We start from the raw sequence: 57671 nt of genomic DNA, 5'->3' as shown, positions 1-57671 counted from the left end.
CTATCAGACAAGACACTAAATGTAAATATTTCGGATATTAATCCCCAAAACTTCTTCACAACTGCTAATGAAAAAATATATATTACAGAAAAATTTTACGACAATGAGTATGGACTCTTGAAAGATGAGTTAGTTGACAAATTTGATTTGCAATCTAATTCAGGAGGGATATTCATATGATAGAAGATAAGATTACTGGGCTTATGATTTACTACTATTTTGTTTGCAAAAGGAAGTTGTGGTATTCTTGCCAAAACATATCTATGGAATCGGAGAACGAAAATGTATCTGTAGGAAAATTTGTTGATGAATCTTCTTACATTAAAAACAGAAAACACATTATGATTAATAACGAGATAAATTTAGATTTTATAGAGAAGTCAAATACTATTCACGAGATTAAGAAAAGTAGAAAGATTGAAAAGGCTTCAATTTGGCAAGTCAAATATTATTTGTATTATTTGAAAAAACGTAATATCTATAATTTGAATGCGAAAATAGATTATCCTCTTTTGAAGAAAACGGTGGAGGTTGAATTATCCGAAGAGGATGAGCTTACTATAGATAAATCTATCGAGGAGATAAAAAGGATAGTTTCGTGTGAATTTCCACCTGAATTTGAAGTTAAAAATATTTGTAAGAGTTGTTCATTTGAAGATTTATGCAAAATATAGGAGATTTTATGAAGAATAGCTTGTATGTTTATCAAAATGGGGAACTGAAAAGAAAAGATAATACTCTTCAATTTTGCACGGTTGATGGCGAGAAGAGAGACATTCCAGTCAATATGGTATCAGAGATTTATCTTTTTGGAGAGGTTAGTATTAATTCTAAATTAATAGATTTTCTGTCTCATAATTACATAATCGTTCATTTTTTCAACTACTATGATTTCTACAGTGCAAGTTTGATGCCAAAAAAATCAAAAATTTCTGGAAAAATAACAGTTAAACAAGCCCAATTTTATTTGAACGATGAAAAAAGACTGCAACTAGCGATGAAATTTGTAGAGGGTGCAGGTAAAAATATATACAGAAACCTTAGATATTATAATGGCAGAGGGAAAGATCTCGAAGATTATATGAATGAGGTTAATTATTACTTAAAAAACCTAGACAAAGCAAGAGATGTGCCAGAACTTATGGGTATGGAGGGTAATATTCACAAAACATATTACAAATCGTGGAGCACAATCATTAATCAAGAGATTGACTTTGAAAAAAGAGTCAAAAGACCTCCCGATAATATCGTGAATACTTTGATTTCTTATTTGAACTCATTAGTCTACACAACAGTTTTGGGCGAAATTTACAAAACTCAACTTGATCCTACAATTAGTTTTCTACATGAACCTGGCGATAGAAGATATTCGCTGAGTTTGGATATTGCTGAAATATTTAAACCGTTGATAGCTGACAGATTAATATTTTCATTATTGAACAAAAATCAGATACAAGACAAACATTTTAGTCAAGAATTAAACTATTTGTACATGAAAGAATCAGGGTCTAAGGTAATATTGCAAGAATACAATAAAACTTTGCAAAGGACGATAAAGCACAAAGATTTATCAAGAAATGTAAGCTACAGATATCTAATCAGATTAGAATGTTATAAATTGGTGAAGCATTTTATTGGTGAAAAAGAATATGAACCGTTTATAATTTGGTGGTAAAAATGTATATAATTTTAGTGTATGACATCTCAAATGAAAATAATGGACAACGAAGATGGAACAGAGTATTCAAAATATGCAAACAATACTTAAACCATATCCAAAACTCCGTGTTCGAAGGAGAAATCTTGGAATCGGATTTGTTTAAGTTGAAGAAGAAAATCCAAAAAGAAATCGATGAGAAGTTAGATTCAGTAATAATATTCAAAAGTCGAAACGAAAGATGGCTTGAAAAAGATATATTGGGAACAGAAATTGATGATCCACAATTTATCTAATATAATTGTCGATCACCTGTATAGACAAAATACGCGTAGATCGACAACGCCTAAAATCACACATTATTTTGTATTACATTGAATTATTTTCAAAAAAATCGTAAATTTGATATACTTAAAAAGAACATAGACAGAAACACCGTCTATAAGCGTTGGAAATACACTTACAGACAGATACCTATTAAAATCTAACCAGAGTGGAATGTAAATGTCTTTATCTCATTATGTTCTCTTAAATATTTATTATATTAAAATCTAACCAGAGTGGAATGTAAATTGTGGATATCCTAGAAAATTGGAATATGTTTATTCATTAAAATCTAACCAGAGTGGAATGTAAATTTTTGAGCTATCAGAACCTAACGGCAAACTTGGAATTAAAATCTAACCAGAGTGGAATGTAAATATTCCTACTATTTCGAAATAGTGATTTGATAAAGCGAATTAAAATCTAACCAGAGTGGAATGTAAATAAATCCCTCTTGATTTTTAAATCTTAAATAAGTTATATTAAAATCTAACCAGAGTGGAATGTAAATTAAAAATCCTTTCTAATTGAAAAATGAAAGCTTGATTAAAATCTAACCAGAGTGGAATGTAAATAACATTTGTTCTATGTAGATAGATATACATATTATATTAAAATCTAACCAGAGTGGAATGTAAATAGTCCAAGAGTACCACCTAAAATGTTACCCATTCCAATTAAAATCTAACCAGAGTGGAATGTAAATATAGCTATTATTGTATCTCCACTTTTAACCATTCTATTAAAATCTAACCAGAGTGGAATGTAAATACAAAATTACCCCCTTTTCTTATCCTACAACTTCCATTAAAATCTAACCAGAGTGGAATGTAAATTTGGCAAATCCACTTTTATTTGCTCTTTCTAAGTCAATTAAAATCTAACCAGAGTGGAATGTAAATCTAGTTAAATATACTTGTTTAAAATCCTTGTTGTTATTAAAATCTAACCAGAGTGGAATGTAAATGTTAAAGCATACGGGAAAACATTGTTGCCAAAGGCTATTAAAATCTAACCAGAGTGGAATGTAAATTTAGTTTAATTGATGTTGATAAAGATTTCAAGTAATTAAAATCTAACCAGAGTGGAATGTAAATGTAGGTTGTTATATTGCAAGCTATTGTAATATTGAATTAAAATCTAACCAGAGTGGAATGTAAATATAGCTATTATTGTATCTCCACTTTTAACCATTCTTCCATTAAAATCTAACCAGAGTGGAATGTAAATATGTTTCGTGTGTCCACCTACTGAATAATTAGGGTATTAAAATCTAACCAGAGTGGAATGTAAATATAAAATAGATTTGGATAAAAAAGCTAATTTATCAATTAAAATCTAACCAGAGTGGAATGTAAATGTGTCCAGATTCAAAAAGCTTTTTGCGTTTTTGTCTTGATTAAAATCTAACCAGAGTGGAATGTAAATGTTGATACAGGAGATTTGCGAAGGTCGTGGGTATTCGCATTAAAATCTAACCAGAGTGGAATGTAAATGTATAAAAAGCCATATCAAGAAAAAATCTATTTTTGATTAAAATCTAACCAGAGTGGAATGTAAATAAAGAAACTGGAGGGAGGTGAAACGAATGAAAACTATTAAAATCTAACCAGAGTGGAATGTAAATAAATCAAATCCTTAATTTCATCAAGCTTGATACCAGATTAAAATCTAACCAGAGTGGAATGTAAATTTGACGTATTTACCGAATTGCTCTTTTGCTTTTAGATTAAAATCTAACCAGAGTGGAATGTAAATCAACAATGTCAAAAATCAATTCGGCTGTAGTCGGCATTAAAATCTAACCAGAGTGGAATGTAAATATATATCCCACGACTTAATATTATCTATTCGTGGCTATTAAAATCTAACCAGAGTGGAATGTAAATCTCTTTGCTATGATAGAATAACTCTGTTATATCCTTATCAGATTAAAATCTAACCAGAGTGGAATGTAAATTTAGGTTTATTTATGGAGGTGAAAGATGAATAATAGATTAAAATCTATCCAGAGTGGAATGTAAATCGCCAATGTTTTGTAATTCGTGATGATTCAATAACGGATTAAAATCTATCCAGAGTGGAATGTAAATGATAGAAGAAACAAAAAGACAAGCAGGAATACTAATTAAAATCTATCCAGAGTGGAATGTAAATCATTGTTTGGCAAATCTGGAGATGGCGGAACTCCATTAAAATCTATCCAGAGTGGAATGTAAATACGTTGTAATAGGGTCGAAAAACGGATATGTAATGTATTAAAATCTATCCAGAGTGGAATGTAAATGCTTGTCTGTCCTTTACCTGAAACTTCTTTCCGTCATTAAAATCTATCCAGAGTGGAATGTAAATTTGTTCTTACTTCTCCAAATTCATTATTTTTAAAAATTAAAATCTATCCAGAGTGGAATGTAAATGTAATTGAGTATCAGAATAATAAATATCGTATAGGAATTAAAATCTATCCAGAGTGGAATGTAAATTTTTTTATATAGTGATACTGATAGTCTACATTTAATTAAAATCTATCCAGAGTGGAATGTAAATATTGCTTCAAATATTAGCAATAGGTTGAATGATTAATTAAAATCTATCCAGAGTGGAATGTAAATCATCGATTTCGCTATTATCCGTTTCAAAATATTCTATTAAAATCTATCCAGAGTGGAATGTAAATTTTGGTTTAATAATTTCATCTTGTAGTAATTCGTTATTAAAATCTATCCAGAGTGGAATGTAAATTAAGATCTAATAACTGTCTTTTAAGATCCACAGTCTCGTCATATTAAAATCTATCCAGAGTGGAATGTAAATCGCTAAAACTACTACGACAATTCACATGCATTGGTATTAAAATCTATCCAGAGTGGAATGTAAATATATTCTCCGCTGTTTTCCCCCACGCAATACAGCTAAATTAAAATCTATCCAGAGTGGAATGTAAATTATGCTCGTGTGTCACCAAACAAGCATCTAGTTCAATTAAAATCTATCCAGAGTGGAATGTAAATATGAGTTTCTTGTCATTTCGCTGTTTTCGATTTATTAAAATCTATCCAGAGTGGAATGTAAATTTTTTATCTATTGGCTTGATATTGAAATCTTTTCGATTAAAATCTATCCAGAGTGGAATGTAAATGCTATTGTTGATAGAAATGTACAACCAATTATCAAATTAAAATCTATCCAGAGTGGAATGTAAATGTTAATAAATAAGGACTGTCGGCTTTTTTAGAAGAATTAAAATCTATCCAGAGTGGAATGTAAATCGTTGTGTTCCATAGCAACCGTATCTTCTTCTACTATTAAAATCTATCCAGAGTGGAATGTAAATAATAATAAATATGATCCCAGGGCAGTAGCGATTTAATTAAAATCTATCCAGAGTGGAATGTAAATAGGATATTTCCCATACCAATACCAAGCAAACTATTAATTAAAATCTATCCAGAGTGGAATGTAAATATTTATCAAGGGTAATAAATGTTATCCTTGATGAATTAAAATCTATCCAGAGTGGAATGTAAATTTGTTAACTTCTGCTAATAATTTTTCGTATTCTTCATTAAAATCTATCCAGAGTGGAATGTAAATTGATTACCCCCTTTCTCTTCTCATTTCATTAAATCATTAAAATCTATCCAGAGTGGAATGTAAATGTAAAAACATAACAGAAACACAACAGAAACATAACAATTAAAATCTATCCAGAGTGGAATGTAAATTTTGATGATGCTATGACTTATTCCATTTCACTTGAATTAAAATCTATCCAGAGTGGAATGTAAATGATAAACTTGCAGGAGATAATAACTTAGAAGTAAAATTAAAATCTATCCAGAGTGGAATGTAAATATTAAACAGATGAAGATACACAAGGAACAAGCTAGATTAAAATCTATCCAGAGTGGAATGTAAATTAAACTTGGTTACGGAGGAACGAAGTCGGAGATGCATTAAAATCTATCCAGAGTGGAATGTAAATTTATCCAACATTGTGTAATTATCCTTGGCAAAGCCCATTAAAATCTATCCAGAGTGGAATGTAAATTTAATTTTAGACCATTTATATGATTTATAGTCTTCTATTAAAATCTATCCAGAGTGGAATGTAAATTAATTCTGTGGGTGTTTGCTTTAGACGTTATATAGAATTAAAATCTATCCAGAGTAGAATGTAAATAAATGTGAGTATAAATAAAGCTAAATATTATGACGTTAATTAAAATCTATCCAGAGTGGAATGTAAATGCCTATCCGATGGTAACAATATCGGGTAATGCTGGAAATTAAAATCTATCCAGAGTGGAATGTAAATTTAGCAAATCCACTTTTATTTGCTCTTTCAAGGTTTACATTAAAATCTATCCAGAGTGGAATGTAAATTAACTAATATAGAACGCACGTCACAAACAAATGTTCATTAAAATCTATCCAGAGTGGAATGTAAATTAATTTATATTACTATTTAAGTTATAAATATTGTTAATTAAAATCTATCCAGAGTGGAATGTAAATCCGAGCTTGCCACGAAGTAGGAACAATGCATTATATTAAAATCTATCCAGAGTGGAATGTAAATTTTATAACCCTTGTCTTGTTTGTTCTTTGGAAGCAATTAAAATCTATCCAGAGTGGAATGTAAATCATTGAGTCTTTGTCTCGTCTGTTCATATAATAAAATTAAAATCTATCCAGAGTGGAATGTAAATTTAGACAAACAAAAAGTGCTAATCACGAGGATTAAAATTAAAATCTATCCAGAGTGGAATGTAAATATTATCGTGTCCTTTGATTTTTTCATCTTTCCAAAAATTAAAATCTATCCAGAGTGGAATGTAAATTTTTTTATAAGTAAAAAATTCTGAATTTATTCTCTATTAAAATCTATCCAGAGTGGAATGTAAATTTTTTAATATATTCTACATAATATTTATAAGAATTAATTAAAATCTATCCAGAGTGGAATGTAAATTTATCCAGATATTGATGACTATATTGTGAACATTGATTAAAATCTACCCAGAGTGGAATGTAAATGTGTCTACTTCTTTTGCTTTTGATACACTCATATAATTAAAATCTACCCAGAGTGGAATGTAAATGTAAAATTGAGTAAGTTTTTCGATTAACTTAGCCTCATTAAAATCTACCCAGAGTGGAATGTAAATTTTTTTAAATTTTTAATATAGTGTTTATAATTCATAACATTAAAATCTACCCAGAGTGGAATGTAAATGATAGTATTGACCCAATCTATTTGGAGAAAATGCTATTAAAATCTACCCAGAGTGGAATGTAAATTATGTGATATGCGATTTTAAAAGCCGATGTTGCAGAATTAAAATTTACCCAGAGTGGAATGTAAATGATGGCGTGCATTTTCAAGATGATAAGTTCAACGAAAATTAAAATCTACCCAGAGTGGAATGTAAATGTAAAAAGATAAATCATCACAAAAACACCTCTATTCATTAAAATCTACCCAGAGTGGAATGTAAATTATTCTAACACCACTTTTAAATAATTCTTCTATAACATTAAAATCTACCCAGAGTGGAATGTAAATGCTTCCAAAGCCATATCTCCCTTAAACTCAACTTCAATTAAAATCTACCCAGAGTGGAATGTAAATTAAGGTTCATGGAGTGAAGAATTAAATCTATTATGATTAAAATCTACCCAGAGTGGAATGTAAAGTTAGAGTTTATATACAATGTTTTTACTGGAGTAGTATTAAAATTTAATCATACTGAAATGTAAATTTCCACCTCTTCAATAGAAAAGTCCTGATCGATAGATTAAAATCTACCCAGAATGAAATGCAAATGATGTATTTATTAGTGATTCATCAACTATTGCTCATTAAAATCTACCAAGAGTGGAATGAAAAGAGATACCTTAACAATTGTAAATTAAAATAAATAAGCTCAATCTAAACCCCATTTAAAATGTGTAGGATATTAATAATAAAACATGATATACTAGAATTAAATAATATTTAATGGAGGGAATTATGAATTTAAAGAAAAACTTAGTTAAATGTACAGTTGCATTATCATTAGCAACAATGCTAACGATTCCAACAAATGGACTTGCATACAAAGAAGCAAGAATAGGTGGACATGACAGATTTGATGTAGCAATCAACATATCAAAAGAGTATGAAAACTCAGACACATGCTATTTGATAAATTATTTAGCATATCCTGATGCAATAGCATCTTCAAACTATATCAAAGATAGAAATGGAAAACATATACCAATATATTACACAAAGGCAGACAAAGTAGACACAAAAACATTAAACCATTTAAAAACAAAAAAATACAAAGAAATAGTTATATTTGGTGGAGAAAAATCCGTATCAAACAAAGTAATTCAACAACTACAAAACAACGGATTTAAAGTTAGTAGAAGTTTAGCAGGGAAAAATAGATATGATACAGTTAATCAATTATTAATAGGATCCACTAACTATGAAGACGAAAATATAATATTAGTAAGTGGAGAAAACTTTGCAGATAGTTTGATAGGTACATCATTAGCAAAAAAACTAAATTGTAAGATTATAATTACACCTCACAATGAAATAGATGAAACAATAAAAAATGAATTCTTTAATACAAACAAGAAACAAAGAGCAAAAGTTAATAACGTATATATAGTAGGTGGAGAAAAATCAATATCAAAAAATATTGAACAACAATTCTCCACAGTAGCAAAAGTTCACAGAATAAGTGGAAGAGATAGATATGATACATCATTGAAATTAGCAAAAGAAATAGGAAATGATAAGTATACAGTTGTAAGTGGGGAAAACTTTGCAGATAACTTAGTAGCTATTCCTTATTCCTATACTAATAACTCAACAATTGTATTAACATCATCAAAATCAATATCTAACAATCTTAAAAATTTAATCAAAAACAAAGATTTTACCATAGTAGGTGGAGAAAAATCAGTTCCGAATGAAATATTAGAGTTAGCAAAAAAAGATTCAGTAAAACCAGATAATAAAAAAGAACAAGAAGAACAAGAAGATAAAGAAAATTCGGATAATCAAGAAACACCTAAAAACAAAGAAAATCAATTCATAACAATTACTACGTTTCCTTATGCAGAAATAAAATTGAAGGCAAAGTCTTTTGAAGAAGCTTTAAAGTTATCAGAAAATATAAAAACATACCCATATGAGATATCAATTCCTAATGATATGCTAGAAAAACTATATAATGATGATCATGAAATTTTACGTCATGGTATTATAATACGAAATAAATCCGATTTAAATGGTTTGAAAAAAATGTATTATGATGAAATAAAAATGAAAAAGGAATTAAAAGATGTTGCAAAGTCAGCTGTGAATTATGGAAGAGGGAATGACAAAAAAACTGTGGAGTATATTATAAAATGGATATGTAACAATACAACTTATGACCAAAGATATTATTCCAAAAATATTCAAGATCAAGCAGACGCTATTGGCTATCCTGTTTTATGGTATCAAGATAGAATAAATTCCAAAAATAAAGTTGGAAGAGGAGTTTGTGATTTATATGCTGCTTTATTTAAGCATTTATGTGAGTATGCAAATATTCAAAGTGAAATTGTATTAGTAGGTATAAAAACAGAACAGTATGATCATGCTATAAATGTTGCAAAAATAAATAATCAATGGCTATATTTTGATGTTACTTTTTATGACTATGGAGATAAAAATAAAACTTTTAATAATTTAGGAAATTATCCACGCTTTTTTGCGACAAGAACTAATATGCAAAAACTTTATAAAGTAATAGAAAAGATTGATTTGAATTAAAACGAGACTGTGAAATAGTTTGTGTATAGAATCCTCCTGATATTGTAGTAATCAGGAGGATTTTAGAATACCAAGAAAAAGATCAGAAACAAGACTCAACAAAATTCATATTATATAGAGAAATAAAAGATAAAAGACTTAAAAACAGTATACAAAGCATCAACAGAAAAACTAATACTAAGTAATCTAGATATATTTGAAGGGAAATGGCGGAAAAACATCCAATGTGTGTAAATTAGTGTAGAAACAACTGGGCTGAATTAGCAACATATTTCAAATATCCAGATAGAATAAGAAAAGTAATATATACAACAAATAGCATAGAAAATTTTAATAGACAACTTAGAAAAGCAAAAAAACAAAACAATATTTCCAAACGACTACGCCCTAAAAAAGCTTGTATCTAGCGATTGTAGATGCTTCAAGTAAGTGGACAAGTAGAATAAGAGGATGGGGGTAAATATTGTCACAACTATCAATATTTTTGAAGTCAGAATCTAAATTTTGCCATTAAAACAACAAAAGGTATATTTAAAAAAATAAAAAATATCAGCTCACAACCTATCAGGAAGAGCTAATACACAAAACTTTTCACATACCCATTAGAAAACCTGTTAATCATGAATTAAAACTCAGTACGTTTCTGGATATCGTCATCTTCTATTATTTCAAAATCATCTGGATCGTATAAATAATCTTCATCAGTATCATCAATAATTCTTATAAATTCACCTTCATATCCTAATGCTTCGTAAATTTTGTTTTTAGTTAGAGATATACCCCAATTTTCTATTATATATTTAGCTTTCATCATTGTCATCCTATTATATTAATTCTTATCTTTTATCCATTCATTAAAGTCGTATCCACGAACTTCTAACTCGCTTTTTATAGAGTCCAGCACAAATTCATATCCGGCAATTACACCTTCATCAAATTCGCTATTTGATTCTTTTTCATATTCTTCTTTTCGATTAACTATATCCATTATTATTGCTTTTAAGGTTTCTTCGGACCGTTTCCAATCTATTTTTGACTTCATAATTTACTCCTATTTTAGATATCTATAAATTTTGTTATTATCATTCAAACATTAATCAATATTTAGTTTTTGATTTTAAAGCCTTACTTAGGTATTTATTATAAATTATATCATTATTGTATAAAAAATACTGAAAGTTTCTATACAATATAAAAGCGAAAAGGTGTTTAATAGTAATTTTACAAATCATCGTCATAATATTGGATCTCTGGGAGATAAAAGATATAATATAAATATATTTCAGTTTATCGAATATTTACATAAAAGTTGGTAAATGGTTTGTAAAAGAAAGTGAACATAAAAAAGAAAGGATCAGTGATTATGAAGTTTAAAACGCCAACTGTATATTATTATTGCCCAGACTATAAAAAGTATGTAAAACGTGAAGGTGGAATGTATTATTGCATAAAAGATGGCAAAGAAATATTTAATGACTTTTATTCTAAAATTGATTTGGGGTCGATATATACCGAAGATATAACAAAGGAAGAATATTATGCTCAACTATATTAAAGCTTTTTTTATTATGCTGAATGCGCATAAAGGACAAAAAGATAAAGGCGGACATGCATACTTTTTACATCCATTAAGAGTTTCTAAGAAAATAAGTGACAGACGATATAAGATAGTCGCACTGTTGCACGATGTTTTAGAAGATTCTGACAAATACACAATTAATGATTTTGACTTTCTTGACTCTGAACAAAAAGATGCTTTGATTAAACTTACGCATCCAGAAAATGTAGGATATATGGATTATGTAAAAAATATAAAAAGTAATAGCATTGCAAGAAAAGTAAAACTAATGGATTTGGAAGATAATATGAATCTAAACAGACTGGAATGTCTTACAGAAAAAGACTTTAAAAGAGTTGAAAAATACAAGAAAGCTAGAGATTATCTTTTGGCATAAAATTAATAGTACACCAAATATTAACAATCTAAGATGTTGAAAGTAAAAATAGAATTATTGGAGGAATAATATGCTTAACACACATGAAAACAACATACAAGCCGAAAAAATGTTAGAAGAGTATTATAAAAAATATTTAGAAAAAAAGAAGAAATCAAAAAACAAAAAAATCAAGACTAAAAAGACAAAATAATAATTTGTTAAGGGCATCTTCCTAACAGATGTTCTTAATAAAACACCCGTTTTTTGAATAATCCAAGAAACGGAAAAAGGCTATGAGTTCACGCTCACAGCCTTTATTTTTCGTGTTGTTTTATTATATTTTCTAATCTTTTGTATTCTTTTTTAAATCTCGGGTTTGTGGATTTTGATTTCAATTTATTTAAGGTTTTTCGTGCTAATACAAAATCGTCGTCAAATATGTTTTTCATTATATACAATTGTTTGATGTTTTCGCCGTAATTTGGACTGTTTTCAAATTGTTTTAAAAGTTTTTCGTGTGTTGTGAATAGCTCATTAAACTTAATTTGATCGTTCAATTTGAAGTGAGCAATCATTGTGTTGAGCCAATATATCAATTGAAGGTCTTGATTTTTCAATTGGTCTTTTGCAATTGTTTCATAAGTTGACAATGTTTTATTTGGCTCATTTAATTCCAAATATCCTGCTCCCAAATTCATTTTCATCACTGTTTGTATGTGTTTATTTTTGATTTTGGGGATTTTGGGTTCTAATTCGTTGACGAAATCTTTGTATTTCATTTCTTCAAACAGTTTCATTGAATGTTTCAAATCATTTGTTTTGTATGAGAAATAAATTGTGTTGATTATTAAAATGACTGCCAAGACAACTCCGCCGATTATCCAATAATATTTAAGCATTACTTTGTCGTCGATTTTGAAGACAAGGCTTATGATCAGCATGACTATCCCGATTGCAAATGCTATGCCAAATAATTTTAGAAATTTTTTCATGTGTACCTCTGTTTTATGTTTATTTACTTGAAAATATCGAATATACTTTTTGTCGTTTTGTTATAAATCTTGTTATAAAGTGCTTTTTTGGGGTTTTTAAACCAGCCAATGCCTTTTTTGCCGTAAGTTGGGTCAATTGCAGACTTTAGTTGTCTTTTGTACTTTGAAGTTGTTCTTGCTTTGAATGATTTCTTCAAGCTTGGTGTTCTAAATCCTATTTTCATAAGTGCCTTCCTTTATATATTATTATATATTAATTATAAATCATTTATGCGGATTTTCAATTGGGTTTTGTATTTGAAAATTTTGTGAGATAATAAAAACGGTGATATTATGTTAGAGTTTATGAGTTTGAATGATAAAAACATGATAGCTGTTCAAGGTGCTGGCGGAAAAACTTCGAGCGTTTTTTTGCTTGCAAATGAGTTCAAATCAATGAATGAAGCATCTCTTGTTAGTACGACTACTAAAATGGGGATTGTAAGTGAGGACAAATTTGATTATTTGTACACATTCAATGAGAAAACGAAAATTGTAGATGGCAAAATATACTTCACTTCCAAATCACGTACAGATACAAAAGAAATCGGATTTGAACCTGAATTTTTCGACAAAATTTTTCTTGATGGTTTGTTTTCGAATATAATTTTGGAAACGGATGGAGCAAAGACAAGACCTATCAAAGCTCCTCGTGAAGATGAACCTGTAAATCCTAAAAACATCACGCACTGCGTTGGTGTGATGGGACTAGATAGTGTGGACAAGCCTTTTGACGAGAGATTTTGCCACAGAAAAGAATATATGAAAGAAATTATTGGAAATCCCAAGACTTTGACAACAAAAAGTTACGCTGAAATCATCAATTCTAATTGTGGTCTGTTCAAAAATTCGTACGATGCAAAAAAGTTTTTGATTTTGAACAAGGCAGACACAAAACAAGATATTGAAAATGCCGTGGATATTATTGATAGAATTGATGTGGACGTGAAGATTTTTGTGATGAGTTTTGGGAAAATTATAAAAATATACTAGGAGAATTTTATGAATTTACTTGAAGATTTGAATTTTGATGAGAATCATATTATTAAGGATACAATTGTTAGAAATGAAAAGTTTGACATTCACAGAATCCAATCGAAAAACGAAACATCAGGACCATATAATCAGGACTTTGACGAATTTGTTGTCATAATTAAGGGTGAGGCAATGTTGAATGTCGAAGGAAAAGATGTAAGACTTAAAGAAATGGATACGTATTTTATTCCTAAAAATGTAGTTCACGAAGTAAAAAGCACAAGTGATGAATGCGTGTGGCTGTGTTTTACGATAAAATAGTTGACAATTTAATCAAGAGAGTATATAATATTTTGGTATGTAAAAGGAGTCATTTCCTTTTATACAATACAGAAAGTCGCCGATGGCCGGGTGTGCGACGTGTCTAAATTCCCGGTGAGAAAACAATCGCTTTTTGGCAGCGATGTCCAAGTAGCCAAATATTGTAAATAAAGGAAAGGATGAATTGAATGAAAACTTATATACCTAAGAAAGATGACATCCAAAGAAAATGGTATGTAGTAGATGCAACAGATGTTGTTTTAGGTAGATTATCTACTGAAGTTGCTTCTATTTTAAGAGGAAAAAACAAACCAATGTTTACTCCTAATGCGGATGTTGGAGATTACGTAATTGTAATTAACGCAGAAAAAGTTAAATTAACAGGTAAGAAATTAGAACAAAAAGAATTAAGACATTATACAGGATACGCTGGAGGTCTTAAATCAATTACCTACAAAGACTTAATGCAAAAAGACCCAGAAAGAGCTGTAACTCATGCTATCGTTGGCATGCTTCCTCACAACTCTTTAGGACGTCAAATGGCTAAAAAATTAAGAGTTTACAGAGGCGCTGATCACGATCACATCGCTCAAAACCCTGAAGTTTTGGAAATTAAGTAGGAGGTAATTAAATGGCTAATAATAGATATCAAGGAACTGGTAGAAGAAAAACTTCTGTTGCTAGAGTTACTTTAGTACCAGGAAGTGGAAAATTCACAATTAACAAAAAAGATATAAGTGAATACTTTAACTTCGATACATTAAGAGTTATAGCTAAGGAAGCTTTGGAATTAACAAACAACACTGAAAGCTATGATGTTACTGTTAATGTAAAAGGTGGCGGATACACTGGTCAAGCAGGTGCTATTAGACATGGTGTTGCTCGTGCTTTATTAGAAGTTGACCCAGACTACAGAGCTGAATTAAAAAGAGCAGGTTTCTTAACTAGAGACCCTCGTAAAAAGGAAAGAAAGAAATACGGTCTTAAAAAAGCTCGTAAATCTCCACAATTCAGTAAGAGATAGAAAACAATTATATATCAATGGAAAAGCACTTTTTGGTTCACACCATCAAGTGCTTTTTTATGCTTTTTTATCAAAATTCACACCAAAGTTCACACCATCATTATTAATAAGCTTATGAAATACTAGTTCTCCAGGGGAAATATTTACAAAATTACCTCCACAGATTTATGTCTGTGTTTGTTTTATTTGCGTAAAAAATTATTAGAAATATATTGACGTATCACGTATTAATACGTATAATAAAAGTGTCAGGAGGTAAAGTGCACATGCCGATGACACAAAAAGAAATGGTCAAACTTCTGAAACAACATGGATTCGTTGAGGTAAAAAGTGAGGGCAAAGGCTCACATATCAAAATGAAAAAACCAGGAGTAAGATCAATTCCTGTTCCTAAAGGTGAATTGAAAAAAGGGACAGAAAGACAAATATTGAAGCAAGCTGTGCTATTATAGCCCGCTACTTCAATATCTAATGGAGGTGTTTTATGTTAGTAAGTTATCCTGCATTGTTTTACAAAGAACCAGAAGGTGGATATTTTATTAATTTTCCTGATTTTGAGTATTCAGGAACGCAAGGAGAAGATATTTCAGATGCTTTGTTTATGGCTAGTGATTGGTTGGGAATTACTGTGTCAGGATATATCGAAGAAGGAATAGATCTGCCTAAAGTTAGTAACATTAATGATTTGTCACTTGAAGGAAATGATCCCTTCAGAGATGATCCTGAAATTGATTTAGAATACATTGAGAATGAATCATTTATTTCGATGATTTTTGTAGATGTAGAAAAATATTTTGAAAACACTAAATTAGTAAAGAAAACTTTGTCCATACCAAAATGGGCGAATGATTTGGGCAACAGATTGAATTTGAATTTTTCAAAAGTTTTAACTGTTGCTATTGAAAATGAAGCTATAAAATAAATATTTTCAAAGGGCTATTCTTTTTGATAGCCCTTTATTTTTTATTTGCACAAAACACAATTATTATTTTATACTCCCAATCAATATATGATATACTTATTAAAGTAAAAAGGTTGTGATTATTTTGAATATCGATATTATTTCGGTGGGTAAGGTTAAGGAAAAATACATAAAACTAGGCATTGCTGAATTTTCGAAAAGATTATCTGCGCACTGCAAGCTAAACATAATTGAGGTTGATGATTTGAGTGCTGCAGAGAATTTGTCCGACAGTGAAAAGGAGATTGTGAAGGACAAGGAAGCAGAGAAAATTATGTCGAAAATCAAGGACAATCACTACGTGATTACGCTTGAGATTTTGGGAAATCAACTTACTAGCGAAAAATTAGCAGCCAAGATTGAAAATTTAACTGTACAAGGTCATTCTAATATTTGTTTTGTTATCGGCGGATCTTTGGGACTGGGAAAAAGTGTACTTGACAGGAGTGATTATGCACTTTCTTTTTCCAAGTTTACATTTCCACATCAACTGATGAGGTTGATTTTATTGGAACAAATTTACCGAAGTTTCAGAATAATTAACAATTTACCATATCATAAGTGAGGATAAAATGAAGGGAAAAAAGACAACTGTTGCATTGGCTTTTCTTATAGTGATTTTAGTTGGTGTGATTGGCTTTAGATATTCAGAAATTTCTGGAAAATCTCCAATTCACACAGCATCACAAAAAAGTTCTCAAGTTAAAAGTGCTACAAAAGCAGAAGAAAAATCAAATAAAAAATCAGATAACGAAAAAGAGAATAAAAATCTGGAAAAGACGGAGATAACCATAACTTGTTGGGGCGATTATATGAATCACATAACTCAAATTCGCCAAGCAAAAGCTACAAATTATGATTTTACAGATTCTTTTGCGGTTATTAAAGATATTGTGGGTAAGAGTGATTTATCCATAGTAAATTTGGAGACGACTATTGCTAAGGATGCATCAGACATGAGTGGTTATCCAGAATTTGCAACGCACGAAAATGTTATAAAAGCGTTCAAAGATACAGGCTTTGATGTGGTTAGTACTGCGAATAATCATTCTTACGATAGAAGATTGAAAGGAATTGATCGCACAATTGAAGCTATTGAAAAGTATGGTTTGAAAAGAACTGGAACTTTCAAGGAGAACGAATCGACCAATCCACTTATTATCGATGTGAAAGGGATAAAGGTTGGATTTTTCTCATATACACAAATGCTCAATGGATTTGAAAATTCTATGCTTAATTCCGGAAGAGACACCGCGGTAAATATAATAAACATGGAACAAATCCAAAAAGATGTGGATTATTTAAAGCAAAATCACGCCGATGTTATAATGTGCTACATGCATTGGGGAGAGGAATATTCTGATTATCCCAACTCTTATCAGAAAAACACGTTCAAGAAATTTTCAGATATGGGAGTTGACTTGGTGATAGGATCGCACCCGCACACAATACAAAAGGCTGATGTTATTGAAAACGACGGCAAAAAATCATATTGTGTTTATTCAATGGGAAATTTGGTTTCAGATCAAAGAGAATCTTATGGTCAATACTACGGTGTTGAAATTGGAGTGTATTCCGATATTAAAATCGAAAAAATTGGCGATAAAACAACTGTAAAAAGTTTCGAAAACAAGCCATATTATGTGGACAAATACACTGATGATGTGACTACAAGATATGTAGTAGTTCCAGTAAAACAAGTCCTCAATTCAGAAATAAATTATCCAAGAAAAGACAAAATAATATCTAAATTGAACAGAGCAAATCAACATTACGAGAAAATTTTTAACAAGGAGTAAAAATGGGAAATATAATACTTACAGGTGACAGACCAACAGGAAAATTACATTTGGGTCATTACGTAGGCTCATTAAAAAACAGAGTTATCATGCAAAACAAAGGGGATTTCGACAAGATGTATGTCATGATTGCCGATGCACAAGCTTTGACTGACAATTTTAACAATCCAGACAAAGTCCGTGACAATATCATTGAAGTTGCGCTTGATTATTTAAGTTGTGGAATCGATCCTAATAAAGTTACGATTTTTGTGCAATCACACGTTGAACAACTAACAGAATTGATGTTTTATTATATGAACTTGGTTACACTTTCAAGACTCGAAAGAAACCCTACAGTTAAAGCAGAAATCAAACAAAAAGAATTTGGAGCGAGCATTCCTGTAGGTTTCTTGACTTATCCAATTAGCCAAGCAGCTGATATCACGCTTTTTAATGCAAATATAGTTCCAGTTGGAGAAGACCAGCTTCCAATGTTGGAACAAACGCGTGAAATAGTAAGAACATTCAATAATTATTACTCAGAAGTTTTGGTTGAACCAAAAGCTGTAATTCCTGACAACAAAATCTGTTCCAGACTTCCAGGATTAGACGGCAAAGCTAAGATGAGTAAATCATTAGGTAACTGTATTTATTTGTCGGATTCTGAAAAAGATGTCAAATCAAAAGTAATGAGTATGTTCACAGATCCTAACCACATTCAAATCACAGATCCTGGAAAAGTTGAAGGAAATACAGTGTTCACTTATTTGGACGCTTTCTGTACAGACGATGATTTCTCAGAATTTCTTCCAGATTACAAAAATTTGGACGAATTAAAAGATCATTACAGACGTGGTGGACTTGGCGATGTCAAAATCAAAAAATTCTTGAACAATATTTTGCAAAAAGAATTATCTCCAATCAGAGAAAAAAGAAAACATTACGAACAAAATATTCCAGAAATCTTCGATATGTTGTTAAAAGGTTCAGAAGATGCCAGAGAAGTTGGAGCAGAAACTTTGAAGAAAGTAAAAGCTGCGATGGGAATCAACTACTTTGAAGATGTGGAATTGATTAATAAACAACAACAAAAATATAAATAAATGAGAAATCAATCACGTCAGGGGTTGATTATGGATAGCAAACCATCATACACAAATATTGGTACTCACAAAAATTGTTGATTTCTAAATCTCAAAATCCTAAAATCGCAAGCACGCTGAAGCTTACGCAGTCCGATTTTGACGGGTTTATTCGATTTGAAATCATGACAATTTTTTCCGTATGATATTCTTAGCATGAAAGGTTTGCTATATTTTTTATATATGTCAATCAAATCAGTGGTTGATTTTTGCTTGATTAATAAAATATAAATCTTATTTGATTTTTCCTTGCTTAAAATTATTATTTAAGGGTATAAATAATAAAGGAAAGGAAGATTATTATGTTAAGAGCAAAAGTAGGATCTAGATTATATAATATAAACGAAGCTATTAAGCTTGGAGAAATTGCTATAGCTAGCTTGAATGAGGTGCAATCTTATTTGGGTACAGCATCAGGATGGGGAATTTTCGATATTTTCAAGGGTAAGACTATTACTACTATGATTAAAAGATCGAATTTGAAAAAGGCGAAGAATCAAGCGAAGAAGGCTGATTTGGCGATTAGAAAGTTCAACAATATTATGATTGATTTGGACAAGAAACCAAGCGTTGGTTTCAGATATAAAAAGACATTTTTCTTGGCGGATTATTTTGATAACAAAGTTTTCGATTCTGTTATTCAAATGCAAATTTTATCTAACAAGAAGAACTGCGAAAATGCGATTAAACAATTGAAAAAAGAAGTGTATAATTTGCAAAAGGAAAAAATGAATTTAATGAATGAATAAATTTTATAGGAGGTATTATGTTAAAAGAATTTAAGAAATTCATTACTGAAGGTAATGTAATGGATTTGGCAGTTGCCGTTATCATGGGTGCTGCCGTTAAGGAAATGGTGGATGGACTTATCAATGGTCTTATCGCACCTTTGATTGGAGCAGCGACAGCTGGTATAGATATGAAAGAAATGGCTGTAACGGTTGCAGGAGTTAAGCTACAATACGGTTTGTTCTTGGATGCTTTGGTTAAATTTATTATTATAGCATTTGTTGTTTTCTTGATGGTTAAGGCTATCAACAAGGGACGTGATGCTTTACACAAAGAACCAGCAGCAGATCCAACAACAAAAACTTGCCCATACTGCAAGAGCGAAATCGACATTACTGCTACTAGATGTCCACATTGTACATCTGAATTAACAGAATAATTTGACATAAAAGGGGATTATATCCTCTTTTTTTGTTGTCTTGTGTTATACTGAAAAAGGAAGGATTAATTTATAATAAGGAGATTATGATGAAATACGATTTTGAAACGATTAGTGACAGAAACGAAATGGGATCTAGAAAATGGGCTGTAAGAAGCGAACAATTTCCTAATATGAAAAAAGATGTAGTTCCATTTAGCGTTGCGGATATGGAATTCAAAAACGCACCAGAAATTATCGATGGTTTGAAAAAACGCTTAGATAATTTGGTTTTGGGATATTGCTCTCCTACAGACAGATTTTACAACAGCATTATAAATTGGGACAAGAAACGCCACAATGCAGATATCAAAAAAGAATGGATTGTCGAAGTTCCAACTGTTGTAGATGGATTTTTTGCTGCAGTAAGTGCTTTCACGAAAAAAGGTGATTCTGTAATGATTATGAGACCGGTGTATGGTCCATTCAGATTTGCCATTGAATTTAATGAAAGAGTTATGGCTGATGTTCCTTTGATTTCTGACGAACGCAACAATTACTCAATTGATTTTGAAAAATTCGAATCAGAATGCAGAAAGTCTGAAAACAAAATGGTTATTCTTTGTAACCCTCACAATCCGGGTGGAATTTTGTGGAGCAAGGATGATTTGGAAAAAGTAATCAAGATTGCGAATGATAATGATGTGATTGTTGTGGTTGATGAGATTTGGCAAGATATTGTTATGCCGGGAAACACTCACACATCTGTGCTTTCTTTGGATAGAAAATTAGTCGAAAAAGCTGTTGTGTGCCAATCTGCTACAAAAGCTTTTAATTTGGCTGGGCTTTGCTGTGGATACACAATTATCTCAGATCCTGAAATGATGGTTCAATACAAGAAAACATTGGATATAATGAGAAGCAACACTGTCAATGTTATGGGACTTGAAGCTACACAATTGGCTTTTGATGAAGCTGAAGACTGGCTTGACGAATTAATCGAAGTCATAGATACTAACCAAAAAATCGTCTACGATTTCTTCCAAGAAAAATATCCTAAAATTATCGTAAATCATCTTCAAGCGACTTACGTTATGTGGATGGATTTCAGATGTTTGGGATTAAATAGCGATGATTTGCTTAAAACATTGGGTGAAAAAGCTGATTTGGTATTTACTGACGGAAGATTCTTCGGTGAATGTGATGGATTCGTAAGGTTCAATGTCGCAGCTCCTACACAAGTCGTAAAAGACGCATTAGTTAGATTGGATAATTTATTACAAGAAATATACAAATAAACACAACAAATCCCGAAACTCTGTTGAATTTCGGGATTTTTTTAGTTCTATTTTACATTCAAAAATTGTTGCATGTATTCAAATGGACCATTATCCACTTGAACTTTTGGATTATTGATTGATGTATCTTCTTTTGAATTTAGTGAGATGTTAATGCTTTCAGTATCTTTTGATTTTGGAGTTGATTTTAAGTTAACATCGTATGATTTGTCCTTGAATTCAAATGTTAAATTATACATATCGTCTTTGTTAGTTGTCTTTAATGTGTTCATTTTGTCTTCGAATTCTTTTTTGGATTGGTCTGATTTTAGATTGTTTTCAATTTCTTGGATTTTTTGTTGTTCTTGGTCTGTAAGATCACTTCCCTTGGCAAGTTTGGCGTATTCTTTGAAGTTTTTCAATAAAGTTTTTCTTGAATATTCCATAACTTTTGCCCATTGTTCACCAGTCAAATTCACAGAGTATTTGTGGTTGCCATCATCTGTAACCTTCAATTCCTTGTTGTCGACAACGAAATCTTTTGCGATTTTAACTTGGAATTTCGTATTAGATGATAAAAGTGGCATGAACACTGTGAAATCTCTTACAGTTGTAGCTTGGAAATTTTGTTCAGTTAATTTTTGCAAAATTTGTGTAACATTGAAGTACAAGTTTTTTTGAATCAAAGCTTCCTTCATTTTTGGTGGAAGATTGTTAGCAAATGCATCGTAATTCAAATACGCTTTTCCGTCTTGGATTGCAAAGTGAAGTTCCCCCAAATTGTTGCCTTGACCTGCTAATTGAGCTACATCACTTGTAACAGTCGCCATTGCAACTCCTGTTGATTTGTCTTGTGTTGCTTTGACTTTGATTTCTTTTAGCTTGGAAGTTTCGTTCTTAAATTCGTAAGATTGGTTCTTCCATTCAGTTGTTTTTCTAAAATCGTTTAATAGGCTCACTTTTTCTTTTGCTTGAGAGCAAGCGCTTAAAGTTATTACCATAAGTAGTGATAATAACACTAATGTAAATTTCTTTTTCATAAATTCCCCCTGACTATATTATTATAACAGATTTGGACAAATGATTTTGAACAAATCACAATCGTAGACTTATTGTAACTTAAGGTTGAATTTTGGAAGATAAAATGACAAATAAATAGTTGACAAGTAGAAATCGTTTAACTAAAATAAAATTGAAGTGATAATTATGAAAAAATATTAGAGGCTCATATGGTAGTAGGTAAATTAAGAAAAACAATCACTCTTATTATTATGTTGTTACTTTTATCGTCTTGTCAAAAAAATGAAATTAAAAACGATGAGCAAAAAACAAATCAAAACGAGACAGTAAAAGTAGATATTGACGAAAAGGATAAAGCTAATATAAATGAAACAATAAAAATGTTTTTTACGCAAAAATACTACAAGCTAGAAAAAGATACAAATAAAATTAGATTGAGTGAAAGTCTTGAAAAATTTTTAGCCAAAAAACCAGATTATAAGTATTATGAATTATCCGAGTTGAAAATATTGGATAAGTATGAAAGTAAAGACAAAATTTTAGTTTTAGTGAAGACATGGATTTCTACTAGGGATAAGAAATCTGGAGAAGGCGCAATTGTAAGAATTTTATTGCATAAGGATAATAAAGGCTATATTGTAGAAAAAGAAGTGGATGAAGATAATATAGAATCGAGAAATTATCAAACAAAACTATCCCCAAAAGATATCAAACATTATCTTAAAAAATCATTGATAATGAATGGGGAAAACATATCGGATTCAGAGATAGATAAAAAGATAAAAGATATTGATGTGTTAGATTTTTACTCATATATTGGAATGTTTGAAGTTCAAAAAAGTAAAGAAACTAATGACGATTTAATCCATGTTTTAGAAAATCACGAATACAAATAATTTAAAAAGGAAAGTTCATAAAAAAGAACTTTCCTTAATTTTTTTGTTATTTTAATTTTTCTAATAATCTTAATGTGTAATCGTACATTCTTTGAGTAGATTCAATTCCCAAATGTTCTAATGGAGTGTGAGCACCAATGATATCTGGACCGAAACTAATCATATCGCAATCAGGAAGTACGCCTTTTAACAAACCACATTCCAAACCAGCGTGGATTGCAGTTACATTAGCTTTGTTGCCAGTCATTTCTTCGTACAATGCTGGAGCAACCTTTGCCAATTCTCCATCAGTGTTGAATTCCCAAGCTGGGTATTCTTTTTCGATAACAGTAGTTCCATGAGTCAAATAAGCTAATGATTTGATTTTGTCGAACATATTGTGAAGTTCACTTTCTACAGAACTTCTTACACAACAAGTAACCTTGATTTTTTCGTCGTCTGCTTCAACAATACCAACGTTAGAACTTGTTTGAACTAAACCTTCGATGTCTTGTGAAGTAGAAATAACATCGTTGATTAATAAATACAAGAATTTAACGATTGATTGGGAAGTTTCTTTTGAATAAGAAAATTCTGTTTTTTCTGTTTCTTTAATTTCCAAAACCAAGTTAGGGTCAGTTTTTCTACCTTCGTGACGAACATATTCACCAATTTCGTTTAAAATATTCATCGCTTTATCCAAATCATCTACAGTGATGATAGCGTGAGCGTTCTTAGCAATGGCGTTGTGTTTTGAACCACCGGAGATTTCTTGCAATCTAAAATCCATTTCCAAAGCAACTTTGTTCAAAAGTCTTGCCATAACTTTGATGGCGTTTTTGTTTTGTTTTTGGATTTCAAGTCCAGAGTGACCACCGTTCAAACCAGAAAGAGAAATTTCGATAGCTTTTGACAAACCTTCTGATTTTTCGCTTTTGAAAGTAGTGATAGCATTTGCTCCACCAGAACAGCTTACAATGAAGTCTCCTTCAGTTTCAGTGTCGATATTTAACAAACGAGTTCCGCTCAAATGTTCAGCAGTCACGCCGTTTGCTCCGTCCATTCCACGTTCTTCATCAATTGTTACAAGAACTTCTAATTTTGGATGAGAAACATCATCAGAATCCAAAATAGCTAAGCAAAAAGCAACAGCGATTCCATCATCTGCTCCTAAAGTTGTGTTATCTGCATAAACATATCCGTCTTTAACGTGCATTGAGATAGGATCTTTTAAGAAATCGTGATCTGAATCATCAGTCTTTTCGCAAACCATATCCATGTGTCCTTGCAAAATAACTGGCTCTGAATTTTCGTAACCTTCTGTAGCATCTTTTTTGATAATAACATTGTTAAGAGAATCTTGGTGCACTTCCAATCCTCTTTCCTTTGCAAAACTAACCAAAAAATCTGAAACAGCCTTTTCGTTTCCTGAACCACGAGGAATATCGTTTAATTGTTTGAACCAATAAAACACTTTTTTTGGTTCTAAATCTTCATATTTTTGCATGAGTAACCTCCTATATATCTTCTTACTTTATTATAACTCTTTTACATTATTTTGTAATCTAATTGACAAGATTATTTACAACATTTACGATAATATCCATACCATTAGAGATATCATCGTAGCTCATCTTTGCAAACCCAATCAAAAACACGTTAGTGTTCATGTTTTTATCCAAATAAAAATCATCGATAGGAATCACATACACTGATTTTTCCCTCAAAGTTTTCAAAAAAACATTACTATCAATTCTCTTATCGACCTTGATTACGACAGATGTGCCACAATCAGTTTTCTCAAAATCAATGAATTTGCAGCCGTTAATTTTTGAAAAAATAATCTCGTATTTTTTTGCGTACACCTTCTTCATCTGATTGACCTGCTTTTCAAAATCTCCACTGTCGATAAACTTGGACAACGCAGATTGAACGAAAATCGACACAGGACACCTCTCAGATTTTAATACAGAATAAAATTTCTTCATTAAATTTTTAGGCAAAACCATAAAACTCACACGCATCGCTGGAGTCACTGTACGTGAAAAATTCCCAATGTAAATCACCTTATCATTCACATCCAAAGTCTTTAGTGGAGCGATAGGACGAAGCTTGTATTTGAATTCTGCGTCGTAGTCATCTTCGATTATGTAGCGATTATTTTTTTCGTAAGCCCAATTCAACAGATCAATCCTTTTATTAATGGGCATAATTGCAGAAGTAGGAAACTGATGAGAAGGAGTCACGCTTACAACATTCGCATCTGTTTGTTTCAGAAAATCTATATCAATCCCATCTTCATTCACATCAATCGGCGTACTGTTGAAATTATTGTAAAAACCAATTCCGTGATATGCATATCCAGGATTTTCGAAACCAAAAACTGGATTGTTAAGAAGATTTTTAATCAAAATCAACAACTCATTGCTGCCGGAACTCACGACAATTTGATTGGGATTCACGATAATTTCTCTGAAATCTTTCAAATAATTTGAAATAGAACATCTTAAAGAAAATAATCCCAAACCATCTACTTTTCCTAAAATAGCATCATCATCTTCATTAATTGAATCCCTGAAAGCCTTTCTGATTTGCTTGTATTTAAAGCAAGATTTATCCACACCTGAAAATGAAAAATCATACAGGTAAGAATTCTTTTCTTCAACAATCATATCCTCATCATCAAAGTTTGCATCGTTTTGCAAAATATGACCAGATTTTTCTACAAAAAACCCACTTCTCTCACTGGAACGAATGTATCCTTCCTTTTCCAATTGATAATAGGCATTGGACACAGTATTTATCGAAATATTCAGCTCATTAGATAATTTCCTAATAGAAGGAAGCTTGTCATTAGTCTTCAATTGTTTCGTGTTAATCTTTTCTTTTATAGAATCGTAAATTTGATTATACAAATAATCTTTGTCGTTTAAATTTATGAACATAAAATCCTCCGTTGGATTAAGTATAACACATCTGTACCCATAAAATTATTTTATTTTGCTACTATGATTAGATGCAATTTGCATGTATTATAAAGGCGAGGTGATTTTAATGGATATAAATGAAAAATTAAAGGGCGGAGTAATAATGGATGTAATCAATGCTGAACAAGCGAGGATTGCAGAAGCAGCAGGAGCAGTAAGTGTAATGGCACTTGAAAGAGTTCCTGCAGATATTAGAGCTGCTGGTGGAGTTAGCAGAATGAGCGATCCTAAAATGATTGAAGAAATCATGAAAGCTGTCAAAATTCCTGTAATGGCAAAAGTTAGAATTGGTCATTTTGTTGAAGCGCAAATTTTGGAATCGTTGGGAATTGATTACATTGACGAATCAGAAGTTTTGTCTCCGGCAGATGACAAATATCATATCGACAAATCAAAATTTAACACTCCTTTTGTTTGTGGAGCGAGAAATTTATCGGAAGCTTTACGAAGAATCAAAGAGGGCGCCAAGATGATTAGAACAAAAGGTGAAGCTGGAACGGGAGATGTTGTTCAAGCTGTTACACATATGAGACAAATCATGGGCGAAATTTCATTGGTGAAGTCTTTGAAGGAAGATGAATTGTACGACAAAGCAAAAGAAATGGGAGTTTGCTTTGAATTATTGAAATACGTTCATGAAAATGGAAAATTACCTGTACTTAATTTTTCTGCAGGTGGAGTTGCAACTCCTGCTGATGCGGCGTTGATGAGACAATTGGGAGCTGAAGGTGTGTTTGTTGGTAGTGGAATTTTCAAAAGTGGAAATCCTGAAAAACGTGCCAAAGCTATCGTAAAAGCTGTGGAAAATTACAACAATCCAGATGTTTTGCTTGAAGTGAGCAAAGATTTGGGAGAAGCAATGGTTGGGATTAATCCAGATGAGATAAAAGTCATCATGGCTAATAGATAAAACGAATAAATTACAGTGGCTACCTGAAAATCGGTAGCCATTTTTAGGTTTATTACAAGTCTAAATCTTTCCATAATTCAGAAATTGGTTTGCTATTTTTTTCATCTTTTAGATAATCTTCATATGCTTTTTCAGCTGTGATTGCGTCGTATTCATCCTCAATTTTTTCGAATAAAGCATTTTTAAAAGCGTCCTTCAAAGTTATAGAATGATTTTTCGCATAATTTTTCGCGAGAATCATTTATTCTTGAGTTAATTGAATATTAATTTTCATAATGCTACACTCCTTTATACATATTTTACTCCATTATCTAATTTTGTGATATCATTTTCTTAAAATTCATTGTAATAGGTAGAAGTATTTACTATAATTATTAATGAAAGGGGTAGAACATGAAAAAACTAACTACATCAAAATTTTTATTAGATAATAAATCTAAATTACAAGAAATTATAAAAAATTTGGAAACTGATTTCAAATACGTTTCTATTTTGGGTTGCGATGTTGATGGTGCAAGTTATTCTGTGACTACATCAGCAATTTCATTAAATCCATCTCCTGATTATCAAAGAGGATTTGTAATCAGAGTGTACACTGATTTGGGATTTAGTGAGTATTCATTTAACGAAGTGAATGTAGATGAAGTATGCGAAAATGTCCGCAAAATCGCACTTGAAGATCGTAAAAAAATCATCGAAGGCTTGGACAGAGTAACTTACGATAGACTTCCAAATGACGACGAAATCGTAAAAGAAAGAATCACTGAAGTTGAAAACTTACCAGAACAAGATGATCCTGAAAAAATTATCACTACGTTACAAAAAATTCACGACGAAGTTAAATCAAAATACGAAAAAATCGTTCAACTTTCTTTGAGATTGAATATTACGCAAGTTAACAAAATTTTCTTATCCAAGAATAAAGATTTGTACCAATCTTACGCTTATTCAACAGGATTTGCAATGGCAGCAGCAACTGATGGAAAGAATACTAAGCTAGATTTCATTTCTAGTTCTGGATTGTGTGGAAGTGAATTGATTTCTGAATTCGAACAAGCGGCAGAAGATGCTTGTAGAAGAACTGAAGAATTACTTACAGCAGACAGAGTCGTTCCTGGAGAATACGACATAATTTGCGATCCTGATTTTACAGGATTAATTGCTCACGAAGCTTTCGGCCACGGAGCTGAAATGGATATGTATGTAAAAGAACGTGCAAAAGGAAAAGAATACCAAGACAAGAGAGTTGCAAGTGACAAGATAATCATGCACGACGGTGCGACTGCTTTCGACGAAGTGTCAAGCTATTTATTCGATGACGAAGGAAACTTGGGAAGAGACACTGTGATTATCGACAAGGGAATTTTGCGTCACGGAATGTGCGACGAATTGTCTGCGATTTTGTTGGGACAAGAATCCACAGGAAACGGCAAGAGAGAATCTTTCAAGAGAAAAGCTTACACTCGTATGACTAACACTTTCTTTGAAGAAGGCGAAGATTCTGTTGAAGATATGATTAAATCAGTTGACAAAGGATATTTGTTGGAAGGTTTCTCATCTGGAATGGAAGATCCAAAAAACTGGGGAATTCAATGCGTTGCAATGAAAGGCCGCGAAATCATAGATGGCAAATTAACAGGCAAAATCGTAAGCCCAGTTTATTTGACAGGATATGTTCCAGATTTATTGCAATCAATCACACAAGTTTCCAACGGACTTGTACTTTCTGGTGGAGGATATTGCGGAAAAGGCTGGAAAGAATGGGTTAAGACATCAACTGGTGGATCATACATTAAGGCAAAGGGGATTTTAAGTTAATGGAAAGATTAATAAATATATTAAAACAAAACGAAAAAATTACCGACTGGATAGTTGTAAACACTGTGTCCAAATCCAACGAAATATTTTTGATAAAAGACAAAGTAGATATGAACAGAAGTTGTGTGACTAATGAAACATCTGTAAGAGTATTCGTGGATTTTGAAGAAAATGGCGACAAATTCAAAGGTGACAGCACAGTTGTATTGAACTTAAGTGACAGTGACGATGAAATCAAAGAAAAAATCGACAGAACTGCTTTTGCAGCGAAATTTGTCAAGAACAAATACTACGAACTTCCAGAAAAAGAAGAAGGTTATGCCACACTTAAAGACATCAAAGTGTGCGAAGATTTGACAGATAATTTCAAAAAAGTACATGATGTTATCTACAAAGATTACGGCTACAAATCAAAGGTGAATTCTTGTGAGATTTTCGCCTATGAAAACCACAAGCATGTCATTACATCAAAGGGCGTGGATGTAGAATATCCATCTAACAAGTTTACGTTTGAAATCGTAACTGATTGTAATGTAGGTGATGAACCTGTTGAAATATTCAACGGATATGATTTGACAAGTATCGATTACTTAAAAATCGAAGAAATCGTCGACAAACAACTTTTGGAAACTGAAAAAAGATCCAGCGCAGTTAGAAATGAAAAAATGGAAAATATGAGAGTGATTTTATCAAATGAAGCTGTCGAAGAATTCTTGTATTACTATTACGATCAAGCGAGAGATGCCATGATTTATCAACAAATCAGCTCTGCAAAATTAGGCGAGAGATTTTTCGGAGATAATCCAAAAGTAAACTTCAATATGAAAATCAATCCAACATTGGAGACATCAATCAACAAAAGACCTGTCGATTCAGAAGGTAAAAAACTTGTAGAATATGATTTGTACAAAAATGGTGTCGTAGAAAACTTGGTCACTAACGCAAAGTATAGTTATTATTTGAACGTAAAAAACATGGGACAATCACCAGTTTTTGAAGTGAGTGGTGGAGATATTTCTGTTGAAGAATTGAAATCACAAGATTATATTGAAGTGTTGGCGTTCTCGTCATTCTTGATGGATAGCGCCACAGGAGATTTCGGTGGAGAATTCAGACTTGCAAGACTTGTAAAAGATGGTGTGGAATCATTCATAACAGGTGGTTCAATTTCACTAAATGTAAAAGAAGTTCAAGATTCTATGATTTTCTCAAAAGAATTGAAATCTCGAAAGAACAGCTTAGCACCAGCAGTTATTGCGTTTGATAATGTGACTATTGCAGGGAAATAAGGAGGTAAAATTGAAACAAAAAGATAGATTTGGCGTGTTGGAATTATATGCGTATTGTATTGGATATATTTTGTTGATAACAATCTACAGATTTTTCAGGACAAATGAGTTTGATGCTGTAGGATTTTTGAAAATAGCAGCTACAATTTTTGTAGTAGCTTCGGCTGTGTTTGCAATTTTCAATAAAGGATCATTCAAGAAAACATCTTCTGATTACAAACTACCTATGATAATGATAACGGCTGTAGTGTCTATTCTAGTTTCGGTATTTATATTCTAAAAAATAAAGGTTTGAACATTGGAAATCCAATATTCAAACCTTTTTTAAATTCCGAGAACAAATTCGTCGTCGTTGTGAATTGTTTTAACCAAAAATCCTGATTTAACCAAGAAATAAGTCGTAGTTAATGTGGATAAAACATCAGACACTGGCATAGCTGACCACACGCCTGTAAGTCCGAAAAGTTTTGGGAAAATCAACATCAACGGTAACAAATAAATAAGTTGTCTTGTCATTGTCAATATGAAACCAATTTTTGGTTTGCCGATTGCTTGGAATAATGACGATCCAATTATGGAATATCCAAGCATGAAAATCATTGAGTTGTAAATTCTAAGTCCAGGAATTGCGATGTCCTTGATGACTGCATAATCTTCTGGTCTTGAAATAAAAATCTTCACCAACAAATCCGGTCTAAGCATAGTGAATGCCCAGTTCAAAACCATGTACACAGTTCCAGCTACAATAGCAATTCTCAAAGTGTGTTGAACACGTCTGTATTTGTGTGCTCCGAAATTAAATCCTAAAATTGGTTGGATACCTTGGTTGATACCAAAAATCGGCATGAATGCAATTTGTGAAACACTATAGATAACACTCATTGATGATGTCGCCAAGTCGCCACCGTAAATTTTAAGGAAATTGTTGAAAATAATATTAATACCACTAGCTACAAGTTGCATTGCGAATGGAGCAGAACCAAGCGCGAAAATTTGCTTACAATAGTGCAAATCAAGCTTGAATGTTTCCTTTTTAAGTCTCAAAAGTGCACGATCTGAAAGGAAATATCTAACAACCCAAATACAAGACAAAATTTGACCTATAATTGTCGCCCAAGCAGCGCCTTGTACTCCCATTTGCATCGGGAAAATGAACACATAATCCAAAATAATATTGGAAATCGCCCCTATGAACATCGTCACCATCGCAGCCCTAGGATTACCCTCGCCACGAATGAAATTGTTCATCGCAAAACCAACCATTTGAAAAGGTGCACCATACAAAATAATTTTTCCATATTCATAAGCGTAAGGCATCAAAGTATCACTCGCGCCGAAAATTTTTAAAAACCATTTTAAATTTAAAAGAAAAATCGCTGATATCAAAATCCCGAAAATAATAGATAAAAACATAGATGTGCCAAGAATGATTTCTGATTCTGTTTTCTTACCTTCACCGAATTTGATTGAAGAAAGGGAATTGCCACCCACACCAATCAACATTCCGAATGCCATCAGAAATAAAAAAATCGGGAAAATCAAATAAACGCCACCAATTGACATTTGATTTACACCGGCACCTAGGAAAATTCTATCTATAACATTATACAAAGCTTGAACCAACATTCCTATAGTCGCTGGAACTGAAAACTTCCAGATTAATTTCGGAATGGATTCATTGCCGAGAAGATTTGATCGTTGTTCGTTTAAATTTTCTATAATAATCGCCTCCTAATCAAAATAATACAAGTTATTATACATTAAAAAACAAACATAATCAATGATTTATAAAAAAATTCAATAAATAACTAAAGCAATTAAAATCTTATTATGATAATATAGAAGTAAGAATAATAATAAAAAGGATGATAACATGAAAATACTACACGTAATCGCACAACTTCCGAAGCAAACAGGAAGCGGCGTTTATTTTACAAACGTAATTCAATTTATGCAACAAAATCATGAAAATGCTGCTATTTTTGGAATACAAGACGATATACAATTAAATTTGGATGATACAATCACAAAATATCCAGTCGAATTTAAAAGCGAAAAGTTGAACTTCCCAATAGTTGGAATGAGCGATGAAATGCCCTACGATTCCGCAAAATACAGCGATATGACACACGATATGATTGAAGATTGGACAAATGAATTCATAAAACAATTGAAAAAAGCAAAGAAAGAATTCCAACCAGACGTCATCGTATCTCATCATTGTTGGATGCTAAGCAGTCTCGTGTTAGATATTTTCGATGAAACTCCTGTTTTATTACTAAATCATGGAACCGACATCAGACAAACAAACCTAAACCCAGAATTGTTTATGACCTGTGTGGATAATCTGAACCGCGCACAAAAAGTCCTAGCATTAAGCAAAAAAGACGTAGAACCAATCTCCGATATATTTGGAATCGACAAAGAAAAAATCGTCGTAACGGGTGGAGGTTACAACAGCGACATATTCTACAGAAGAAAAGAAGATCCACAAAACGACAGAATCAAATTATTGTTTGCAGGGAAATTATCACACGCAAAAGGAGTGTACGAACTTTGCAAAGCCTTCAAAAAACTAGAAGAAAAATACGATAATTTGGAACTAACACTAGTGGGAGATGTTGACATAGAAACAAAAGTTGAGTTGTGGGACAACACAGGAAACTCACTTCACTTCGATTTGCACAACACATCTTGTCAGAAAAAACTCTCCAATAAAATGAGAGAATCGGACATCTACATTCTGCCAAGCTACTATGAAGGATTGGGACTCATTGCAATCGAAGCGTTGGGTTGTGGAATGAGAGTCGTTGTAACAGAAATAGAAGGACTGATAGAAACATTAGGAGACGAAATAAACAACAGTACAGCAATCGAATTTGTCGAAATGCCACGACTCAAATCAATCGATGAACCTTATGATTCAGAAATCGAACCATTTGTCGATAGATTAGCAAAAGGAATTGAACAACAAATAATCAGAGTACAAAACAAAGAACCAATACCAGAAAAAATTCACGAATTAGTATTAAAACATTCTTGGGATCACATAATGCTTGAAATCGAGAATGAGTTGGTGGAGATTGCAAATTTACAATAGAATATAAAATTTACTGAATGCAGCTTTTAATTTATTAAGAGCTGTTTTTGTGTATAGAAGATTGCTAAAAGTAACGTATAAAATTTTAGCTAGCTCAATATTATGTGTTTGAAGATATTGATAAGCACGAAACTTTTTTTAAAATTAATTTGATAATAAATATCATTGAAAAGGGATTGAGATTATAGTAAAATAAAAAAAGTTCTTTAGATGATAAAGAATATCATTATTAATTTAAAAGGAGGTTCGTATGAACAAAAAAAAGATTATTTTTTCTTTAGTTTTTGTATTTGCTTTGATTTTTGGATTAAATATTAATTCCAAAGCAGCGGATGACAAATATACAGCGGAGGATTTTGAGATTGTGGGAGATACTGTATACGGTTTTTCGAAAAGCGGTGTGCAAAAACTAAAAAGAAATCGAAATGTTGTGCTACCAACAAAAAGCAAAGAAAATGTGGATTTGAAAAAAATAGCAAGTTTTGCTTTTGTCTACAATAAGAGTAGTACGATAGATGAGTATACTCAAAGAGAAGGCGAAAATGGAGAGGTTAACAACTTAGATGTTGATGGAAACGAAATTAAAAAGCTAGGAGAGGATTTCCATCAATTAGACATAGAATCTGTAGAGATTCCTGAAGGATATACTTATATTGGACAAGATGCTTTTGAAGAAAATAGTAATATTAAAAGCGTTAATTTGCCGAAAACCATCACTAAAATTAGTGATTATGCATTTGCACATCTAAGTTTAAAGACTATAAAATTACCAGATAATTTGAAATTTTTGGGAGATCAAGTATTTTTTGATAATCAAATAGAAGGCAAACTTATTTTACCTAAAAATTTAACAAATTTAGGAGAGAGAGCATTTAAATCTAATCAAATTACAGAATTAGAATTTAATTGTGAAAAATTGGAAATTATAAAAGAACAAGCTTTTCAAGATAATAAAATTAAGCAAGTGAAGCTTCCAGATAGTGTGAAAAAAATTGAGGTTGGTGCATTTAGTGGAAATCCTGGTGATGAAAACTATGCATTGAAAGTTGTGCTTTTGTCAAAAGGTAGTGTTGACAACAAAGATTCTTCTTCCATTGTTAATCCGACAGAAGAAGATAAGACAACTTCGGTAGATGTGGATAGTTCAAAATGGGATGAAAAAGATTTTGTATTTGATAAGGGTAAAGTTCTAGGATTTTCTAGTATAGGAAAATTAAAAGTTCGTGAAAACAAAAATCTTGTAATTCCTGAAAAGAATGGGAAATATGTTGTAGATGAAATTGGAGATGATGCTTTCAGAAATGTGAATTTTGAAAATAGTAGTTTAAATAAGTACGATTTAAAAAGCGTAAAGCTTCCGAAAACTGTGAAAAAAATCGGGAAATTTGCATTTCAGTCTAATTATTTGACAGAATTTGAAGCACCTGAGGCTCTGAAAATCATTGGAGACGGAGCATTTATGAATAACAAGATAGAAATGCTTGAATTAGGTGAAAATACTGAGATAATTGGAAGTAGTGCGTTTCATATTAATAAATTATTTGCAATAGTGATTTATCCAAATGTTAGGGAAATTGGGATTTCAGCTTTTAGAAATAACGATGCACAAAATGTAATGTTTATGGGCGATAAAGTTGAAAAAATAGGAGAAATGGCTTTTTGTAATAACAAAATATCTGAGTTGGATTTGAGCTTATTAACAAAATTAAAAGAAATATCTGTTCAAACTTTTTACAAAAATAGCATTACAAAGGTTACAATGCCCGAAAATTTGGAAAGTGTAAAAGAAGAAGCATTCAGATATAATAATTTAAAAGAGATTGATTTTTCAAATAATATTAAAGAAATAAGATTTAATGCATTTGATGATAACAAAGTTGAGGATAATTACAAAAAAGTTTTAGTTAGAATTAAAGGAAAAACGATAGCTGATGGAAATAATTTTGTTGTTAATCCTGAAGAAACTACGAAAAACAAAGATGATTTGAAAAAAGTTTTGGATGAATTAAATAAGTTAGATTTAACAGAACTCAGAGATGATACTCAAAAGCAATTTGAAGATATGAAGGCTGAAGGTGAAAAGCTTTTAAGAAAAGACAAATTATCTGAGGGTGCGAAGTTAAAATACATCCATGATACTCAATTTTTTGTAAGTCGATATAAGTTAGACTCATTAATTAAAAAAGGAGAATTAACGATTAAAAATCATCCAGAAAATTCTGGGATTTTGAAAGATAAACTTGAATACGCAAAAAAATCTTATAATAATTCCGCCGTTGTGGATAATAAATTAACTCGTTTAACAAAAGAATTACAAAATCTTATTAATATTGTTGAAAACAAAGGAAACATGGAAAATTCAATTATGAAACAAGGTCATTTTGAACTTAAAACGCCACTTCCGATTCCATCCTATCATATTGGAATGAATGTGTATTTTGACAAAAACGGCAAAATCTTGTATGTGTTAGACATGTCTTACACTATTGGAAAAGGACAAAAAGACGAATACGGCAATGAGATTTTGAATGTTGATGAAGATAATGAAGGTTATCATATGTTGGCTTTGGAGACTTTGGATGATTATGAAGGGCTAAATTATTCAGATGTTTTGAAATCAAATGTAGATAGTCTTGGAAAAATCAGAAAAGTTGATGATAGAGCAAAATACCATAGGGAAGGAATTTTCAATGCAATAAAAGATGCTTGCAAAGATTTTGAAAAGGAAAATCCAACAAAACCAGGTGATAACCCAGGGAAAACACCAAATCAACCTGGTACAGTAACACCAACACCAAGCACACCAGCTGAACAACAAAAAACTACAACAAGAGTTGCAGGTTCTGACAGAATTCAAACATCAGTAGAAGTATCCAAGAAATACTACGAATCTGCTGAAACAGTAATCATAGCAAACTACGAACAATTCGCAGACAGCTTATCAGCATCAGCATTATCGAAAGCATTAAAAGCACCAATCTTGTTAGTTAAAAAAGATCAATTAGATTCAGTAGTAGCACAAGAAATCAAGAGATTAGAAGCTAAAAATGTAATCGTAATAGGTGGAGAAAAATCAGTAGATAAAACAAAAGACAGCCTATCACAATACAACGTTAGAACAATAGCAGGAGCTAATCGTTATGAAACAAGTGCAAAGATTGCACAAGAAGTAATCAAGCTAACAGGAACTAAAAAAGCTGTAATAGCAAGCGGAGAAGTATTCGCAGACGCATTGACAGTAGCACCACTAGCTAACAAAAACAACATGCCAATACTACTTGTACAACCAAACAACATACCAAAAGCAACACAAGAAGTATTGAAACAAATTGAAGAAGTAATAATTGTAGGTGGAGAAAAGACAATCTCCAAAGAAGTAGAAAACAAACTACCAAACCCTACAAGAATAGCAGGAGCAAACCGTTACGAAACAGCAAAGAAAATCTACGAATATGGCTTCAAAGATAGAGTAGAAGTTAACATCGCAAACGGAACATTTCCAGCAGACAGCTTAGTAATAGGCTCCATTGATTGCCCAATATTATTAGCAGAAGCAAATGAAATTCCAGAAGCTACAAAACAAGCTTTCCAAGAATCAAAATTTGAAAAAGTTAATGTATTTGGTGGAGAAATCTCAATAAATGAATCAGTTGTAAAAGAATTGATTAAATAAACTAAACGCAGCACATAAAAATAATGTGCTGCGTTTTCACTAAAAAAACAAAAAACATAATCTCTACTAATTTGAACATAATTAGTACACATTCATAGTCTATTATATAAGTATAAACAAAGTAAGTTTAATCTCAAGAAACAATCTCCTCCCTTAATATTGTTTTAACCTTAGATTAAACTGGAGACCACTCAGATGGTCTCTTTTTTATATTAAAATTTTAACCTAAAAAAAGCTAACTCGTTAGAGTTAGCTTTTCTTCTATATCTTTATTGTTCTATTGGTTTTGATAAGAATTTGAATCTTTTTTCTACGACTTTGATGTTTGATGGTGTTTTTTGGTACAATTCGCCATCTGTATCTGCGACTAATCCTTCAGGTGAGATGAATTTTATTTCTTTTGCTTTGAATGTTTGAACGCCTTCGTTTTGTTCGTTAAAATCAAAGCTGTTTGATTGTCCGAACATTGCTTTGAATGCTCCGATGTTTGATTGCTCAACAACAAACACATTCAACACTCCATCGCTTGGGCTGATGTCGGAGATTGGAACTTCAACACCTCCTGAGTATAATCCATTAGCGACAAATACCATAACGGCATTTCCTTTTATCGTTTCGCCGTCGAGTTCCATTTCATAATCAAATGAATTGTCTTGTGTTAATGTTTCAAAAATTTTTGGAATATATGTCAACACACCGAATGTTGATTTGTCAGCGTCTTGCATTTTTTGTGCGTTTTCGGATGCCATTCCTACTGTCCAGAAATTCAGAGCGATTTTGTCGTCATTTAATATACAGTCGTATTCTTTGACTTCTGCATCTAACAAATTCTCACTTGCTTCTACTGGATTTGCTCCGATGTTGACAGTTTTTGAAAAATCGTTGAATGATCCTCCTGGAATAATTCCTATAACAGGGTTCATATCGTAATCATATAAGCCGTTGATGACTTCGTTTATTGTTCCGTCGCCTCCAACTACGATTACCAAATCAAAATCTTTTAATTCTTTACATTTTTTGTAGAAATCACCTTGTTCTTCGCTTTGGAAAAACACTGTTTCATTTGATAATTTTAATATATTAGAACTACATTTGCCTAATACTTCAAATATATCTTGTTGTCCTGAATTATCGTGATACATAACGATAGATTTTTTGAATTTATTCATTAAATCCTCCTAAAAATTTTACGATTTGTACAATTATCATTATTATAGGTTGGTGAATTAAATAAATCATCAAACTTTTTTTGCCCATTTTAGATAATACATTCTCTCTTACATTTAATTTTATATCTAAAAAGTCTCCTGCGCAATATCCAACCAAATACATAAAATACCAAGGTAGTAATGGAAAATAGTCGCCACTGTAGAACTTATCGTTGTAGAATCCCACGAAACTAAATAAATTGGTACTTATATCCATTGGATGAGCGCTTATTTTGTAAGTTAGAATGAACATTACAAAAGATAGGGCACATAATATTTTTTTGTTAAGGGTTAATTTGTAGACAAAAATCGTGAAGAATGATGCTAAGCACAACAGATGAATTATTCCGAAAACTATGAAAAATTCATTTGCGAAGAAATATGTCACTACACTCAAAATCATAGCCACGATAAAAAGCGTGATGGTGTGTTTTTTGTGATTGTGAGATAAATTGAAGCAATAGCCCGATATCAAAATAAAGCTTATGCAGATGAATCTCTCCCAAATCATTCCCGGAGTATTTTCAAACCATTCTATTTTGAAATTTTCCATGTAAACCAAATCAAATAATAAATGGTAGATTACCATGTTGACAATTGCAAATCCCCTTAACGTATCGATCAAATTATTTCTTTCCATTATATCATTGGCGAAAATACTTTCAGAATTACGGATAGTATTTTTCTAAATAAGCTTTGGTTTTCCAATTGACGTGAAAATATTTCTTGTGATTGTGATTGCATTTCCAAGAAATCTTCCTTTAAGTCATCGACTATGTGTGAATCGTAGTACATCGCTCCGTTTTCAAAATGCAGATACAAGGATCTAAAATCCAAATTAATTGAGCCGATTACACAGTGATTGTCATCTGAGACACAACTTTTTGCGTGCAAAAATCCTGGAGTATATTCGAAAATCCTAACACCTGCTTCTAAAAGAGTTTTGTAGTATGTTCTTGTAACCATATACACCAATTTTTTGTCTGGAATTCCTGGAGTTATGATTCTAACATCGACACCACTTAAAGCCGCATCTCTTAGGGAATCGATCATGTCATCTGATGGAATCAAATACGGAGTTGTAATGTAGAAATATTTTCTGGAACGAGACACCAATTGCATGTACGCACCCTTTCCAACAGGAACATCGTCTAATGGAGAATCCGTATAAGGTTGGCAATAGCCTTCGTTTTCAGAAACATCAGGCACAGTTTTTTCGAAATAATATTTGTAGTCAAGCTCGTTATCGTCGTACAATTCCCAAATTGACAAGAACATTATTGTAAATGACCACACGCTATCACCAGTAACTCTGATTCCCGTGTCTTTCCAATATCCAAATCTTTGGATTTTATTCATGTATTCATCCGCCAAATTAAAACCGCCAGTGTATGCTATTTTTCCGTCGATAACGACGATTTTTCTATGGTCTCTATTGTTGTGACGGGGCATAGGTAGAACTTTGATTTTATTGAAAACTTGAACCTTGATGCCTTTTTCTTCTAGTTTTTTGTAATATCTACGTGAAAGTTTAGTGATGCATCCAAAATCGTCGTACAAAATCCTGACGTCGACTCCTTCTTTTACTTTTTGTTCCAAAACGTCCAAAATATTATTGAACATGTAACCTTCTTCGATAATGAAAAACTCCAAGAAAATATAATCCTTTGCGTTTTTCAAATCTTCCATCAAATATTCAAAGAAAACCTCACCGTTTTTTAAATATTTCGAACTTGTTTTAGAAAATACAGGAGCGTGAGCTGTCGTGTTTATGTAAGTTGCAATGGACTTGGAGTCTCCTTCAAGTTCGTCAATTACATTACCATTCGACAAAATATGGTTGTTAAACGAAGAACTTATCGTATCCATTCGTCTTTGTTGTGCACGAACGAATCTGTTTCTTCTGAAAAACAAATAGAACACCGCTCCGAACAACGGGAATATCCATATAGGAATTAGCCATCCTAGTTTGAAACTCGGGTTTACATCGGTGTTGACCACCATTATAGTAAAAGCGAAGGATATTATAATGTTTAATGTGTAGACATACACAAAATTTCTTTGAAAACTTAAAATCAAATAAACTAATAGTGAAATTTGAATGATAAATACAATTGCCAAAAGCATTATTCTACTAGTTAAAAACTTGAATAATTTTTTCATTTGCACCTCCACAAATATTTTTAAATTTATTTAATTATAACACAAAACCCCGGCAAACTTTGAAAATCAATTCAAAATCGCCAGGGTTTATTTTTAAAATATTATACCAATTTTACTCTGTGATATACTTTTTTACCTTTTTTTATGATAAGTTCATCGTCGTTGAAATCGTGAATTGTTACAATTCTTTTTGGATCAGCTTCCTTCTTGTCATTAACAGAAATTCCGTTTTGAGTTACAAGTCTACGCGCTTCACTGTTTGATTGAGTAAGTCCTGTCATTGTCAACAAATTCAACAAACCAATTCCATTTTCAAAATCCAAAGCTTTCATTTCAGTTGTTGGCATATTTTCGTCAACAGCATTTGAATTGAACAATGCGTTTGCTGTTCGACGGGCTTCTTCTGCTTTTTCTTCTCCGTGAACTAATTTGCACACTTCGAATGCCAAAACTTCCTTAGCCTTGTTAATGTCACTACCTTCCAAACTTCCAAGTCTCTTACATTCTTCAGTTGGCAAAAATGTCAACATCAACAAGAATTTTTCGACATCCCTGTCGTCAACATTTCTCATGTATTGGAATAAATCGTAAGGAGTTGTCTTGTTTTCGTCTAACCACACAGCACCTTTTTGTGATTTACCCATTTTCACACCGTCAGCAGTAGTTAAAAGTTTGAAAGTCATAGCGTAAACTTTGTCGTTTTCTAATTTTCTAACCAAATCGTAACCGCCCAAAATATTAGACCATTGATCAGAACCACCCATTTGTAATTTACAACCGTATTTTCTGTACAATACCAAATAATCGTATGATTGCATCAACATATAACTAAATTCAAAAAATGTTAGACCTTTTTTCATTCTGTTTTTGTAACTTTCCAAAGTCAACATTTGATTTACAGAAAAATGAACGCCAATTTCTCTCATGAAATCCAAGAAATTCAAATTCAACAACCAATTCTTGTTGTTTTCAATGTAAGCCTTGTCTTCACCAAAATCGATGAATCTTGTCATTTGAGAATAAAATCTTCTAGCATTTTCGTCGATAACTTCCTTAGTCATAATACTTCTCATATCGTTACGACCAGAAGGATCCCCAATCATTGTAGTTCCGCCGCCTAAAAGGCAAATAGGGATGTGACCGTGAGCTTGCATTCTCATCATAACCATCAATTGAATAAAATGGCCAATAGTCAAACTATCTGCAGTCGCATCAAATCCAATGTAAAATGGAACTCTTTCTTTTCCGAGTAAATCTCTCAATTCATCTTCGTATGTAGCTTGTTCAAAATATCCACGCGCTACCAATTCGTCATACACATTTTCATGTTCAAATTCGTAATTAATCATAAACTCCTCCTATAAAATAAAAAAACTCTTGACACGAAAGGGCGAATCTACGCGGTACCACCTTTCTAATCAAAAGCTTATGTTTCATGCAAAGTATGAAACTACCTTGAAAACTCATGTGTTGTAATTCCCGAATAATCGGTACTGGTCACAATCATAATTTTCTATTGAGTTATTAAAATTTTATACTAGAAACTAATTCTAGTCAATAGCAAAATGGTTTTTTTATAATTTCGTAGCCAAATGATTGATAAGTACATCGATAGCAACCTTGTTCTTGCCACCCTTTGGCACAATCAAATCGGCAAATTTCTTACTAGGTTCCACGAAAAGTTCGTGCATTGGCTTTACAGTTTCCATATATTGAGTCAAAATCGATTCAATAGTTCTGTCACGTTCCACGACGTCTCTTGTAATTCTTCTTTTGAGTCTGACATCTCCGTCGCAGTCTACGAAGACTTTCATATCCATTAAATTGCGAAGTTCTTCATTCTCCAAAACCAAAATTCCTTCTACAATCACAATTGGCTTTGGACTTTTCTTCAAAGTATCAGAGCTTCTAGTGTGAATTGTAAAATCGTAAGTTGGAATGTCGATTTCTTCATTATTTATAATTTTTTTAACATGCTCAATCAACAAATCCGTTTCAAAAGCTTGGGGATGATCGTAATTCAAACTAGCACGTTCATCCATAGTCAAATTGTCATGAGCAAAGTAATAATTATCGTGTTCAATAATTTCTATTTTATCTTCAAAATGTTTTTTCAAAGTCTTCACGATTTCAGTCTTGCCTGAAGCACTTCCACCTGCGACTCCCACAATATACGGTTTCATAATAGCCTCCTAGTTATTAGTTAATTTTAATATAAATTTTACAATTTTTCAAGGTTGTAAATTAGGATAACCTTTTAATAATTTGTAGATTAAAATTGTAAATTGTGCTAAAATAATATTGAAATGTTTTATTTTGTAAATTTTATTACAAACTTTACAAAAAATTCAAGCAAATCACAATTACGGAAAATGTTTTAACAAAAGGAGATTTGAAATGTCAAAAAACACAAAACTTATTATTTACTCGTTGATTTACATATTGTTCATGATAATCATCAGATACACATTGTCTCATGCGCATGGATTTTTGATTGACCATTGCTTGATGATATTCTTGGCTATCGCAGTAGTTCTTGGATATTTTCATGGATTTATTTTCAAATTCAATTTTACGATTGTTTTCGTAGCGATATTTATGATGCTTTTCATCGGACAAATGACACCTCCATCAAGAGGATTTATCGAATACTCATTTATCGATTTTTATTACGTGTCGGCGGCGACAATCTTTATGTTAGTAGCAGACATAGCTGGATCCATCAGAAAAACTCACTTGATTCAAAAGGAGATTTTCTTGGAACAATTAGAAAAAGAAAAAAACGCCAAATTATTTAAATCGTAATCAATTAAACCATCAAGTGTTTTGCTTGATGGTTTTTGAAATTTTGGTGCAAATTGCTTTAATGTGGAAAAATAAATAAAATAATGTTAAAATATAGATTATAGTTTATTAAAAGAGAAGGAAGAGAATGAATATACTACAAAAATTATCAGAAGAATTAGACATAAAATATGATAACGTTGTTAAGACAGTTGAATTATTAGATGAGGGAAATACAATTCCATTTATCGCCAGATACAGAAAAGAAATCACTGGAAATTTGACTGACGAAACGTTGAGACAATTAAACGATAGGCTTACATATTTGAGAAACTTGCAAGAAAGAAAAGATGACATCACACGTCTTATCGATGAGCAAGGAAAACTCACTGAAGATTTGAAAAAACAAATCGATGATGCGACTATTTTGACAGAATTAGAAGATATTTATCTTCCATTTAAGCCTAAGAAGAGAACTCGCGGTTCAATCGCTGTAGAATTGGGACTACAACCAGTAGCAGATATGATAATGGAGAAAACTCACTCTTTATCTGAGATTGAGAAAAAAGCCTCAGAATTTGTCAACGGAGAAGAAATCAAAACAGTTGATGATGCTATTAGTAAAAGTTTGGACATCATAGCAGAATTCGTATCTGAACAAAAAGTATTCAGAGATATCGTTCGTAATTCATTCATAACTGATGGGGTTATGAAAACCGAAGAGAAAAACGAAGACGAATCCGGCACATACAAGATGTACTACGATTATTCAGAAAAAGTAAAAGATGTCAAAGCACACAGAGTTCTTGCGGTATTTAGAGGAGAAAAAGAAGGGTTTTTGAAAGTTTCGTTCATTTTAAATGACGATTACAATATTTTCAAAATTATGAGAAAAATCGCAAGAAATAATGATTTTGAAACTTATGATTTGATTGAAAAAGCTGTCAAAGACAGTTACAAGAGATTGATCGTTCCATCAATCGAAACAGAAGTGCGTCAAAGCATGAAAGAAATGGCAGACGATGAATCAATCGGCGTATTCAAAAGCAATTTGAAACCATATTTGATGCAGCCTCCTATCAAAGAAACTGCAATTATTGGACTTGACCCGGGATTTAGAACTGGTTGCAAAGTTGCTGTAATTTCTGAATACGGAGATTTCTTGGACAGTGCTGTAATTTATGTAACTGATGCTAGAAAACAAATCCAAAGGGCAGATGAAACTTTGAAGGAATTTATCGACAAATACAACGTAAAGCTAATCGCAATCGGTAACGGAACAGCTTCTCGTGAAACAGAAAAGTACGTATCTGATTTGTTAGCGCAAATCGACGATGAAATCTTTTATGCAATCGTAAACGAAGCGGGAGCAAGTATTTACTCTGCATCAAAACTTGCAATCGAAGAATTCCCTGATTTAGATGTAACAATAAGAGGTGCTATTTCGATTGCACGTCGTATTCAAGACCCACTTGCAGAATTGGTCAAAATCTCTCCACAATCAATCGGAGTTGGACAATATCAACACGATGTCAACCAAAAGAAATTGAAATCATCACTTGAAGAAGTAGTGGAAGATTGTGTTAACACTGTTGGTGTCAACATCAACACAGCAAGCTCTGCGCTTTTGAATTACGTATCTGGAATTACGAAAACAACTGCGAAAAACATCGTGGATTACAAAATAGAAAACGGACCATTCACTAATCGTCAAGAAATCTTGAAAGTAAAAGGAATTGGACCAAAAGCATTCGTACAATGTGCAGGATTTTTGAGAATTCCTGAAAGCGAAGAAATATTAGATAACACAGAAGTTCACCCAGAAAGCTATGAAATCGCAAAACAAATCATGAAATACGATTTGAACGATATAGATGTGAAAAAACTATCCGAAGAACTAGAAGTAGGAGAACCTACTTTGCGTGATATAATCGAAGAACTCAAAAAACCGGGCAGAGATCCACGTGACGAAATGCCAAAACCAGTTCTAAGACAAGATGTATTGTCAATCGATGATTTGGAAGAAGGAATGATAGTCACAGGAACGGTTAGAAATGTCGTGGACTTCGGAGCATTCATAGACATCGGAATAAAAGAAGACGGACTTTGCCATATTTCTAAGATGAGCAATTCTTACATCAAAAACCCAAGAGAAGTGTGCGAAGTAAGTGACACCGTAAAAGTAAAAATAATTGGAATAGATAAAGAAAGAGGATTGGTTTCCTTGTCGATGAAATTATAAAATGGGCGCTATTATAGCGCTTATTTTTATAAGAAAATTCAATTGACAATATGGGATATATAACATAAAATATAATCAGAGGAAAACATGAATGATTTTGAAGTAATATTATATGAAAAAGAAAATGGAGAAATACCAGTAGAAAAGTTTTTGGATAATTTACCTATTAAAATGAAAGCAAAAGTAGTTGGATTGATTCAAATATTGCAAGAATTTGGTAATGATTTAAGACAACCTTACAGCAAACACTTAGAAGATGGTATATTTGAACTCAGGGCAAAGCAAGGCAGAGATATTACAAGAGTATTGTATTTTTTTTATTTTGATAAAAAAGTTATATTAACTAATGGTTTTGTAAAGAAAACTCAAAAAACGCCAAAGTCTGAAATCCAAAAAGCAAAAAAATACAGAGATGATTTTATGGAAAGGACAAAAAATGAAGACTTTTGATAATTATTTAAAAGAACAATTAGAAAATAAAGAATTTGCAAATGAATATAAGAACATTCAACCAGATATGGATATTATAAGAGCTATAGTTTCTGCAAGAACATCTCAAAACTTAACACAAAAGCAATTATCAGAAAAAACTGGCATTGATCAATCAGACATTAGCAAATTAGAAAATGGAACCAGGAACCCAAGTATAAATCTTTTGAAAAGGCTAGCTGATGGCTTGGGAATGGATTTGAAAATTGAATTTGTAAAAAAGAATACACAAATTTCAAAATAAGCAATACAGAATATATTGAAGAGGATTGGTTTCCTTGTCAATGAAATTATATATATTTTCAATACAAACTCCTAATTAATTTAACGATTAATTAGGAGTTTTCTACGTTATTTGCAAATAAATATGCTGTGATAAAGTATATAATTTTGTTTTTAAATAAGATGATAAATTATTATTAAATTAATTGTTTTAAATGTGTTATTAAGTTATAATGATATAGGTATAAAATTAACTACCAAAAATAAAATCATTAGGAGGAAGCTTTGAAAAGAGTTGTAGCTTTTCTGTTAGCTTTTGCACTTGTTTTTGGATATGCTCCAGTAGCAAAAGCAGCAGATGAAAAAGTTGATGGTAATGTAAATAATGAAGCCACATTACCAGAATCAGATGTCAAAACAAAGGAATTTTCTGTCAAAGTATTGTGCCAAGTGTGCAATTTGCAACCTGTTGCAAATCAATTGGAATTTGAATTAGAAAATTTAGAAACAAAAGAAGTGATGGAGTTTACATCAGCACAAGGAATTGCCAAATTTAGTATTGAAAATATTAAAGTTGGTCAAAAATACAAAATCACTTTGAAGAAGAACAAAGATTACCAAATGGATCCATTTAATGTAGAAGTAATGGAATATGAGGGAGATCTTGTTTTAGCAAAAGAAGATAATTATATCTTGGAAGATATCCTAGTATCCAAAATTGATCTTTCTAAGGAATGTGTCGACGATGTTTGTGAATTTTCGGACAAAAAAGTAACTATGGCACCTATTCCAATGATGGTGGAAGAAAATGGAAACAAAAGAGCTTTGAAATCAGATGAAGAAGTTATATTTGATTTGTATAATACTTCAAAAGCTGAAAGGGTAGGAGAAATAAAAACTGTTAATGGACAAATCCCTGCTTTGAGTGTTTACGAAAAAGACGATTATATTTTATTCACAAGCACTAAGAATAAGAAATTTATATTGGCAGATAAACCATTTGAAAGAATTGTTAGCGAATTCTATTTCAGACAAAACGGCGAAGGTAAATTGCCAATTAGACATAAAGCTAAAAACCCATACTTACAACCAGCAAAAACAGAAATAGATTCATTGACTGTTCGTCATTTAAAAGAAAATGAAAAAATCACTGACAGGGTTACTTTGGATTATGTTTGTATAGCTCCAATTGAAAATGATAAGCAAGACTTTAAAGATTTAAAAGTTGTATTCACAAGTGAATATGATACAGTAACAGCAGTTCCTATTTTGCAAGATCAATACGGAACTTTATTGAGTCCTTTTAGTTTGCACGAAGGAGTACAATATTCCGTAAAAATTGAGGACCCTAAGGGACAATACGCAATAGAAAATTTTCCGTTCACTATAGTAGACAAATCAGAAAGAGGACCTAATCATCCATTGGGATGGGAAGATGGCAAGTATGGATTCGATCATTCATATTGTGGAAATGCAAACTTCATAACTGTTGTTAAAAAAGGCGAAGAAAACAAACACAATACAGTTATCAAATGTATCAATGGAAACACATCTGTTTCTGGAATGAATTTTAAAGATTTATTGTTAAGAACAATTCATCCAGATAAATCACAAATCAAATCAATGGCAGGAAAAGATTTTGATTTATTCAGATTTAAATTAATCAATCCAAAAAGATGTGAAGTTTCCAAAATGGCTGATGGAGATTTTACAATTCATAGAAATATCCCAAAAGATAAATCAGTAAAGACTGTATATCAAGTTGAAAAAGACGGTAGCCTTACAAAATTAGATTTTACTGTAAAAGATAATGTAGCAAATATTAAAACAAAAACATTATCAATTTACGATACTGTAATTGAATATGTCAAAAAAGCAGAAGAAAAATTGGAACAAGAATTTGAATTAGATGTATTATGTGGTTCTTGCAACAGATTGCCAGTTGATAAAGAATTGGAATTTGAATTGGAAAACTTGAACACTAAAAAAGTTTCAAGCATAAAAGCAAATTCTGCTAAGGTTAAGTTCACTTTAAGAGATGGCGAAAAATACCAAATTCGTTTGAAGAAAAACGACGAATATAAGTTAGATACATTAAAAGTAAATGCAAAAAAAGTAAATGGTAAAATTGTAGCAGTAACAGATGATAATAAAGTTGTAGAAGAAATTTTGTTGACTAAGTTAGATTATTCAAAAGAATCTGTGGATGATGTTTGCAAATTATCTGACAAAAAAGTCAAAATGGCTCCAATTCCAATTATGGTTAATGAAGATGGAAAGACTAGACCTTTATCAGATAGAGAATATTTGTATTTCACATTATACAATTTAACTAGATCTGAAAAAGTTGGAACATTTATGGCTTACGAAGGGGAATTGGCATCATTATATGTATATGAAAATGATGACTATATGCTATCAACAGGTTCTAATAACAAGCAATTCATATTAGCAGACACTCCATTTGACAAAGAAGTTAATGAATTTTACTTCAAAGCAAATGGTGAAGGTAACTTACCAATTAGACATAAAACTAAAAACCCATACGCAAAACCAGTTGATCCAAAAATCGATCATCTTACAATAAGACCTTTAGAAAAAGATGAAGTTATCAAAGACAAATACACTATCGATTATGTAAGAATAATACAAGATAAGAACAATCCAAAAGATTATAGAAATGTTAAATTGATATTCACAAGTGAATACGACACTGTAACGGCAACTACTTTGGAAGAAGATGAATGGGGAGTGCCTATTACACCAATCGATTTGTACGAAGGAGTGCAATATTCGGTAAGAGTTGAAGATTCAAAAGATGAATTTGCAATTGCTAATTTCCCATTCACACTTGTTGATAAATCAGAAAGAGGACCAAACCATCCATTAAAATGGGGCGACGGCAAATATGTATTCAATCAAACTTCTTGCACTAACGCAACTTATTTGACATTAGTTCCAAAAGGAGAAGAAAATGACAACAATACAGAATTGAAATCTGATGATAAGAGTACCACTATCAAAGGAATGAACTTTGGAGATTTGATGCTTAAAACTACTTATCCAGAGAAATCAAATATAAGACAACTTGCAGGAAAAGATTTTGATTTATTCAGATTTAAATTAATAAATCCTCATAGATGTGAAGTTACAAAAATGGCATTAGGAGATTTCACAATACAAAGAGTTGTTCCTAATGATAAAAATGTTGTAGCAGTTTATGAAATCGACAAATATGGAAACTTAAACTTGTTGCCATTCAAGCAAGATAAAGATTTAGTAGACATAAAAACAAAAACATTGTCTATTAATGATATCGCAATTGAATATACTAAAAAACCAGTAGAAGATAATCCAAGTGTTCCAGATGATAAACCAAATAAACCAGGAGATAATACTAATACTTCTGATAAAAAAGAAGTGAAAACATTCGAAGATTTGTACAAGCGATTTGCAAATTCTAGAATTTCAGGAGAAGACAGATATCAAACAGCTATTGAAATTTCTAAAAAACACTTTACATCTTCTGAAAATATAGTATTAACATCAGCAAATGAATTGGTAGATTCATTGACATCAACTCCACTTGCGACATCTTTAAAAAGTCCAATACTTTTAAGTGGTAAATCAGAAGTAAATGCAAATACTTTGAATGAAATTAAAAGATTAAACGCAAAAAATATTTATATTGTAGGTGGAGAATCTACTATATCAAAAACAGTAGAATCTAATTTAAAACAACAAGGATACAATGTAGTCAGAGTTTCCGGCAAAGATAGATACAAAACATCTGTCGAAGTTGGCAAAAAAGTCGTGGAAAAATCTGGCAATAAACACAAAATTGTGTTGGCGAGTGGAGTGAACATTGTCGATGCACTTTGTGGAAATAGTATTTCCGCTAAGGAAAATATCCCAGTATTGTTAACTCAAATCGATGAATTGAATGAATACACTAAGAAAGCAATTGAAGAATGGAATGTCAATGAAATTGTAATAGTAGGTGGAAAATTATCAATTTCAGAAAAAGTTGAAGAAGAACTTAAATCCATGGGAATAAAGATAACTAGATTGAGTGGAAAAGATAGATTTGAAACATCTGCTGAAGTTGCAAAATATCTTTATCCAAATGCAGAAAAAATCCTTATAGCAAATGGATATAATTACGTGGATGCATTGGTTTCTGGACCTATAACTCAAATAAATAATACTCCAATAATTTTATTTGAAAAAGATAAAATCCCAGCATCTGTTCAAAAATATTTGAACGATTCTAATATCAAAGAAATCCAAGTAATTGGAGGAGTAGAAAGTATTTCAAAATAAAACATTAGAGATATTGGCATGTAGCTGATATCTCTTTTTTTTGTAAAATTAAGAAAAATAATGGATAATATGTGTGAGGTGATTTATGAATACAAAATACGTTATAAAAAATACAGCGGTTAGTCCAGATGATTACAACGAATTGCGTGAAAAATCTGGTATTGGAAATAAAAAATCGAAAGAAAATGCGGAAACTGCAATAGAAAATTCTCTTTTCATTACATCGATTTATGATGGGGATAAGTTGATTGCGATGGCAAGGGTTGTTGGAGATGGGGCAATTAGTCTTGTGGTTACTGATGTGATGGTGGATTCAGAATATCAGAAAAATGGTTTGGGAAGAGTTTTAATGAATGAGGTTAGCAAATACTTGGACGAAAATTACGATGAAGATGCGTATATTATTTTGTTGGCGAACGCTCCTTATGATGCATTTTACGAAAAATTTCATTTCAAACAATTTCCTAACAAGAAGGGTATGCTAAGAGTTTTGTAAGTTTTAAATTAAATATTTTATCAACACGAAATTTTTGTTCATATTTTTAACGAAAAATGATTTATTAATTGGTCGTATTATGATAAAATTTATTCAACGCGAAAGTTTTTTCGTAAAATTTATAGGAGGAATTTATGAAATCTAAATCTAAGATGAGCTATAACTTGTCGGTAATTTTACTAATTCCGCTTGGTATAGCTATCAATTTTGTTGGTGCAAATTTGACTGCAGCATTAAAATTACCGGTTTATTTGGATGTTATAGGAACTGTGTTCACAGGTGTATTGTGTGGGCCTTGGATTGGTTTTCTTACAGGTGTTGTCACAAACATCGTGACATCTGTTACTAATCCAACACAACTACCATATATGATTGTAAGTGGTGCGATTGGTTTGGTTGCAGGGATTTGTGGAAAGAAGGCAATGTTCAAGACTCCAGCAAAGGCATTTGTAGTAGGAATTATTATTTGGCTTGTGGCGATGATTACGTCTGCGCCAATTACTGTTTTGGTTTTCGGTGGCGTTACTGGAGCGAGTGGTTCAAGTGCAATCACGACGTTTTTGGTTGCAACAGGAAAAGGATTATGGGAATCTGTTATTGGTTCAACTGTTCTTACAGAAACTTTGGATAAATTTTTGACTTCGTTTGCAGTTTATTTCCTTATAAAATCCATCCCTAACAGAAATTTGTTGAGATATCCTAATGGAATTCAATACATAAAAGAAAAGAAGAACAAATACGTGAGAGGTGCAAAATGATATCTAAAATTTTCCCAACAACAAAACTTTTTATGGTTATAGTTACAGTTATTATTTCGTTGGTTTTGCCATGGCAATTCGCATACCTTTTTGTACTTCCATTAAGCTTGATATTAGCTTTGTTGGATAATAAATTCAAACAATACGTGAAAAAATTGTGGATAGTTTTGTTATTAGTATTATTAATAATGTTTTTGTTCCAATTATTCTTGGACAAATCAACAGAATACGTGTATTTGAATTTAGGATTTATGAGAGTGACACTTAACGGAATATTAAATGGTTTGGAACAAACAAAATTCATTCTAACGCTTATAACTTTGTTTTTGTTATTCTTCGAAACAACGGACATTGAAGATTTGATGATAGCTCTTCAACAAAAAAATATAAGTCACGTTACAAGTTACGTTATAATGGCGACAATGACTATGATTCCAGAAATGATTAAGAAAAGTTCCAAAATCATAAAAGCACAAGAAGCGCGTGGAATTGAAACAACAGGCTCCATCAAAAACAGAGCTAAGGCGTTCTTCCCATCACTTGGACCTTTGATTATATCTTCACTTTCAGAAATCGATGAAAAGACAATTACACTTGAAGCACGTGGATTTGCATCTGAAAATGAAAAAACATGTCTCAAGGAAATCAAGAAAACAACTGCAGATAGAATAATTTTTTACGTTTTCATTGCATTGGTTGTGTTGGTATTGGTGTGGAGGTTTAAATAATGATAGAACTTAAAAATGTTTCGTTCAAATATGAACTTCAAGAAGAAAAAACTATAAAAAACTTGGATTTGTACGTTAAGCAAGGAGAGTTTGTGGGAATTATTGGAAAAAATGGTTCCGGCAAGACGACTTTGTGCAATATCATTAGAGGGATAATTCCAGACTTCGTTCAAGGAACAATCACAGGAAGTATTTCTATCGACAATAAAAACATCAACGATATCGAACGAGGAGAAATGGCGGAATTAGTTGGATTTGTATTCCAAAATCCATTCAGTCAAATCTCTGGAATCAAGAAAACTGTATTCGAAGAAATAGCCTACGGACTGGAAAACCTCGGAGTTCCAAGAGAAGAAATCAGACAAAGAGTAACTGATGTTATTAAATTACTTAAAATAGAAGATTTGCAAGATAAAAATCCGAATGAATTGTCTGGTGGTCAATCGCAAAGAGTTGCGATAGCTTCAATCATCGTAATGAATCCAAAAGTTTTGATATTTGATGAGCCAACAAGTCAGCTTGACCCACTAGGAACTGAAGAAATCTTCGATATTTTAAAACTTTTGAAATCACAAAATAAAACAATAATACTGGTAGAACACAAGATTGATTTGATAGCAGAATACGCGGATAGAGTTGTGGTAATGGACGATGGAGAAATCATCTTCAACGGTGAGACTCACGAAGTTTTATCAAACGACAAAATCGAACAGCACAATGTATCTATGCCTATAGTTTCAAAACTTGCATACAAATTAAATGAAGAAAAGCCAGGATTTTTCAAAAACATCCCTATAACTTTAGATGAATGCAAGAAAGAATTGGAGGAAAACTAATGAGCAAATTAGAATTTAAAAATGTAAGCTTTACTTATCCTAATGGATTCAAAGCGATTAACGATTTGAATTTGGTCGTAAATTCTTCAGAAAAAGTTGCAATCGTGGGACAAAATGGAGCCGGAAAATCGACTTGTGCAAAACTGATGAACGGACTATTGAGACCTAATTCTGGGGAGATTTTGTTAGATGGGAAAAATACAAAAGACATGACCACAGCACAAATATCCAGAAAAGTAGGCTACGTCTTCCAAAATCCTAACGATCAAATCTTCAACTCCACAGTTTACGATGAAGTCGCTTTTTCGTTGAGAGCATTAAAAGTCGACGAAGATGAAATGGACAAACGTGTCAGACAAGCTTGTGAAATCTGTGAACTTTCAGAATATTTGGACGACCATCCTTATGATTTGCCATTTAGTACGAGAAAATTCATAACGATAGCAATTACAATCGCAAATGACTGCGACATTTTCATATTTGACGAACCGACAGCAGGACAAGACGCATATTCTATGGGTTGCTTGAAAAGAGTAATCGATCATTTGCACGAACAAAACAAAACGATTATAACAATCACACACGATATGGAATTTGTCGTTGAAAACTTCAACAGAGTTGTCGTAATGTCCAACAAAGAAATCATTAAAGATGCTGATAAGAAAGAAGTTTTCGATGAAGATGAAATCCTACAAAAAGCATACATCCAACCACCTGTTGTCAAAAGACTTTGCAACTCAATTAATTTGAACGAAAAATTATTGTCGGTGGATGATTTTGTAGATTACATCAAAAATTTTGGAGGTGCTAATGATTAATTGTATATTGGATTTTGATCCGGGAGTTGATGATGCAGCAGCTTTATTTGCAATTAAAAATTCGAAAAATTTAAAGCTGTTGGCACTTTCTTCAGTAAACGGTAACGTATCAATCAAACACACAACAAGAAACATGCAATGCTTGGCAAAACTTTTGGACATAAATGTTCCTATGGGAAAAGGACAAGAAGTACCACTTGTAAGAGAGCCTTTCTTTGCAACGGTTCACGGAGATGATGGAATTGCAGGATTCAGAGATATGATTGAATCAGAAGATGTGAATGAACTTACAAGTGAAAATTCCGTTACAATGATGCACGAAATTATCCAAAACTCAACTGAAAAAATCACGATAATTGCAGTGGGACCACTTACAAACATTGCACTACTGTTAAGAACTTTTCCAGAAGACAAGGGAAAAATCGAACAAATCAGCATCATGGGTGGCTCCATCACAAGAGGTAACGTCACAAGTCTTAGCGAATTTAATTTCTTTGTCGATCCAGAAGCAGCGAAAATCGTATTTGAAAGCGGAGTTAAAATTATAATGGCAGGACTAAACGTAACACAAAAAGCCAGCATAACTGATGAACAAATCCAATTCTTGGACACAATTGAAACGAAAAAAACGAAATTTGCACACAGAATTTTGAAATACTACGCATCAAACGACGCAGGAATTCACGACCCTTGCTCAGTAATCGTAATGGATAATCCAGAAGTTTTCGAAACGGAAGACATGTACATCAAAATTGATGTGCAAAACGATGAAACAAGAGGAATGAGCTACAGAGATTTAATAAAAGAAGAAAATGATGAATTCAACTGCAAAGTAATCACTAAAATTGACATCGATAAATTCAGAGAAATATTGATGCAAGCTCTAACAGAATAAAACTTACTCCGAGAAATATCTCGGAGTTTTTTTAAATTCAAATGATTATCATTATTGACAGAATAAAAAAATAATGTTATTATTTATTTGGATAAAGTTAGTAGGATGATTTTTACAATTGATTTTGCAGATTAGACGTAATTTGCAACTAAATAAGTTTTTAATTCTCAAATAAACTTATTACATATTTAAAATTGAATAGGGAAGATAGAATAGAAAACCAAATTTTATTGTAGTAAGTTAATTAGTTAATAAAATTAGAATGCATTCAAATTTGTTTTGAGATATTAATAACTATTTGTATTTCCGTGCTAACAAATATAAATAAGGAGTATTGATATGAATAAATTAAAATTGATGACTTTGGTTGGCGTGATGTCAGCGGCTTTGTTGTTGAATGGTTGTGGAGCACAAAAAGATGCACCGAAAGAAAATACCAAGCAAACTGAGCAAAAACAAGAAGATAAAAAAGAAGACGGCAAGGCTACTGAAAAAACTGAGGACAAAAAGGAAGAAGTAAGCTTGTCTGATTGGGACGGAGAATGGAACAATATGGGAAGTTATTTGGATAAGCCAGAAGTTCAAGACGCTTTCAAAACTTTAGCGAAAAAAGAAAATATTGATGAGAAAAAAGCAAAAGCAGATTATCTTGAAAAAAGAAAATGTGAATTCAATGGATTGAAAATCGAAGGAAATAAAATTACTTTCACAAGCAAAATTCCTTCAGAAAATGGAGACAAAATAGCTGAAACTGAGTACAAATTTGTGGAAAAAAAGGCTGTAAAACATGGATCACACATGCTAGAATGGGATGTTTTTGAAGCTGTGGATTCTAATGCAAAATATAAAGTTTTGTTGATGATGCCAATTCACGGCGAAGAAGAGTTGACACATTTCCACATGAGATATGGTAATGACAAGGAAGAATTATTTGCAAAGGAAGGCTGGTTCCCAACTTTCGTAAAACCAAACACAACTGATAAACAAATTATCGGAGAAATCGAAGAATAAGGTTGGAATATGAAATTGACAAAGGGCAGGGACGACCTGTCCTTTGATTTTTGAAAAGGAGAATTTAGATGAAAAAGAGATTTTTGAGTTTTCTATTAGCCTTGTGCATGGTTTTGTTTGCGGGATGTTCCAATCACACGAAAAAATCTTCAGGAAAACCGGTTATCTACACATCGTTTTTTCCTGTGCATGATTTGGTGAAGATGATTGCAGGAGATACTGTTGAGGTGAGAACCTTTATGCCTGTGGATAAGGAGCCTCATTTGTGGGAGCCGTCTGCTAAGGATATGAAAAAACTTGCCGATGCAGATTTGCTGGTTGTAAATGGTGCGAATATGGAACATTGGGTAGACAAGGTGCACGAGAATTTGCCTAATTTGGATATTTTGAAGTTGTCGGATTCTGTAGAGCTAATCACGTATAAAGGAGCTGCTGCAAGGGGCGATTTTCAATATATGGCACAATTGGACTTAACAAAGGGAAAACGAAAAATAGATTTTGGGCATACTCATGAAGATATTATGAGGGTTGCGTTCTTCAAGGACAATGGAGAAGACAAAAAAGAATTAGTCAAAAAAGCTAAGGAAATTATGAATCAAAAAGGTGAGATTGTTCACCAAAAAAACACTTTCGATGTTGAAGAAGGAAAAGTATATGGCCTTGAAATGGGTCATGAATCTGGAGAGATATTTTACAACATAAAAGATGATGGCAAGTGGATTTTCGTATCGGACAGAATAAGCGAAGATTTGCTACCATATTATTTACAAGATACTAATGGAAAATTGCTTCAAGATGAGGGCAAATTAAAGCCTGTAATGGAAGGTTCTTCGTCAGGATTTGACAAGATAACTTACGATCCACATTCATGGTTATCTGTCGTAAATGCAAAGAAATATTTGAATAGTATCCAAGACAAATTGATACAAAAATACCCAGATAACGAGAGAATTTATCGAAAAAATAAATTGAAATACGTTGATAAATTGACAGACATTGACGCAGAATACAAAGAAAAATTTAGTAAATTAGACAACAAAAGCTTTTTGGTAACACATTACGCTTATGCATATATAGCGAGGGATTTTGGGCTTACTCAGTATCCATTAGAAGGTCTTACTAGCATGGAAAGTCCAAGTCTTAAAACAATAAAAAAAGCCGTGGATTTTGCGAAAACGAAAAACATTACTACGGTATTTTATGAATATGGAAAACCTCCTAAAGAAGCGAAGACTTTATCGGAAGAATTGGGAGGAGATATAAAGCCTTTGGCTTCGATGGAATTTATAACAAAAGAGCAACAGGACAATAATCAAGGATACATCGAATTAATTGAGATGAATTTGAAAAACTTATACGAATCTATGAAAAAGGCAGGTGTATAAATGAATGCAGTAACTATTAACAACTTAAATTTTGGTTATAATGAAGATTTGGTGCTTAAAGATTTGAATTTGAAGATAAATCAAGGAGAGATGGCTCTAATTCTTGGAGGAAATGGAAGCGGTAAATCAACTTTATTGAAATTAATGCTGGGAGAGTTAAAAGCTGATGACGGAGAAATCAAAGTTTTGGATAAAAATATTAAAGATTACAAGAGCTACCGAGATATAGGATATGTTCCTCA

56 protein-coding genes and 1 CRISPR repeat array (2 of these 57 cut by a window edge) are annotated in these 57671 nt (G+C 31.9%); of the genes, 42 read left to right on the top strand and 14 right to left on the bottom strand.

From position 1 onward, the window contains the following. The 6 genes from cas3 to GKG00_RS08935 all read left to right on the top strand — a co-directional run. Window positions 1-180, top strand: the end of a protein-coding gene (cas3, locus tag GKG00_RS01900) for a CRISPR-associated helicase Cas3' (protein ID WP_154253994.1). It extends 2154 nt beyond the left edge of the window; only the last 180 of its 2334 coding nucleotides appear in the window; its start codon lies beyond the left edge, outside the window; it ends in the stop codon at window positions 178-180. Next, on the top strand, window positions 177-674 hold the full coding sequence (locus GKG00_RS01895) for a CRISPR-associated protein Cas4 (protein ID WP_154253992.1): 498 nt from the start codon (window positions 177-179) through the stop codon (window positions 672-674). The genes cas3 and GKG00_RS01895 overlap by 4 nt, the downstream gene beginning before the upstream one ends. Window positions 675-682: 8 nt before the next feature. After that, window positions 683-1675: a type I-B CRISPR-associated endonuclease Cas1b gene (cas1b, locus tag GKG00_RS01890; protein WP_154253991.1), complete on the top strand. Its 993-nt coding sequence runs from the start codon at window positions 683-685 to the stop codon at window positions 1673-1675. A 2-nt stretch (window positions 1676-1677) separates the two neighbouring features. Then, window positions 1678-1953, top strand: a complete 276-nt coding sequence (gene cas2 / locus GKG00_RS01885; protein WP_110058436.1) for a CRISPR-associated endonuclease Cas2 — start codon at window positions 1678-1680, stop codon at window positions 1951-1953. 180 nt (window positions 1954-2133) lie between these two features. Further along, a CRISPR array of direct repeats spans window positions 2134-7875; the repeat unit is 30 nt; unit sequence ATTAAAATCTATCCAGAGTGGAATGTAAAT. 122 nt (window positions 7876-7997) lie between these two features. Continuing rightward, complete coding sequence (locus GKG00_RS01880) at window positions 7998-9803, top strand: cell wall-binding repeat-containing protein (RefSeq protein WP_172976487.1); 1806 nt, start codon at window positions 7998-8000, stop codon at window positions 9801-9803. Between the two features lie 290 nt (window positions 9804-10093). After that, on the top strand, window positions 10094-10210 hold the full coding sequence (locus GKG00_RS08935; RefSeq protein WP_346962826.1) for a hypothetical protein: 117 nt from the start codon (window positions 10094-10096) through the stop codon (window positions 10208-10210). A 218-nt stretch (window positions 10211-10428) separates the two neighbouring features. Here GKG00_RS08935 and GKG00_RS01870 read toward each other — a convergent pair whose 3' ends face one another. Continuing rightward, window positions 10429-10614, bottom strand: coding sequence for a hypothetical protein (locus GKG00_RS01870; protein WP_154253987.1), 186 nt, complete (start codon window positions 10612-10614; stop codon window positions 10429-10431). Between the two features lie 18 nt (window positions 10615-10632). Then, window positions 10633-10845, bottom strand: coding sequence for a hypothetical protein (locus GKG00_RS01865; RefSeq protein WP_154253986.1), 213 nt, complete (start codon window positions 10843-10845; stop codon window positions 10633-10635). A gap of 321 nt (window positions 10846-11166) precedes the next feature. Here GKG00_RS01865 and GKG00_RS01860 point away from each other — a divergent pair, with 321 nt between their 5' ends. From GKG00_RS01860 to GKG00_RS09025, 3 genes are all read left to right on the top strand, one after another. Next, entirely contained in the window at window positions 11167-11358 is a 192-nt protein-coding gene (locus GKG00_RS01860; RefSeq protein WP_154253984.1) for a hypothetical protein, read from the top strand. Between the two features lie 13 nt (window positions 11359-11371). Beyond that, window positions 11372-11758: a GTP pyrophosphokinase gene (locus tag GKG00_RS01855; RefSeq protein WP_241673635.1), complete on the top strand. Its 387-nt coding sequence runs from the start codon at window positions 11372-11374 to the stop codon at window positions 11756-11758. A gap of 70 nt (window positions 11759-11828) precedes the next feature. After that, window positions 11829-11951 (top strand): hypothetical protein, encoded by a 123-nt coding sequence (locus tag GKG00_RS09025; protein ID WP_277752802.1) that lies wholly within the window; start codon window positions 11829-11831, stop codon window positions 11949-11951. A 103-nt stretch (window positions 11952-12054) separates the two neighbouring features. On the opposite strand, the gene GKG00_RS01850 is transcribed toward GKG00_RS09025, so the two are convergent. Beyond that, window positions 12055-12732 (bottom strand): hypothetical protein, encoded by a 678-nt coding sequence (locus tag GKG00_RS01850; RefSeq protein WP_154253981.1) that lies wholly within the window; start codon window positions 12730-12732, stop codon window positions 12055-12057. Between the two features lie 23 nt (window positions 12733-12755). Next, a complete protein-coding gene (locus tag GKG00_RS01845) occupies window positions 12756-12956 on the bottom strand; it encodes a hypothetical protein (RefSeq protein ID WP_110058434.1) in 201 nt (66 codons plus the stop codon). A 109-nt stretch (window positions 12957-13065) separates the two neighbouring features. On the opposite strand from GKG00_RS01845, the gene yqeC reads away from it, so the two are divergent. The 12 genes from yqeC (at window position 13066) to GKG00_RS01785 (ending at window position 21420) form a co-directional block, all read left to right on the top strand. After that, window positions 13066-13764 (top strand): selenium cofactor biosynthesis protein YqeC, encoded by a 699-nt coding sequence (gene yqeC / locus GKG00_RS01840; RefSeq protein WP_154253979.1) that lies wholly within the window; start codon window positions 13066-13068, stop codon window positions 13762-13764. A 9-nt stretch (window positions 13765-13773) separates the two neighbouring features. Next, the gene (locus GKG00_RS01835) at window positions 13774-14067 is read left to right on the top strand and encodes a cupin domain-containing protein (protein WP_094206340.1); all 294 of its coding nucleotides are present in this window, start codon (window positions 13774-13776) and stop codon (window positions 14065-14067) included. Between the two features lie 188 nt (window positions 14068-14255). Continuing rightward, window positions 14256-14687: a 50S ribosomal protein L13 gene (gene rplM / locus GKG00_RS01830; protein ID WP_002838046.1), complete on the top strand. Its 432-nt coding sequence runs from the start codon at window positions 14256-14258 to the stop codon at window positions 14685-14687. 11 nt (window positions 14688-14698) lie between these two features. Then, window positions 14699-15091, top strand: a complete 393-nt coding sequence (gene rpsI, locus GKG00_RS01825; RefSeq protein ID WP_002835726.1) for a 30S ribosomal protein S9 — start codon at window positions 14699-14701, stop codon at window positions 15089-15091. Between the two features lie 266 nt (window positions 15092-15357). Beyond that, complete coding sequence (locus GKG00_RS01820) at window positions 15358-15543, top strand: type II toxin-antitoxin system HicA family toxin (protein WP_154254075.1); 186 nt, start codon at window positions 15358-15360, stop codon at window positions 15541-15543. Window positions 15544-15575: 32 nt separating this feature from the next. Next, entirely contained in the window at window positions 15576-16013 is a 438-nt protein-coding gene (locus tag GKG00_RS01815) for a type II toxin-antitoxin system HicB family antitoxin (RefSeq protein WP_154253977.1), read from the top strand. 124 nt (window positions 16014-16137) lie between these two features. Beyond that, a complete protein-coding gene (gene rlmH, locus GKG00_RS01810; RefSeq protein WP_002835724.1) occupies window positions 16138-16617 on the top strand; it encodes a 23S rRNA (pseudouridine(1915)-N(3))-methyltransferase RlmH in 480 nt (159 codons plus the stop codon). 7 nt (window positions 16618-16624) lie between these two features. Continuing rightward, window positions 16625-17851 (top strand): CapA family protein, encoded by a 1227-nt coding sequence (locus GKG00_RS01805; protein WP_154253975.1) that lies wholly within the window; start codon window positions 16625-16627, stop codon window positions 17849-17851. A gap of 2 nt (window positions 17852-17853) precedes the next feature. Next, on the top strand, window positions 17854-18936 hold the full coding sequence (trpS, locus tag GKG00_RS01800; protein WP_094206338.1) for a tryptophan--tRNA ligase: 1083 nt from the start codon (window positions 17854-17856) through the stop codon (window positions 18934-18936). Window positions 18937-19277: 341 nt separating this feature from the next. Beyond that, on the top strand, window positions 19278-19724 hold the full coding sequence (locus GKG00_RS01795) for a hypothetical protein (RefSeq protein WP_154253973.1): 447 nt from the start codon (window positions 19278-19280) through the stop codon (window positions 19722-19724). 17 nt (window positions 19725-19741) lie between these two features. Beyond that, window positions 19742-20143, top strand: a complete 402-nt coding sequence (gene mscL, locus GKG00_RS01790) for a large conductance mechanosensitive channel protein MscL (RefSeq protein ID WP_094204383.1) — start codon at window positions 19742-19744, stop codon at window positions 20141-20143. 89 nt (window positions 20144-20232) lie between these two features. Further along, window positions 20233-21420 carry a PatB family C-S lyase gene (locus GKG00_RS01785; RefSeq protein WP_154253971.1) on the top strand — a complete coding sequence of 396 codons (1188 nt, stop codon included), beginning with the start codon at window positions 20233-20235 and terminating at the stop codon, window positions 21418-21420. A 47-nt stretch (window positions 21421-21467) separates the two neighbouring features. Here GKG00_RS01785 and GKG00_RS01780 read toward each other — a convergent pair whose 3' ends face one another. Next, entirely contained in the window at window positions 21468-22439 is a 972-nt protein-coding gene (locus tag GKG00_RS01780) for a hypothetical protein (RefSeq protein WP_154253969.1), read from the bottom strand. Window positions 22440-22628: 189 nt separating this feature from the next. Here GKG00_RS01780 and GKG00_RS01775 point away from each other — a divergent pair, with 189 nt between their 5' ends. Continuing rightward, window positions 22629-23315, top strand: coding sequence for a hypothetical protein (locus tag GKG00_RS01775; RefSeq protein WP_154253967.1), 687 nt, complete (start codon window positions 22629-22631; stop codon window positions 23313-23315). 46 nt (window positions 23316-23361) lie between these two features. Here GKG00_RS01775 and GKG00_RS01770 read toward each other — a convergent pair whose 3' ends face one another. Both GKG00_RS01770 and GKG00_RS01765 read right to left on the bottom strand, forming a co-directional pair. Continuing rightward, window positions 23362-24801, bottom strand: coding sequence for an aminoacyl-histidine dipeptidase (locus GKG00_RS01770; RefSeq protein WP_154253966.1), 1440 nt, complete (start codon window positions 24799-24801; stop codon window positions 23362-23364). A 58-nt stretch (window positions 24802-24859) separates the two neighbouring features. Next, complete coding sequence (locus GKG00_RS01765) at window positions 24860-26239, bottom strand: PLP-dependent aminotransferase family protein (RefSeq protein WP_154253964.1); 1380 nt, start codon at window positions 26237-26239, stop codon at window positions 24860-24862. Between the two features lie 109 nt (window positions 26240-26348). Here GKG00_RS01765 and pdxS point away from each other — a divergent pair, with 109 nt between their 5' ends. Further along, complete coding sequence (gene pdxS, locus GKG00_RS01760) at window positions 26349-27191, top strand: pyridoxal 5'-phosphate synthase lyase subunit PdxS (protein WP_002840912.1); 843 nt, start codon at window positions 26349-26351, stop codon at window positions 27189-27191. Window positions 27192-27243: 52 nt separating this feature from the next. Here pdxS and GKG00_RS01755 read toward each other — a convergent pair whose 3' ends face one another. Beyond that, on the bottom strand, window positions 27244-27432 hold the full coding sequence (locus GKG00_RS01755; RefSeq protein ID WP_241673551.1) for a DUF6290 family protein: 189 nt from the start codon (window positions 27430-27432) through the stop codon (window positions 27244-27246). A gap of 152 nt (window positions 27433-27584) precedes the next feature. Here GKG00_RS01755 and GKG00_RS01750 point away from each other — a divergent pair, with 152 nt between their 5' ends. Genes GKG00_RS01750 through GKG00_RS01740 form a run of 3 tightly spaced genes read left to right on the top strand, consistent with a single transcriptional unit; the run spans window position 27585 to window position 30578 of the window. Then, entirely contained in the window at window positions 27585-29009 is a 1425-nt protein-coding gene (locus tag GKG00_RS01750; protein ID WP_094207634.1) for a TldD/PmbA family protein, read from the top strand. Continuing rightward, the gene (locus GKG00_RS01745) at window positions 29009-30298 is read left to right on the top strand and encodes a metallopeptidase TldD-related protein (protein WP_094207633.1); all 1290 of its coding nucleotides are present in this window, start codon (window positions 29009-29011) and stop codon (window positions 30296-30298) included. Before GKG00_RS01750 ends, GKG00_RS01745 begins: the two co-directional genes overlap by 1 nt. A 10-nt stretch (window positions 30299-30308) precedes the next feature. Continuing rightward, window positions 30309-30578 carry a hypothetical protein gene (locus GKG00_RS01740; protein ID WP_110058420.1) on the top strand — a complete coding sequence of 90 codons (270 nt, stop codon included), beginning with the start codon at window positions 30309-30311 and terminating at the stop codon, window positions 30576-30578. Between the two features lie 44 nt (window positions 30579-30622). Here the strand turns inward: GKG00_RS01740 and GKG00_RS01735 are convergent, their stop codons facing one another. Continuing rightward, entirely contained in the window at window positions 30623-31957 is a 1335-nt protein-coding gene (locus GKG00_RS01735) for an MATE family efflux transporter (RefSeq protein WP_346962825.1), read from the bottom strand. A gap of 214 nt (window positions 31958-32171) precedes the next feature. On the opposite strand from GKG00_RS01735, the gene GKG00_RS01730 reads away from it, so the two are divergent. Continuing rightward, window positions 32172-33398, top strand: a complete 1227-nt coding sequence (locus tag GKG00_RS01730) for a glycosyltransferase family 4 protein (protein ID WP_102164146.1) — start codon at window positions 32172-32174, stop codon at window positions 33396-33398. Between the two features lie 250 nt (window positions 33399-33648). Next, window positions 33649-37071, top strand: a complete 3423-nt coding sequence (locus GKG00_RS01725) for a leucine-rich repeat protein (protein ID WP_154253961.1) — start codon at window positions 33649-33651, stop codon at window positions 37069-37071. A 269-nt stretch (window positions 37072-37340) separates the two neighbouring features. On the opposite strand, the gene GKG00_RS01720 is transcribed toward GKG00_RS01725, so the two are convergent. From GKG00_RS01720 to udk, 5 genes are all read right to left on the bottom strand, one after another. After that, entirely contained in the window at window positions 37341-38240 is a 900-nt protein-coding gene (locus tag GKG00_RS01720; RefSeq protein WP_154253959.1) for a diacylglycerol kinase family protein, read from the bottom strand. Continuing rightward, complete coding sequence (locus GKG00_RS01715; RefSeq protein WP_154253958.1) at window positions 38233-38919, bottom strand: heparan-alpha-glucosaminide N-acetyltransferase; 687 nt, start codon at window positions 38917-38919, stop codon at window positions 38233-38235. Before GKG00_RS01715 ends, GKG00_RS01720 begins: the two co-directional genes overlap by 8 nt. After that, on the bottom strand, window positions 38919-40442 hold the full coding sequence (gene cls, locus GKG00_RS01710; RefSeq protein WP_094224275.1) for a cardiolipin synthase: 1524 nt from the start codon (window positions 40440-40442) through the stop codon (window positions 38919-38921). The genes GKG00_RS01715 and cls overlap by 1 nt, the downstream gene beginning before the upstream one ends. 101 nt (window positions 40443-40543) lie before the next feature. Further along, entirely contained in the window at window positions 40544-41791 is a 1248-nt protein-coding gene (tyrS, locus tag GKG00_RS01705) for a tyrosine--tRNA ligase (RefSeq protein ID WP_102164150.1), read from the bottom strand. A gap of 225 nt (window positions 41792-42016) precedes the next feature. Further along, window positions 42017-42625, bottom strand: coding sequence for a uridine kinase (udk, locus tag GKG00_RS01700; protein WP_154253956.1), 609 nt, complete (start codon window positions 42623-42625; stop codon window positions 42017-42019). A gap of 214 nt (window positions 42626-42839) precedes the next feature. On the opposite strand from udk, the gene GKG00_RS01695 reads away from it, so the two are divergent. The 14 genes from GKG00_RS01695 to GKG00_RS01630 all read left to right on the top strand — a co-directional run. Next, on the top strand, window positions 42840-43247 hold the full coding sequence (locus GKG00_RS01695; RefSeq protein ID WP_154253954.1) for a hypothetical protein: 408 nt from the start codon (window positions 42840-42842) through the stop codon (window positions 43245-43247). Window positions 43248-43374: 127 nt separating this feature from the next. Next, window positions 43375-45468, top strand: coding sequence for a Tex family protein (locus GKG00_RS01690; RefSeq protein ID WP_154253952.1), 2094 nt, complete (start codon window positions 43375-43377; stop codon window positions 45466-45468). 87 nt (window positions 45469-45555) lie between these two features. Beyond that, window positions 45556-45918, top strand: a complete 363-nt coding sequence (locus tag GKG00_RS01685; RefSeq protein ID WP_154253950.1) for a type II toxin-antitoxin system RelE/ParE family toxin — start codon at window positions 45556-45558, stop codon at window positions 45916-45918. Further along, window positions 45905-46201, top strand: a complete 297-nt coding sequence (locus GKG00_RS01680) for a helix-turn-helix transcriptional regulator (protein WP_154253948.1) — start codon at window positions 45905-45907, stop codon at window positions 46199-46201. The genes GKG00_RS01685 and GKG00_RS01680 overlap by 14 nt, the downstream gene beginning before the upstream one ends. Window positions 46202-46464: 263 nt before the next feature. After that, entirely contained in the window at window positions 46465-50502 is a 4038-nt protein-coding gene (locus tag GKG00_RS01675; RefSeq protein WP_154253947.1) for a cell wall-binding repeat-containing protein, read from the top strand. A gap of 85 nt (window positions 50503-50587) precedes the next feature. Then, complete coding sequence (locus GKG00_RS01670; protein ID WP_154253946.1) at window positions 50588-50998, top strand: GNAT family N-acetyltransferase; 411 nt, start codon at window positions 50588-50590, stop codon at window positions 50996-50998. Between the two features lie 134 nt (window positions 50999-51132). Continuing rightward, a complete protein-coding gene (locus GKG00_RS01665) occupies window positions 51133-51756 on the top strand; it encodes an ECF transporter S component (RefSeq protein ID WP_154253945.1) in 624 nt (207 codons plus the stop codon). Beyond that, window positions 51753-52484, top strand: a complete 732-nt coding sequence (locus tag GKG00_RS01660) for an energy-coupling factor transporter transmembrane component T (RefSeq protein WP_154253944.1) — start codon at window positions 51753-51755, stop codon at window positions 52482-52484. The genes GKG00_RS01665 and GKG00_RS01660 overlap by 4 nt, the downstream gene beginning before the upstream one ends. After that, complete coding sequence (locus tag GKG00_RS01655) at window positions 52484-53320, top strand: ABC transporter ATP-binding protein (RefSeq protein WP_094207614.1); 837 nt, start codon at window positions 52484-52486, stop codon at window positions 53318-53320. The genes GKG00_RS01660 and GKG00_RS01655 overlap by 1 nt, the downstream gene beginning before the upstream one ends. Then, a complete protein-coding gene (locus GKG00_RS01650) occupies window positions 53320-54138 on the top strand; it encodes an ABC transporter ATP-binding protein (protein WP_154253943.1) in 819 nt (272 codons plus the stop codon). The genes GKG00_RS01655 and GKG00_RS01650 overlap by 1 nt, the downstream gene beginning before the upstream one ends. Next, window positions 54131-55033, top strand: coding sequence for a nucleoside hydrolase (locus GKG00_RS01645; protein ID WP_154253942.1), 903 nt, complete (start codon window positions 54131-54133; stop codon window positions 55031-55033). The genes GKG00_RS01650 and GKG00_RS01645 overlap by 8 nt, the downstream gene beginning before the upstream one ends. 339 nt (window positions 55034-55372) lie before the next feature. Then, the gene (locus GKG00_RS01640) at window positions 55373-56044 is read left to right on the top strand and encodes a ZinT/AdcA family metal-binding protein (RefSeq protein WP_154253941.1); all 672 of its coding nucleotides are present in this window, start codon (window positions 55373-55375) and stop codon (window positions 56042-56044) included. A gap of 68 nt (window positions 56045-56112) precedes the next feature. Continuing rightward, window positions 56113-57429, top strand: a complete 1317-nt coding sequence (locus GKG00_RS01635) for a zinc ABC transporter substrate-binding protein (protein WP_094224286.1) — start codon at window positions 56113-56115, stop codon at window positions 57427-57429. Continuing rightward, window positions 57430-57671, top strand: partial view of an ATP-binding cassette domain-containing protein gene (locus tag GKG00_RS01630; protein ID WP_154253940.1) — the 5' end (the start) only. It continues 430 nt past the right edge of the window; the window shows 242 of its 672 coding nt (coding positions 1-242); its start codon is at window positions 57430-57432; its stop codon lies beyond the right edge, outside the window.

The organism is Finegoldia sp. BIOML-A1 (genome assembly GCF_009678325.1).
Taxonomy (GTDB): domain Bacteria; phylum Bacillota; class Clostridia; order Tissierellales; family Peptoniphilaceae; genus Finegoldia; species Finegoldia magna.
This window is presented reverse-complemented; position numbering and strand designations above follow the sequence as displayed.

What these genes read in the sequence shown, in the direction of transcription:
- GKG00_RS01895 (WP_154253992.1), top strand. Translation starts at nt 177, where the DNA reads ATGATAGAAGATAAGATTACTGGGCTTATGATTTACTACTATTTTGTT.
- cas1b (WP_154253991.1), top strand. Translation starts at nt 683, where the DNA reads ATGAAGAATAGCTTGTATGTTTATCAAAATGGGGAACTGAAAAGAAAA.
- cas2 (WP_110058436.1), top strand. Translation starts at nt 1,678, where the DNA reads ATGTATATAATTTTAGTGTATGACATCTCAAATGAAAATAATGGACAA.
- GKG00_RS01880 (WP_172976487.1), top strand. Translation starts at nt 7,998, where the DNA reads ATGAATTTAAAGAAAAACTTAGTTAAATGTACAGTTGCATTATCATTA.
- GKG00_RS01870 (WP_154253987.1), bottom strand. Translation starts at nt 10,614, where the DNA reads ATGAAAGCTAAATATATAATAGAAAATTGGGGTATATCTCTAACTAAA.
- GKG00_RS01865 (WP_154253986.1), bottom strand. Translation starts at nt 10,845, where the DNA reads ATGAAGTCAAAAATAGATTGGAAACGGTCCGAAGAAACCTTAAAAGCA.
- GKG00_RS01860 (WP_154253984.1), top strand. Translation starts at nt 11,167, where the DNA reads ATGAAGTTTAAAACGCCAACTGTATATTATTATTGCCCAGACTATAAA.
- GKG00_RS01855 (WP_241673635.1), top strand. Translation starts at nt 11,372, where the DNA reads ATGCTGAATGCGCATAAAGGACAAAAAGATAAAGGCGGACATGCATAC.
- GKG00_RS09025 (WP_277752802.1), top strand. Translation starts at nt 11,829, where the DNA reads ATGCTTAACACACATGAAAACAACATACAAGCCGAAAAAATGTTAGAA.
- GKG00_RS01850 (WP_154253981.1), bottom strand. Translation starts at nt 12,732, where the DNA reads ATGAAAAAATTTCTAAAATTATTTGGCATAGCATTTGCAATCGGGATA.
- GKG00_RS01845 (WP_110058434.1), bottom strand. Translation starts at nt 12,956, where the DNA reads ATGAAAATAGGATTTAGAACACCAAGCTTGAAGAAATCATTCAAAGCA.
- yqeC (WP_154253979.1), top strand. Translation starts at nt 13,066, where the DNA reads ATGTTAGAGTTTATGAGTTTGAATGATAAAAACATGATAGCTGTTCAA.
- GKG00_RS01835 (WP_094206340.1), top strand. Translation starts at nt 13,774, where the DNA reads ATGAATTTACTTGAAGATTTGAATTTTGATGAGAATCATATTATTAAG.
- rplM (WP_002838046.1), top strand. Translation starts at nt 14,256, where the DNA reads ATGAAAACTTATATACCTAAGAAAGATGACATCCAAAGAAAATGGTAT.
- rpsI (WP_002835726.1), top strand. Translation starts at nt 14,699, where the DNA reads ATGGCTAATAATAGATATCAAGGAACTGGTAGAAGAAAAACTTCTGTT.
- GKG00_RS01820 (WP_154254075.1), top strand. Translation starts at nt 15,358, where the DNA reads ATGCCGATGACACAAAAAGAAATGGTCAAACTTCTGAAACAACATGGA.
- GKG00_RS01815 (WP_154253977.1), top strand. Translation starts at nt 15,576, where the DNA reads ATGTTAGTAAGTTATCCTGCATTGTTTTACAAAGAACCAGAAGGTGGA.
- GKG00_RS01805 (WP_154253975.1), top strand. Translation starts at nt 16,625, where the DNA reads ATGAAGGGAAAAAAGACAACTGTTGCATTGGCTTTTCTTATAGTGATT.
- trpS (WP_094206338.1), top strand. Translation starts at nt 17,854, where the DNA reads ATGGGAAATATAATACTTACAGGTGACAGACCAACAGGAAAATTACAT.
- GKG00_RS01795 (WP_154253973.1), top strand. Translation starts at nt 19,278, where the DNA reads ATGTTAAGAGCAAAAGTAGGATCTAGATTATATAATATAAACGAAGCT.
- mscL (WP_094204383.1), top strand. Translation starts at nt 19,742, where the DNA reads ATGTTAAAAGAATTTAAGAAATTCATTACTGAAGGTAATGTAATGGAT.
- GKG00_RS01785 (WP_154253971.1), top strand. Translation starts at nt 20,233, where the DNA reads ATGAAATACGATTTTGAAACGATTAGTGACAGAAACGAAATGGGATCT.
- GKG00_RS01780 (WP_154253969.1), bottom strand. Translation starts at nt 22,439, where the DNA reads ATGAAAAAGAAATTTACATTAGTGTTATTATCACTACTTATGGTAATA.
- GKG00_RS01775 (WP_154253967.1), top strand. Translation starts at nt 22,629, where the DNA reads ATGGTAGTAGGTAAATTAAGAAAAACAATCACTCTTATTATTATGTTG.
- GKG00_RS01770 (WP_154253966.1), bottom strand. Translation starts at nt 24,801, where the DNA reads ATGCAAAAATATGAAGATTTAGAACCAAAAAAAGTGTTTTATTGGTTC.
- GKG00_RS01765 (WP_154253964.1), bottom strand. Translation starts at nt 26,239, where the DNA reads ATGTTCATAAATTTAAACGACAAAGATTATTTGTATAATCAAATTTAC.
- pdxS (WP_002840912.1), top strand. Translation starts at nt 26,349, where the DNA reads ATGGATATAAATGAAAAATTAAAGGGCGGAGTAATAATGGATGTAATC.
- GKG00_RS01755 (WP_241673551.1), bottom strand. Translation starts at nt 27,432, where the DNA reads ATGATTCTCGCGAAAAATTATGCGAAAAATCATTCTATAACTTTGAAG.
- GKG00_RS01750 (WP_094207634.1), top strand. Translation starts at nt 27,585, where the DNA reads ATGAAAAAACTAACTACATCAAAATTTTTATTAGATAATAAATCTAAA.
- GKG00_RS01745 (WP_094207633.1), top strand. Translation starts at nt 29,009, where the DNA reads ATGGAAAGATTAATAAATATATTAAAACAAAACGAAAAAATTACCGAC.
- GKG00_RS01730 (WP_102164146.1), top strand. Translation starts at nt 32,172, where the DNA reads ATGAAAATACTACACGTAATCGCACAACTTCCGAAGCAAACAGGAAGC.
- GKG00_RS01725 (WP_154253961.1), top strand. Translation starts at nt 33,649, where the DNA reads ATGAACAAAAAAAAGATTATTTTTTCTTTAGTTTTTGTATTTGCTTTG.
- GKG00_RS01720 (WP_154253959.1), bottom strand. Translation starts at nt 38,240, where the DNA reads ATGAATAAATTCAAAAAATCTATCGTTATGTATCACGATAATTCAGGA.
- GKG00_RS01715 (WP_154253958.1), bottom strand. Translation starts at nt 38,919, where the DNA reads ATGGAAAGAAATAATTTGATCGATACGTTAAGGGGATTTGCAATTGTC.
- cls (WP_094224275.1), bottom strand. Translation starts at nt 40,442, where the DNA reads ATGAAAAAATTATTCAAGTTTTTAACTAGTAGAATAATGCTTTTGGCA.
- tyrS (WP_102164150.1), bottom strand. Translation starts at nt 41,791, where the DNA reads ATGATTAATTACGAATTTGAACATGAAAATGTGTATGACGAATTGGTA.
- udk (WP_154253956.1), bottom strand. Translation starts at nt 42,625, where the DNA reads ATGAAACCGTATATTGTGGGAGTCGCAGGTGGAAGTGCTTCAGGCAAG.
- GKG00_RS01695 (WP_154253954.1), top strand. Translation starts at nt 42,840, where the DNA reads ATGTCAAAAAACACAAAACTTATTATTTACTCGTTGATTTACATATTG.
- GKG00_RS01690 (WP_154253952.1), top strand. Translation starts at nt 43,375, where the DNA reads ATGAATATACTACAAAAATTATCAGAAGAATTAGACATAAAATATGAT.
- GKG00_RS01685 (WP_154253950.1), top strand. Translation starts at nt 45,556, where the DNA reads ATGAATGATTTTGAAGTAATATTATATGAAAAAGAAAATGGAGAAATA.
- GKG00_RS01680 (WP_154253948.1), top strand. Translation starts at nt 45,905, where the DNA reads ATGAAGACTTTTGATAATTATTTAAAAGAACAATTAGAAAATAAAGAA.
- GKG00_RS01670 (WP_154253946.1), top strand. Translation starts at nt 50,588, where the DNA reads ATGAATACAAAATACGTTATAAAAAATACAGCGGTTAGTCCAGATGAT.
- GKG00_RS01665 (WP_154253945.1), top strand. Translation starts at nt 51,133, where the DNA reads ATGAAATCTAAATCTAAGATGAGCTATAACTTGTCGGTAATTTTACTA.
- GKG00_RS01660 (WP_154253944.1), top strand. Translation starts at nt 51,753, where the DNA reads ATGATATCTAAAATTTTCCCAACAACAAAACTTTTTATGGTTATAGTT.
- GKG00_RS01655 (WP_094207614.1), top strand. Translation starts at nt 52,484, where the DNA reads ATGATAGAACTTAAAAATGTTTCGTTCAAATATGAACTTCAAGAAGAA.
- GKG00_RS01650 (WP_154253943.1), top strand. Translation starts at nt 53,320, where the DNA reads ATGAGCAAATTAGAATTTAAAAATGTAAGCTTTACTTATCCTAATGGA.
- GKG00_RS01645 (WP_154253942.1), top strand. Translation starts at nt 54,131, where the DNA reads ATGATTAATTGTATATTGGATTTTGATCCGGGAGTTGATGATGCAGCA.
- GKG00_RS01640 (WP_154253941.1), top strand. Translation starts at nt 55,373, where the DNA reads ATGAATAAATTAAAATTGATGACTTTGGTTGGCGTGATGTCAGCGGCT.
- GKG00_RS01635 (WP_094224286.1), top strand. Translation starts at nt 56,113, where the DNA reads ATGAAAAAGAGATTTTTGAGTTTTCTATTAGCCTTGTGCATGGTTTTG.